We start from the raw sequence: 55,345 nt of genomic DNA, 5'->3' as shown, positions 1-55,345 counted from the left end.
GCTGCGCGATGATGTCGCGCAGGCCGTTATGACCGCCATGCCCGCCGCCAACTTTCAGTTTGGCAACGCCGGGAGGCAGGTCGAGTTCGTCATGCGCTACCAGAATGGAGTCGACCGCAATGCGATAGAAGCTGGCGAGTGCCGCTACAGCCTGACCGCTGCGGTTCATGTAGGTGGTAGGAATCAGCAGACGAACATCCTGACCCTGATGCGTGAAGCGTCCGGTCAGGCCAAAGAATTTGCGCTCGGGAACGAGGTTGACTCGTTGCGCCGCAGCAATACGCTCAACGAAAAGAGCCCCTGCGTTATGCCGGGTCTGTTCGTATTCTGTGCCAGGGTTTCCCAGGCCAACGATCAGTTTTATGGCGGTCACGACAGGGGCTCTTCCTTGGAGTTGTGGATAACACCGCTTGCGAAAACGGCAGTTGTGGACGAAAAGTGCTCATTTACCATGATGTAAACTCCGCGATCTCGCCCGCTTTGCCTGCTATCGCTCGCGATGTTTCCTGAGCAACTCCGACGTTACCAAGTAAATGAATTACTCGGCAGCGCCTTCTTCTGGTGCTACACGTGGAGCGTGAACGTTGGCAACAGCCAGGTCGTTACCATGCGCCAGTGCGACGAACTCAACGCCTTTAGGCGCGGTCAGGTCGGACAGGTGGATGATGGTACCGATGACGGCCTTGGCCAGGTCAACTTCGATGAACTCAGGCAGGTCTTTAGGCAGGCAGGACACTTCTACTTCAGAAGTAGTGTGCGAGACTTCGCCGCCTTTCTTGACCGGTGCTTCTTCGTTGATGAAGTGAACAGGAACGACTGCAGTCAGTTTCTGACCGGCAACAACGCGAACGAAGTCAGCGTGCAGTACGTGGCCTTTGGCCGGGTGACGTTGCAGAGCCTTGATAACGACGTTCTGCTTGGTGCCACCAACGTTCAGTTCGATAACGTGGCTGAAAGCAGCTTCGTTTTCGAGCAGTTTGGCAACTTCTTTAGCCAGCATGCTGATGGACTCAGGCGCTTTGTCAGCACCGTAGACAACAGCTGGAACCAGGCTTGCGAGACGACGCAGGCGGCGGCTCGCACCTTTCCCCAGGTCGGAACGCAGTTCAGCATTCAGAGTGAAATCATTCATTTTGTTTCTCCAAAATAACCACACTCGCCTGGCGTTTGCGACCAGCGCCAAAGCGATATGGGCAAAAAAGCCCCGCCCTGACCGAATGTCAGGGCGGGGCGCTTTTCGTCGACGAGATGAATGCCAGGTAAAACCCTTAGCGGAACATCGCGCTGATCGATTCTTCGTTGCTGATACGGCGAACCGCTTCAGCGACTACCGGTGCGATATCCAGTTGACGGATACGGCTACAGGCTTGTGCAGCAGCGGACAACGGGATGGTGTTACTGACCACCAGTTCGTCCAGCACGGAATTTTCAATGTTTTCGATCGCCCGACCCGACAGCACAGGGTGTGTGCAGTAGGCAAAGACCTTGGCAGCGCCATGCTCTTTCAGGGCCTTGGCCGCGTGGCACAGAGTACCGGCGGTATCGACCATGTCATCGACCAGAATACAGGTACGCCCTTCGACATCACCGATGATATGCATCACTTCAGAGTGATTGGCTTTCTCGCGGCGTTTGTCGATGATCCCGAGATCGACGCCCAGGGATTTGGCAACAGCACGTGCACGCACGACACCGCCGATATCCGGGGAAACGATCATCAGGTTTTCAAAGCGCTGATCTTCGATGTCATCCACCAGGACAGGGGAGCCGTAGATGTTATCTACCGGAATATCGAAGAAACCTTGTATTTGGTCAGCATGAAGATCAACCGTGAGAACACGATCGATACCCACCACGGTCAGCATGTCAGCAACGACTTTCGCGCTGATTGCAACACGTGCGGAGCGCGGACGGCGATCCTGGCGGGCATAACCAAAGTAAGGAATCACAGCAGTGATTCGGGACGCTGAGGAACGGCGGAAGGCATCAGCCATCACGACGAGTTCCATCAGGTTATCGTTAGTCGGAGCGCAAGTCGGCTGAATAATGAATACGTCTTTACCGCGGACGTTTTCATTGATCTCAGTGCTGATTTCGCCGTCGGAGAATTTACCGACAGAGACATCACCCAATGGGATATGCAGCTGACGTACTACACGCCGAGCCAGATCGGGGTTAGCATTCCCCGTAAAGACCATCATCTTGGACACGCGCAGTACCTGGAGGCTGAGGGTATACCTGGATGAGTATAGAAAATGGCAGGGGCGGCTGGATTCGAACCAACGCATGGCAGGATCAAAACCTGCTGCCTTACCGCTTGGCGACGCCCCTGTATTGAATCAATCTGAGTGCCTGGCACTCAATTCCTTTTTCACAGAATTTGTAGCTTGCGATGCAACATCGAAACGTTGCTTCCTTTTGCTACGAACCCTGTAAGGGTCTCTGTAAGAAGGGCCGAGACTTTATCAGCTTCAGCTTTGTTTGGGAAGGCCCCAAACACACAACTTCCAGTTCCGGTTAATTTTGCTTCGGTAAAATTACCTAGCAAATTCAAAGCGTTACGTACATCTGGATAACGCTTCTCTACAACCGCTCTACAGTCGTTTTGACTGTTTCCCTTGGGAACGGGGCGCACTTTAATGGGAGGCGTGTCACGTGTCAACAGTGGATCTGAAAAAATTTCTGCTGTACTTACAGATACTTGCGGCACAAGCACCAAATACCACGGTTCTTCGGGGTTTACAGGGGTGAGGATTTCTCCGACACCCTCAGCAAATGCGGCACGTCCACGCACGAAAACCGGGACGTCAGCCCCCAGCGTCAGGCCCAGAGCAGCCAGGCGATCTTCATCCCAGCCAAGATTCCACAGATGGTTCAGGCCAAGCAGGGTCGTTGCTGCATCCGAACTGCCGCCACCGATGCCGCCGCCCATGGGCAGGCGTTTTTCCAGCCAGATATCCATGCCCAGTGTGCAACCGGACTGTTTCTGTAATGCCCGGGCAGCCTTGACGATCAGATTGCTGTCGTGAGGAACGCCGGGGACATCGGTTTGCAGGCGGATTTCACCGTCCTCGCGAACGGCGAAGCCGAGTTCGTCGCCGTAGTCGAGAAACTGAAAGATGGTTTCCAGTTGGTGATAGCCGTCAGGACGACGGCCAAGAATGTGCAGCATCAGGTTCAGTTTGGCGGGAGCGGGCAGGGTCAGGCTTGGCGTGCTCATGTTCATTGCCCCAGTTTGCGAGGCTGCCAGTCCTTGATGACTAGCGTGACATCCAGATCCTGGCCATGCAGCTTGATGCGCTCAGGCAGCCAGTAACCGTTCTGTTCGATGTAACTGAGGTATTCCACCTGCCAGTCATCCTGTTCAAGGCTGGCCAGTCGGCTGTCGTCATCCAGTGTCAGGCGGCTCTTGCTGTCGGGGGCGGGAAGGCCGCGCACCCACCAGACGAGATGGGAAACCGGGAGTTTCCAGCCCAACTGGTCTTGCAGAAGGGTTTCCGGCGTTGTCGCTTCGTAGCGGCCCTGGTTGGCCACTTCAAGGCTTACGCCGCCAGGACGACCCGTCAGGCGTGCCGCACCGCGTCCCAAAGGGCCGGAGAGGCGAATGTCGTAATAATCCTGGCGTTGCAGCCAGAACAGGGTGCCGCTGCCGGAATCCCTGGGGGCCCGAATACCGACCTTGCCGTTGATCTGCCAGCCGTCGAGGCTGCTCAGTTGTTGTTTGTGCTCGCGCCATTGCGCTGAGTTGCCCTTGCCCTGAAGGGCTTCTCGGGAGGTCATGCCGGCGCAGCCGGCAAGCAGGGCGATAAGGCTGAATACGATTACATGGCGCAAAAACATAACGTCAAAGATTCTCTGATCCGGTCAGGCGCAGCAGTGTGCCACGCAGAATAGGGCTGTCAGGTTGCTGTTCAAGGGCTTTGCCCCAGACTTTACGGGCTTCACGCTGTTCGCCTTTGGCCCACAGGACTTCGCCCAGGTGAGCGGCAACTTCGTGGTCCGGGAAGCGTTCGAGTGCCATGCGCAGCAGGCGTTCGGCTTCGTCCAGGTTCCCCATGCGGTAATTGACCCAGCCCAGGCTGTCGAGCACGGCCGGGTCATCGGGAGTCAGGCTGTGGGCCTTTTCGATCAGTTCCCTGGCCTCGGCATAGCGGGTCGTACGATCCGAGAGGGTATAACCCAGAGCATTCAGGGCCATGGCGTTTTCCGGCTCGCGTTTGATGATCGCCCGCAGGTCTTTCTCCATCTGCGCCAGATCATTACGCTTTTCCGCCAGCATGGCGCGGGTATAGAGCAGGTTCACATCGTCCGGGTATTGCTTGAGCGCCTGATTCAGTACTTGCCAGCCGCGATCGGGCTGATTGTTGCTGGTCAGGGTTTCGGCTTCGATCAGATACAGCTGGATCGCGTAGTCCGGTTGAGTATCGCGGGCTTCGGCGAGGCGTTTCGAGGCTTCGGCGGCGTTGCCGTTGCTCATCAGAATGTCACTCTGGCGAAGCTGGGCAGACAGGAAGTCACTGCCCGGCCCGACCTGTGCGTATTCGGCAAGAGCGCTTTGCGGATCATTGCGCTCTTCGTGGATGCGGCCCAGGTTCAGGTGAGCGGAGTCGACATGTGCGCCTCGCTCCACCAGCTCTTCCAGATAACCGGCTGCTTCGTCCCACGCCTTGGCTTCCAGGCAGACCAGTGCCAGCGAGAAACGCAGCTCGTCGTCATCGGGATATTGCTGCAGAAGGCTGGAAAACTGCACCTTGGCATCTTCCATGCGGTTCTGTTCGACCAGCATGCGGGCGTAGGTCAGGCGCAGGCGTTTGTCTTCGGGGTATTTCTTGAGGCTTTTTTCCAGGATCGGCAACCCTTCCTTGCCGCGACCCATGCCTTGCAAGAGGCGTGTACGCAGCAGGATTGGCGCGATTTCGCCATCCTTTGGCGGGTTGTCTTCAAGCAGGCGCAGGGATTGCTCGGAGTCACCGTTCTGCTGAAGCAGCAGTGCCTTGCCGAAAATCAGCTGGCCATTGCTCGGGTACTTGCCCAGCAACCGGTCGAAGCTCTTGAGCAGGCCGTTGCGGGTATCAGTGTCGGTTTCCGCTGCGGAGAGCGCCAGAAAGTCGAAATGCGTATCGCCCTGGCCCTGCAGGACCTTCTCCATATACATCATGGAGTCGTCATAGCGTCCGGAGCGTGCCAGCTGAATCGCGGCAGCCCTTTGCGCTTCCAGGTTGGTCGAGTCGTTGCGTGCCCAGATCATGGCGGTATCCAGAGCAGCCTGGTCGGCCCCCAGATACTCGGCTATGCGATAGGCGCGCTCGGAAACGCCCGGGTCCTGGGTCTTGATCGCCTGAGTGACGTAATTATCCAGCGCAATATCGAAACGGTTGCGTTGGCCGGCCAGCTCGGCGCTCAACAGGCTTACCAGGGTTTCCTGAGTGAACGAGCCATAGACCAGCGGCTTTGCTTCAGGCGCGGGAGGAGTGTCTTTCTGTGCAGTCACAGGTTGCTGTGAGACGGGGGCCATGGACTGGCAGCCGCCGAGAAAGACAAGGGCAAGGAACAACGCGGAGGATCTAGTCATATATAAGAAAGGCGGCTTACCTGCGGTTTGGAGCATCATGACACAAGGATGTTGGCAAAACCCACCACCCGTGGAAAAACTACTGCAACAGCGGTTTTGGAGGCGTCGCCGGCCTCAAGAGGGGCCTGCAACGAGCGATTCTAGTGGGACAATAATATGCAGTGGTTGTTCTGAGCTTATTGAAGTAGGACAATTGCTGGCTTCACGTCACCACCAGCGACCCTGAATGGCCTTCCTTGCTCTAGGTATTAACCATAAGACTGCCTCGGTCGACGTTCGCGAGCGCGTTGCATTTACGCCGGAACAGTTGGTCGAGGCCTTGCAGCAGCTTTGTCGTCTTACCAGCAGTCGCGAAGCCGCGATTCTCTCGACGTGTAACCGTAGCGAGTTGTATATCGAGCATGACCAGCTCGCAGCTGACAGCATTCTGGCGTGGTTGGCGGACTATCACCAATTGAGTCTGGATGAATTGCGCGCCAGCGCCTACATACATGAAGACGATGCTGCCGTGCGTCACATGATGCGCGTAGCGTCGGGGCTGGACTCTCTGGTACTCGGAGAGCCGCAGATTCTCGGGCAGATGAAGTCGGCCTATGCGGTTGCCCGTGAGGCCGGAACCGTTGGTCCGTTACTCGGGCGCCTGTTTCAGGCCACGTTCAGTGCGGCCAAGCAGGTTCGTACCGACACGGCCATTGGTGAAAACCCGGTATCGGTCGCATTTGCCGCCGTCAGCCTGGCAAAACAGATTTTCAGCGATTTGCAGCGCAGTCAGGCGTTGCTGATCGGCGCGGGCGAGACCATCACTCTGGTTGCCCGGCACCTGCGTGACCTGGGCGTCAAGCGTATCGTGGTCGCCAACCGGACTCTGGAGCGTGCCAGCATCCTGGCCGCCGAGTTTGGAGCCCATGCGGTACTGCTTTCGGATATCCCGGCAGAACTGGTCAACAGCGATATCGTGATCAGCTCTACAGCCAGCCAGTTGCCGATTCTGGGCAAGGGCGCTGTTGAAAGTGCTTTGAAGCTGCGCAAGCACAAGCCGATTTTTATGGTGGATATCGCTGTTCCGCGCGATATCGAACCTGAAGTCGGTGAGTTGGACGACGTTTACCTGTATAGCGTCGATGATCTGCATGAAGTGGTCGCTGAAAACCTCAAGAGCCGGCAGGGTGCTGCCCTGGCGGCTGAACAACTGGTCAGTATTGGCGCCGACGACTTCATGTCCCGTCTGCGCGAGCTGGCGGCAGTCGATGTGCTGCGTGCCTATCGTCAGCAAAGCGAGCGGCTGCGCGACGAGGAACTGAGCAAGGCGCAGCGTATGCTGGCCAACGGCAGCAATGCAGAAGAAGTATTGATTCACCTGGCCCGTGGCCTGACCAACAAACTGCTGCACGCTCCAAGCGTTCAGCTTAAAAAGCTGTCTGCCGAAGGCCGCGTCGATGCGCTGGCCATGGCTCAGGAACTTTTTGCCCTCGGTGAGGGCTCGACGGATAAACCTTCGCAATGAAAGCTTCACTGCTCAATAAGCTGGATGTGCTCAGCGACCGTTTTGAAGAATTGACCGCGCTGCTTGGCGATGCGGAAGTTATCAGCGACCAGACCAAGTTTCGCGCCTATTCCCGTGAGTACGCGGAAGTAGAGCCTGTCATCGAGGCTTACAGACAACGCATCAAGGTTCTGGCCGATCTGGACGGTGCGCAGGCTCTGCTCAAGGACAGCGACCCGGACATGCGGGAAATGGCGGTCGAAGAAGTCCGTGAAGCCAAACAACAGTTGCTGGAACTTGAGGCGCAGTTGCAACGCATGCTGCTGCCCAAGGACCCGAACGACGGCCGTAACGTGTTTCTGGAAATCCGTGCGGGCACGGGCGGTGACGAGGCGGCGATCTTCTCCGGCGACCTGTTTCGCATGTACTCGCGTTATGCCGAGCGTCGTGGCTGGCGTGTGGAAATCCTGTCGGAAAACGAAGGCGAGCATGGCGGCTATAAAGAAGTCATCGCCAGGGTCGAAGGCGAAAATGTCTACGGCAAGCTGAAATTCGAGTCCGGTGCCCACCGCGTACAGCGTGTGCCCGAGACTGAGTCCCAGGGGCGTATCCATACCTCGGCCTGCACCGTGGCGGTATTGCCCGAGCCTGACGAGCAGCAGGCCATCGAAATCAACCCGGCAGACCTGCGCATCGACACCTATCGCTCTTCCGGTGCCGGTGGGCAGCACGTCAACAAGACCGACTCGGCCATTCGCATTACCCACTTGCCATCGGGTATTGTCGTGGAGTGTCAGGAAGAACGTTCGCAACACAAGAACAGAGCCCGGGCAATGTCCTGGTTGTCTGCCAAACTGAATGATCAGCAGACCAGCGCCGCTGCCAATGCCATCGCCAGCGAGCGCAAGCTTCTGGTGGGGTCGGGTGATCGTTCGGAGCGTATTCGCACCTATAACTTCCCTCAAGGGCGAGTGACGGATCACCGTGTCAATCTGACGTTGTATTCACTGGATGAAGTTCTGGCCGGTGGGGTCGATGCAGTGATAGAGCCGCTACTCGCTGAATATCAGGCTGATCAACTTGCGGCACTGGGTGAGTAAATGACCATCATCGCCAGCTTGTTAAGAAGCGCTGAACTTCCCGACTCACCAACGGCGCGACTGGATGCCGAGTTGCTGCTGGCCGCTGCCCTGGGCAAGCCGCGCAGTTTCCTGCATACCTGGCCCGAGCGCATTGTCAGCACCGAAGCGGCGCTGACTTTTGCGGGTTACCTGCAACGCAGGCGTACCGGTGAGCCCGTGGCTTATATCCTGGGCCAGCAAGGCTTCTGGAAGCTCGACCTGGAAGTCGCGCCCCATACATTGATTCCACGTCCCGAAACCGAAATGCTGGTTGAAGCGGCGCTGGAACTGATCCCGGCTTTTGCCCCCGCTCAGGTTCTGGACCTGGGGACCGGTAGCGGGGCGATTGCCCTGGCGCTGGCCAGTGAGCGTCATCAGTGGAAGGTGACGGCCGTGGACCGTGTGCTTGAAGCCGTCGCTCTGGCAGAACGTAACCGACAGCGCTTGCAACTGGACAACGCCGTGGTGCTTAACAGCCATTGGTTCAGCGCGCTGGATCAGGAGAAGCAGTTCGACCTGATCATCAGTAACCCGCCTTATATCGCTGACGCCGATCCGCATCTGGCTGCCGGTGATGTTCGCTTCGAGCCGAGCAGCGCACTGGTTGCCGGCACCGATGGCCTGGACGACCTGCGAGCCATTATCCAGCAGGCTCCGGCGTATCTGCGCAACGGCGGCTGGTTGTTGCTCGAACATGGCTATGACCAGGGGGCCGAAGTGCGGAACCTGCTCACCGCCAGTGGTTTCGATCGGGTGCAGACCCGGCGTGATCTGGGCGAGCACGAGCGCATTACCTTCGGATGCCTGCTGTGCTGAGTGACCAGGAACTGCTGCGTTACAGTCGGCAGATCTTGCTGCAACACGTCGATATCGATGGGCAGATGCGGCTCAAGAACAGCCGTGCGCTGATCGTCGGTCTTGGTGGCCTTGGTTCGCCAGTGGCGCTGTATCTGGGCGCTGCCGGGGTTGGTGAGTTGCATCTGGCCGATTTCGACAGCGTCGACCTGACCAACCTGCAACGCCAGATCATTCATGACAGCCAGAGTATCGGGCAGGCCAAGGTGGATTCAGCCATGGCACGTCTGACGGCCATCAACCCTGAAGTGAAACTGGTCGCTTATCGTGCCGCTCTGGATGCCGACTCGCTGAGCGCAGCAGTGCAAGGCGTGGATCTGGTACTTGATTGTTCAGATAACTTCTCGACCCGCGAAGCCGTGAATGCGGCCTGCGTCGCAGCAGGCAAGCCCCTGGTCAGCGGCGCTGCGATCCGCCTCGAAGGCCAGTTGTCGGTGTTCGACCCGCGCCGCGCCGAGAGCCCTTGCTATCACTGCCTGTACGGTCACGGCAGCGAAGCCGAACTGACTTGCAGTGAAGCTGGCGTCGTCGGTCCTCTGGTGGGCCTGGTCGGCAGCCTGCAAGCCCTGGAAGCCTTGAAGCTGCTGGCGGGTTTTGGCGAGCCTCTGGTCGGCCGCCTGTTGTTGATTGATGCCCTGACCACTCGTTTCCGGGAGCTGAAGGTCAAGCGTGATCCGGCATGTGGTGTGTGTGGCGCTGCCAGAGGCAAGCATGACTGACGCTCGCCCGCCTTATAGCCGTAGCGCGCCGGTCGGGGTATTCGACTCTGGAGTGGGCGGGCTTTCGGTACTCACCGAGATTCGCCAGCTTCTGCCCAACGAGTCACTGCTGTATGTCGCGGACGGCGGTCATATTCCCTACGGCGAAAAGAGCCCGGAATTCATCATTCAGCGCTGCCTCACGATTGCCGGTTTCTTCCGTGAGCAAGGTGCCAAGGCGCTGGTGCTGGCCTGCAACACCGCGACAGTGGCAGGCGTTGCGCAGATACGTCAGCGCTACCCCGACTGGTCCATCGTTGGTATGGAGCCTGCGGTCAAACCGGCCGCTGCCGCGACTCGCAGTGGTGTAGTGGGAGTTCTGGCGACAACTGGCACTCTGCAAAGCGCCAAGTTCGCCGCTTTGCTCGACCGATTCGCCAACGATGTGCGGGTCGTTACTCAACCCTGCCCGGGATTGGTGGAGTTGATCGAAACCGGTGATCTCCTCAGCCCGACCATTCGCCAATTGCTCTGGACTTATGTCGAGCCACTGCTGCTTGAAGGCTGCGACACCATCATTCTAGGCTGTACTCACTACCCGTTTCTCAAGCCGCTGCTGCGCCAGATGATTCCCGATTCCATCAGCCTGATCGACACTGGCGCCGCTGTAGCCCGGCAGCTTCAGCGTCTTTTGGCACAAGCCGACCTCCTTGCCACGACTCCCGGGTGCGAAACGTCCTACTGGACGAGTGGTAATCCAAATGATTTCAAAAAAATTCTGCCAGCTCTATGGCAAAGCGCTGGCAGTGTGCGAAGCTTAGGTTTGTAAAAAAATCGTGAAAAAAGCTTTTGGGGGCTGAACCAACGCTTTGCTGCTGCTTTCTATAGTGCGTCTGCCAAGTTTCCAGCACTTTCTAACAACTACCATATGAAATGGATGTTTCTTATGAAGCGACTCTTTTGTTCGGCCGTGGTATCGGCTGTTCTCGCAGGGCAAAGCTCTCTGGCACAAGCCGATGGCGTTGAGTTTTCGGTAGGTCATACCAGCCAGTCGACGATGACCTATCGTCTGGGCGTGCAGTTCGATTGGGATAAAAGCTGGTTGAAAAGCGATATAGGTCGCCTGACCGGTTATTGGGATGGCGCCTACACGTATTGGGATGGAGACAAGCGCTCCAGCAATAACAGCCTGTCGTTTTCGCCAGTGTTGGTTTACGAGTTTTCAGGACAGAGTGTGAAGCCTTACATCGAGGCGGGGATTGGTGTTTCGGTTTTCTCCAATACTCAAGTTGAAGACAACAAGCTGGGCTCGGCTTTCAACTTCGAAGACCGCATCGGTTTTGGTCTGCGCTTTGCGGGCGGGCATGAAATCGGCATTCGCGCCACTCACTATTCCAACGCTGGCATCAAACAGCCGAACGACGGGATAGAAAGCTACGCTCTGCATTACAAGATGCCGTTCTGATAGTGAACGACCAGGCGGGGGAGAATTTATTCGCGACAGGCCGCTACATTCGATACCTATCCATCGTTTGCCATGCCGTCTCGCGAATGAATTCGCTCCTACCCGCCGCCCTCAGAGATAAGCCGTCGCAATTCCCTGCCGTTCGTTCATGCACTCTTCTGCACCTGCCTCAAACTCTCGGCATATAAGCGGGCGTTTTTCGTAGATGGTACACATCATGGTGTTGCGATCCAGCGCCGCGCACCAGCCGTCCTCCAGGCGCAGCATGACTTCGCCGCCCCACTCATCGGTATCGATATAGCGCTCGGGCACGCCTGTGTCGGTGATGAGCATGACTTCCAGCTGGCAGCAGCAGGCCGCACAGGTCGAGCAAGTGACTGCCGGCTCGCTTGGAATCGGTGTCAGAGTGATGAGCGCGGATTTCAGTGGGGGGCTCCGGTGGGTCTGTTGATAAGTGGATGGGTAGCCAGTCGCTGAAGCAAGGGAAAGATGACGGCCCAGACCGCGCCCAGTATCAAGAGACTTGGCCACAAACCCAGTGGAAGCTGGGCTTGCGCCAGTTGCGAGCCTGCATAGTACGACATCGGGCCGCCAATTGCGCCGAGCAGGCTGGCTCGCCACCAAGGGGTGGCGGTCCAGGCCAGGCAGTGATTGAGCGTGGTTGCCAGGACTGCCCAGAGTAATACCAGCCACAAGGGAATCAGTGGGCCATCGGTGCCGAAGTCCAATACCCCCAGATTCATCAATGCACTGTCGAGCAGCGTGCCCAATACGGTTACGGCCAACAGCAATCGGCCCTCGCTCGTCCAGGAACTTGTCCACAGCAGATGTATTGCCAGCACACCGGCTGCAATCAGCAGCCAGTAGCTGTTGCCGCCCAGCACGCAGGCGAACCAGCCGATCTGGAACAACAGCGCATTGGCGACGGTTTTAAGCATCGAAGAGCCCAAGCACCGGTGCGCGCAAGGCCTCGGGTTTGGCCAGCAGCAACTGCGCGGTGCCGATGGTCCGCTCTAGAAAGCCGCCCTCGCAATAGCACAGATAGAATTCCCACAGGCGCAGGAAGTATTCGTCGTAACCCAGGTCCAGCAAGGCGCTGTGGGCCTGCTTGAAGTTGTCGTGCCACATGCGCAGGGTGCGGGCGTAATGCAGGCCGAAATCCTCCATGTGCAGCAGGTTCATGTCGGTGTCACCGCCGACGATTTCCAGCATCTTCTGGACCGACGGCAAGGCGCCGCCGGGGAAGATGTAGCGCTGGATGAAGTCCACACTGCTCTTGGCCTGTTCATAACGCTGCTCGCGAATCGTGATGGCCTGCAAGAGCATCAGCCCGTTGCTCTTGAGCAGGTGCGAACACTGTTTGAAATAGGTCGGCAGAAACCTGTGGCCCACGGCCTCGATCATTTCGATGGACACCAGCTTGTCGTACTGGCCGGTAAGGTCGCGATAGTCCTTGAGCAGCAGCGTGACGCGATCCTGCAAGCCCAGTTGTGCCAGGCGCTGTTCGGTGTAGGCGAACTGCTCTTTCGAGAGTGTCGTGGTCGTGACTCGGCAGCCGTAATGCTGTGCGGCATAGATCGCCATGCTGCCCCAGCCCGTGCCGATTTCCAGCAGATGGTCTTCGGGCTTGAGGGCCAGTTTCTGGCAGATACGCTCCAGCTTGTTCAACTGGGCCTTTTCGAGGGTATCGTTCTCGCTCAGAAACTGTGCTGCGGAATACATCATCGTCGGGTCGAGAAACTGCTCGAACAACTGGTTACCCAGGTCGTAATGAGCGGCGATGTTTTTCTGCGAGCCCTTGCGCGTATTGCGGTTGAGCCAGTGCAGGCCCTGAATCATAGGGCGTGTCAGGCGCGCAATGCCGCCCTCCATGGCATCGAGCACTTCAAGATTGCTGACGAACACCCGAACCACTGCCGTCAGGTCCGGCGTGCTCCAGTAGCCATGGATAAAGGCTTCGCCCGCACCAATGGAACCGTTGCTGGCAACCATGCCCCAGACCGCGGAATCGCGGATATGGATTTCCCCCTGGATCAGCGCTCCGGCCTTGCCGAAGACATGGCGTTCAGGGCCGTCGTTGACCACCAACTGGCCGTTGCGCAATTTGCTCAGTTGGCGCAACACGCCCCGGCGCAGAAAACTGGCTGTCAGGTTGTGGGCACCCAGATTGGCAGAAAAACCACTACTACTGATGTTTTTCATCACGTCGATCCTTGGGTTGCGGCGTGCCTGTACGGTATTCACCGTCAGCAGTCTGATGATTGAAAATCGGGATGCGCTTGAGAAACAGGCGTATGGCCTGCCAATAGATCGCAAGGCAGGTCTTGGCAGTCATCCATGGATAGGCAAGCAGATAGCGATGCAGTGTCTGACGATTGAGCTTCTGCCGACTCAGGTTGAGCGTGGCGTCGAACACTTTCAGCTCGCCTTGCCAGTCGGCCATATGCACACCGATTCTCTCGGCGGGCTGGCTGAAACTCATGCGGTATTCGAGATCACGGGGCAGAAAGGGCGACACATGAAACGCCTTGGCCACGGCAAAGTGCTGATGACCTTCGCCATTGGCAGGCAGGACATAGTGATACCGCTCGCCCCAGGGCGTATTGGTGACTTCGCACAGGATGGCGGCCAGTGCTCCGTCGATTTCATGGCAGTAGAAAAAACTCACCGGGTTGAAAGACAGGCCCCAGCTGCGAGCCTGGGTCAGCAGGCAGACCCGGCCCAGCGGCATATGCCCCAGCGCTATTGCGACTCGCTCGCGTACCGCTTCGATCAGGGGTACGCCGCGTCCGGTCAGTTCCGGCAAATAATCATGTTCTCTGAATGAAAACGGTGAAAAGCGTCTGTCTCCGGCCAGCGGTGACAGGTTGAGTACGGCGTCCTGCTCGTCCAGATCCAGATAGAGCAGGCCGATTCGATAGTTGAATTCGTGGGCTCTGGGCGCAAAACGCCGATGAGTGATCCAGCCGCTGTAAAGGGCGCTGTTCACAGCGCTTCCCCAAAGGCCTGGGCCACGCGCAGGCCGCTGACCACGCCGTCTTCATGGAAACCGTTGGCCCAATAGGCGCCGCAGTACCAGGTGTTTTCAACGCCGTTGATTTCCTGCCAGCGCTCCTGGGCTGCAATGGCATCCAGGCTGTATTGCGGATGGGCGTAGCGATAGCGGCCGAGGATTTTATCCGGGTCGATGGCGCTGGTCTGATTCAGGCTGACGCAGAACGTGGTGTCGCTTTCGATCCCTTGCAGGATGTTCATGTCGTAGGTGACGGCGGCCAGTTGCTGCTCTCCGCCACCAAGGCGGTAGTTCCAGCTGGCCCAGGCCAGTGAGCGTTTGGGCAGCAGTCGTGTGTCGGTGTGCAGAACCACGTCATTTTCGGCATAACGCAGAGCGCCGAGAATGTCCCGTTCGTGCTGTGAGGGCTGGGCCAGCAGTTGCAAGGCCTGATCGCTGTGGCAGGCGAAGATCACTTTATCGAAGCGCTCACTGCCTGCCGCGCTGTGCAGGGTGACGCCCTCGCTGTCACGCTCTACCCGATGCACAGGGCATGACAGGCGAATGCGGTCTTTGAACGAAGCCGTCAGCGGTTCGATATAACTTCTGGAGCCACCTTCAATCACACACCACTGGGGACGGTGAGTGACAGAAAGCAGCCCGTGATTCTTGAAGAAGCGCACGAAGAATTGCAGAGGGAAACCCAGCATGTCCGCCAGTGACATCGACCAGATTGCCGCGCCCATGGGCACGATGTAATGGTCGATGAAGCGCTGGCCGTAACGGCCGTTTTTCAGGTATTCGCCAAGCGTCGTGTCGGCCGCGATGCGCTGGTTTTCCAGGTCGGCCACGGACTGGCGATTGAAGCGCAGAATATCGCTCAGCATGCCCCAGAACTTTGGCGACAACAGATTGCTGCGCTGGGCGAACAGGCTGTTGAGGTTATTGCCGTTGTATTCGACGCCGCTGCGCGGGTCATGCACCGAAAAGCTCATTTCGGCCGGCTTGAATGCCACGCCCAGCCGGCCTAGCAATTTGATGAAGTTCGGGTAGGTCCAGTCATTGAAGACGATAAAGCCGGTATCGATCGCATAGGCACGGCCAGCGACCTGCACATCCACGGTATGCGTGTGGCCGCCGATCCAGTCCGACGCCTCGAACACCGTGATGTCATGGGAGCGATTGAGCACGTAGGCGCTGGTCAGGCCTGAGATACCGCTGCCAATGATGGCGATCTTCATTGAGCGTCCTTATTCGAGGTCGGGGGGCGTGCCATGTGTTTGCAAAGGGCGAATCTTGCCCGGGCTGGCAACATGGCCAGCAAGCGCAGGCTGAAAATGAAAGGGCCGGGGAAGGCGATTTCCAGTGGGCGTTTGGGGCTGTTCAGTCTTTTGGCGATGTAGTGTGCTGCCTTGTCGACAGGCCAGCGCATGGGCATCGGAAAATCGTTTTTTTCAGTCAGCGGCGTTTCGACGAAACCCGGGCTGATCACGGTGACGTCAATGTTTTCGCTGGCCAGGTCCAGGCGCAGTGATTCGAACATGTAGCGCAGGCCGGCCTTCGAGGCGCCGTAGGCTTCGGCTCGGGGCAGCGGCAGGTAAGTCACCGCGCTGGCGACGCCAGCCAGATGTGGTTTTGTACCTTTGCGCAACAAGGGCAGTGCTTCCTGGATGCAGAAGCTGCTGGCCAGAAGGTTGGTGCGAATCACCCGCTCCACCAGTGCTGCATCGAAGCTTTGTGCGTCAATGTACTCACAGGTCCCGGCATTGAGGATGGCCGTGTCCAGTGCTCCCCATTCCTGTTCGATACGATCGCCCATGTGCCTGACTTGCTCGCCATCGGTGATATCGCCGGTTACCAGCAGGACCTGGCCGGGGTAACGCTGCGACAAGTCCTGCAAGGGCTCAAGGGTTCTGGCGGTCAAGGCCAACTGGTTTCCTGAGTCGAGCAGCTCTTTTGCCAGTGCCAGACCAATACCGCTGCTTGCACCCGTCAGCCAGATGCGACGTGCGTACGAAGTCTTCATGCCAACCTCTTTTTCAGCCAGGCAATCAAGCCTCCCATGATGGGGAGGTGTTCATAGAGCAATGCACCGGCGTCGAAGTAGTCTCTATGCCGGTAAACCTTTTCGTGCCAATGCAGGTGCGAACAACCTTCGACTTTGATAAGCCGTCCCCTGTTCAGGCGTGGGTGTGAATAACTCATGGTCCAGGTCAGATAGCCTTCACCGGGCCTGACTTCATCGAAGTGATGGAAGTCGAAATGCAGCGCGCTGACATTGCTGTAAAGCTGAGCGAAGTAATCCTGCATGGCCGCCAGACCCTGGATATGGTGCATCGGGTCTGTGAATGACACGTTGTCGCTATAGAGCCCGGCCACTCGCTCAAGGTTGTCCTTGTTCAGCGTTGCGAAGTCATGGGCGAAGCGTTGCAGGAATTCACTCATGGAGCGGGCCCGCTGCTGGCTGGCGATGGGGCAGGGCCTTGAAGGCGGCCAGCGCCCGTGCGCGGCTTTTGCTCAGGTCGACAATCTGTTCGGGATAGTCTTTTACGCCGAACAGGCCACCGACGAGGGACGGGTCATGCACTTCTTTCTTGTTGAGGCTGGCCAGTTCCGGCAGCCAATGCTTGATGAAGCGCCCTTCGGGATCGAATTTTTCCGATTGCGACAAAGGGTTGAAGATACGGAAGTAGGGTGCCGAGTCTGTGCCAGTGGACGAACTCCACTGCCATCCGCCGTTATTGGCCGCCAGGTCACCATCGATAAGGTGACGCATGAAAAAGCGCTCGCCTTCACGCCAGTCGATCAACAGGTTCTTGGTCAGGAACATCGCAACGACCATCCTTAGTCGGTTATGCATCCAGCCGGTTTCCAGTAACTGGCGCATGGCTGCATCAATGATGGGCAATCCGGTGCGGGCTTCCTGCCACGCGGCCAGTTCGGTTGGAGCGTTACGCCATTTGACGGCTTCGGTTTCCGGGCGGAATGCGCGATGGCGTGAAACGCGAGGGTAGCCTACAAGAATGTGTTTGTAGAACTCCCGCCACAGCAACTCGTTGATCCAGGTCACGATCCCGGTATTACCGGTTTCAAATTCCCCGTTATTGCTCATCAGGGCTGCATGCAGGCATTGGCGTGGAGAAACCACGCCGGCTGCCAGATAGGCCGACAACTGGCTGGTGCCAGGTTTTGCCGGGAAATCGCGTTCGCTCTGGTAGTAGCGGATCTGATCGTCGCTGAAGGCAGCCAGGCGTCTGAGCGCTTCGTTTTCACCGGCAGGCCAGAGTTCTCGCAGCGTTTTGGAGGGCGTTGTAAAGCCTTCGACCTGATCAGGTACCGCATCGCTTTTGATCGATAACGGTTGCTGGGCCTTCGGTGCGCGAATGAGGTGTGGCATCGCTTCGTGCAGGCGGGCGTAGCAGACCTTGCGGAACTGGCTGTAAACCTGAAAGTAGCCGCCGGTCCTGGTCAGGATGCTGCCAGGCTTGAACAGCAGTTGATCCAGATAGCTGCTGAAATGAACACCGGCGTTTTCCAGTGCATGGCGTACGGCCTGATCGCGTTTGCCTTCATTGATGCCGTACTCCTCATTCGCATGTACGCCTTCGACGCCATGCTCGGCGCAGAGCTGCAACAACACTTCAGGGGCTTTGTCCCAGGTATCTGCATCACGAATCAGTAGAGGGACATTCAGATCGCCCAAGGCTTTTTCCAGCTCGACCAGATTGCGTAGCCAGAAATCGACCTTGCAGGCTGCGTCGTCATGGTTCTGCCATTGAGTCGGGCTGATCAGATACACAGCCAGCGCAGGACCCTGCTCCATGGCAGCGGCCAGGGCGGTATTGTCGTGAACGCGCAAATCGCTACGCAGCCAAAACAGTTGCATGTGAAATCCTTTAAATGAGTCCGAGCCTGTTCAATTCGATCTGTGCGCTGAGCGGGTCCTGAGCAAGGGTCAATCCTGTGACCTCGTTCGCACATACGAGCAAATCGGCGTTATGGATCTGTACCGTTGGTCCGCTCAACACGATCGGGCAGGAAATATTGCTCAGTAGCCTTGGCAGTTGAGTCGGGTTCAGCGATTTGCTGGAGTAGAGCAGGACGCCGCGTGGTTGCAGGTATTCGGTGGCCAGTGCCAGCTCACCGTTTGGCAGCGGCCAGTCGAATACTTCCACGGGGCAGTCGGCGCTGCTGACCAGCCAGGCCACGAGCCATAGATGCGGCTCAAGCGGCAGGTCGGACTGATTCACCAGCAGCAACGGCTTGCCGTTGAGTTGCCGGTTGTTGTGGTAGATACGTGCGCCAAGCTTGCTGCGTAGCCACGAATAAAAGAACACACGCTCCATCTGCGCGCCGAACTTGCCCTGCCAGCGCTTCTCCAGCTCGGCCAGCAGCGGCAGCAACAATTGCTCACACAAGGTTCGTGGCGGATACAGCGACATGGCCTGATTGAAAACATCGTCGACCCGGCGTTCGGCCAGTTCACCGATGGCCTGCAACAGCGTCTGGTGCAGGGCATCCCAATCATTGCCGGGCGTGAAGCTTTCCGGCTGTTGTTCATCGATCAAGGCTTTGACCTGACTGACGGATACACCGCGATTGAGCCAGGTCAGAATCGTCATCACCCGCTGTACATGCTCGTGGGTATACAGGCGATGTCCCTTGGCAGTGCGGTGGGGCACGATCAACCCGTAGCGTCGTTCCCAGGCCCGCAACGTGACGGCGTTGACCCCGGTCTGACGTGCAACTTCACGGATCGGCAGCCAGTTGTCTGGCTCATGCGCCTCTTGGTTTGTATCGTTCATGGTTCAGATCGCATTACGCAGGCTCAGTTTTTCCGGATGCGGCTGCATGTAAACCTGCAGCGCAATATACGGATCAGGATGTTGGCGGAAGTGGTGCTTGAGCAGGGTCAGCGGCACGATCAAGGGCACGACGCCTTGATGGTATTGAGTGATCAATTGCTGGATTTCCTGCTTGTCCTCAGTGTCGAGGTGGTGTTTGAGGTAGCCACTGAGGTGTTGGAGGACGTTGGTGTGGGTGCGGCGGGTGGCGCATTTTTTAAGTGCCGCCATCAACTGGCTGAAATAGCGCGGTGCAATCTCGTTCGGATCGCTACGGCCCATGCTGCCCAGCATGTTGCCCAGCACTTTGTACTGCTCGGGATTGCTGGCCATGAGCTGATATTTGTAGCGCGAATGAAATTGGCTCAAGGCGCGACGTGTCACGCCCTCTTTGAGCAGTTGCTGCCAGGCCGCGTAGGCGAATACCCGCGTGACGAAGTTTTCCAGTAACACGGCGTCGTTGAGTCTGCCGTCTTCTTCTACAGGCAGGTCGGGGTGTCTGGCGCAGAAGGCCTGGGCATAGATACCGCGTCCACCGCCATCGACGGGCGCGCCGTTTTCTCGATAGACCTTGACCCGCTCCAGGCCGCAGGACGGTGATTTCTGCATGAAAATGTAGCCACAGATATCGCCCAGCTCGGTCGCCATGTGCAGCCCGTAATCAGCCAGCGCCGTGGTGACATTCAGGTCGCTGTTGACCGTGCCGACGGCCTGGGGATTTTCGGGGTCGCCCACCAACCGGATCGGTTCACGGGGAATCCCCATGCCGATGGCGACTTCAGGGCAGGCCGCAACGAAATCGAAATACTCGCTCAGCGCCCGCGTACAAAGACGAGATTCTTTATGACCGCCATTGAAACGAACCTCAGCGCCCAGCAGGCAGGCACTGATACCCAGTTTTGGCTTATCGATCACAGGCGCTGACATCACAAACCTCTACGCAAGACTTATACAGACCAAGAAGTCTGTACAACTTGTGTCATCATAGGTTTGTAGCTGTACAAGTCAAATTCTTTGTACAAGAATTTACAGGCGGCGCTTATTCACAAGGCAGACGCAGGCTCATTTCCAGCCCATGCGCCACACTTGCGCATTCTGTAGCGTCTGCCATGGCAATCGCTCGCTGCGGTGAGTCATCACGGCTTGCAGTTCTATCTCCAGCACCGTGCCTTCCTCATCCTTGAACAGCTCGGTCACCAGAAAGTGCTTTTCGCGGTTGAGCGGGACTGCTGCGGTCCATTTCGACAGCAGCAGCTTGCGGGGATTGATGGTATTCACTTGAGGTGTTCAAGCAGGCGGCGTGCGGCTTCCTGGCCGCTGAGCCATGCGCCTTCGACACGACCGGACAAGCACCAGTCGCCACAGACATAAATGCCCAGGTCAGCATCGGAGAGTGCGCCCCATTCATGCGAGCCGGCAGGTCGTGCATAGAGCCAGCGGTGCGCCTGGCTGAATACCGGAGCTGGCATCGGGCAGTTGATCAGTTCGGCGAATGCGCCATGCAGATGCTCGATGACTTCCTCTTTGGGCATGTCCAGATGTTGTCTGCTCCAGTTGCTGGTGGCATGCAGAACCCAGGTGTCGAGCGTGTCGTCACGTTGGGGTTTACTGCGATTGCGGGCCAGCCAGTCGAGGGGGCTGTCTTGTACGAAACAGCCTTGCATCGGAGTTTGCAGGGGAGTTGCGAAAGCCAGGGCCACGGCCCAGGTCGGGTCCATTTTCACGCCGGTGACCACGCTTGCCAGTTTCGGTGCCGCCGCCAGCAGTGTCGTTGCCTGAGGCGCTGGCAGGGCGATGACCACATGGCTGAAAGGACCGTGGCTGTTGCCTTCGGCATCTTGCAGGTTCCAGTGATGTTCGCCGCGAAAGACTTCGGTGATGCGGCACGAGAATGTCACGGGCAGATCGCTCAGCATGGCGCGGGTAATGGCGCTCATGCCTGGCGTGCCGACCCAGCGCACCTGTTCGTCCGGCGACGGGCTGAGCCTGCCACCATGGAAGTTGTAGAGCGAGGGAGTCCATTCGGCCACATAGCCCTTGGCTTGCCACTGATTGACGGCTGCTACGAAGCGGCGATCACGGGCGGTGAAATACTGCGCGCCCATGTCCAGAGAACCTGCCTCACTTCGCTTGCTGGACATTCTTCCGCCGCTGCCGCGGCTTTTATCGAAAAGATGTACGTCATGCCCGGCAGATTTGAGTGCCTGGGCAGCAGAGAGTCCGGCGATACCGGTACCGATGATTGCGATAGGTACAGTCATAGGGGCCTCGTTACCTTGTCTGCACAGACTACGCCGTAGTTAAAACCTGTACAATCTCCGTTTTTGGTATAACTTGCAGTCGTTCTCGATTTTACTGCCTGGTCAACTGCAACCTGTTCGGTCAAAGACGGTCAGTCTGTTGCTTGTAGACAATGGGCCAACTGCCCGGGGTGGGCAGTAAAGCTCCAATTCATTCAGGTGTGGCCTATTGTTCAGCAAAAGGTTTTGCTTTTGTGGATAAGCCAGACCTATAAAAAATAGACTACTCAATTGCCCCGAACGCCACGCGAGGTAACCTGCCATGCACATATTGCTGACCGGCGGTACTGGTTTGATAGGACGAGCGCTCTGTCGATTCTGGTCTGCGCAAGGCCATCAGTTGACAGTCTGGAGCCGCCGACCCGCTCAAGTGCCTGAACTCTGTGGGCCGTCGGTGCGTGGGATTGCCCGTCTGGATGAGTTGGGTGAGCAATCGATCGATGCCGTCATCAACCTCGCGGGTGCTCCGATAGCTGACCGTCCCTGGACTCGCAAGCGCAGGTTGCTGCTGTGGAGCAGTCGCATTGGTCTTACCGAGCAACTGCTGGCCTGGCTGGAGGGACGGCAGCAAAAGCCCGAGGTGATGATTTCCGGTTCCGCGGTCGGCTGGTATGGCGATGCGGGTGAGCATGAACTGGATGAAACCTCCCGGCCAGCCAAGGAAGACTTCGCCAGCCAGTTATGCACCGCCTGGGAAGAAACCGCTCAACATGCAGAGGCCCTGGGCATTCGAGTGGTTCTGGTGCGTACCGGTCTGGTGGTGTCCGAGCAGGGCGGTTTCGTGAAGCGCCTGCTGCTGCCCTTCAAGCTCGGCCTGGGTGGCCCGATAGGCAATGGTCGGCAATGGATGCCCTGGATTCATATCGACGATCAAATCGCGGCGATTGATTTTCTGTTGAACCGCAGTGATGCCCGAGGTCCTTATAATCTCTGCGCGCCAACGCCGGTGCGTAATCGCGAATTTGCCAAGACCCTGGCGGGCGTCCTTCACCGGCCAGCCTTCATGCCTTTGCCGGGGTTTGCGTTGCGTGTGGCGCTGGGTGAGCTGTCTGTTTTGCTGCTGGGTGGTCAACGAGCCCGGCCAGCCCGTTTGCTGGAGGCGGGTTTTACCTTCCGGTTTACTGATCTGCGCGCCGCCCTGAGTGAATTTTCGGGCCGCCATTGAAATAGGATTTTGCATGACCGATCACGCGCTGTTGCTGGTCAATCTGGGTTCGCCTGCTTCTACAGCAGTGCCGGACGTACGCCGGTATCTCAACCAGTTCCTGATGGACCCTTACGTCATCGACCTGCCGTGGCCGGTTCGCAGGCTGCTGGTTTCGCTGATCCTGATCAAGCGCCCGGAGCAGTCTGCCCATGCCTATGCGTCCATCTGGTGGGATGACGGTTCGCCGCTGGTAGTGCTGAGCAAGCGCTTGCAGGAGGCCATGAAAAAGGAGTGGACGCAGGGGCCGGTTGAACTGGCGATGCGTTATGGCGAGCCCTCCATCGAAACGGTACTGACGCGCCTGGCAGGGCAGGGCATCAAGAAGGTGACTCTGGCCCCGCTTTATCCACAGTTTGCGGATAGCACCGTCACGACCGTGATCGAAGAAGCCAAGCGTGTGGTGCGGGCCAAATCGCTCGCAATGGAGTTCTCGCTGCTGAAACCTTTCTACGATCAGGACGAGTACCTCGATGCCCTGGTGGAAAACGTTCGTCCGCACTTGCAGCAGCCCCACGATCACCTGCTGCTGAGTTTTCACGGCCTGCCGGAAAGGCACCTGACCAAGCTCGACCCTACCGGCAACCACTGTTTCAAGAATGAAAACTGCTGCATGACCGCGCCGCCGGAAGTGGTCGCCACCTGCTATCGCGCACAATGCCTGCGCTCAGCTGCGGCCTTTGCACAGCGCATGGGCATTCCTGACGGTAAATGGTCGGTGTCGTTCCAGTCGCGTCTTGGGCGTGCCAAGTGGATTGAACCCTACACCGAAGCGCGCCTTGATGAGCTGGCAGCTCAGGGCGTGAAAAAGTTGCTGGTGATGTGCCCGGCATTCGTGGCCGACTGCATCGAGACACTGGAAGAGATCGGTGATCGCGGAGCGGAGCAATTCAAGGAGGCGGGCGGTGAAGAGCTGGTGCTGGTGCCCTGCCTGAATGACGACCCGAACTGGGCCAGGGCCTTGAACCGGATGTGTGAAAAAGCACCCTTGATGTCGTAGGAGCGAATCGGGCGGCGCTCCGCTCATTCGCGAATGAATTCGCTCCTACGCGGGTTATGGTTATGGCAGTTGCTTGTTCTTCCAGCTGTCATTGCCCGGCAGGATCAGGTTCAGGGCGATGGCAGTAATGGCGCACAGGGCGATGCCCTTGAGGCCGAAGTCATCGGGGCCGTTGCCGGTTCCGATCAGCACTCCGCCAATACCGAACACCAGGGTCACCGAGACGATCACCAGATTACGCGCCTCGGACAGATCGACCTTGTGTCGAATCAGGGTGTTCATCCCCACCGCAGCAATCGAACCGAACAGCAGGCACAGAATCCCGCCCATGACCGGCACCGGAATGCTTTGCAGCAGTGCGCCGAACTTGCCGATAAAGGCCAGGGCGATGGCAAAGATCGAGGCCCAGGTCATGATGGCCGGGTTGTAGTTCTTGGTCAGCATCACCGCGCCAGTCACTTCGGCATAAGTGGTGTTGGGCGGGCCACCGAACAGGCCGGCTGCTGTCGTGGCGATCCCGTCGCCAAACAGGGTGCGATGCAGGCCAGGTTTTTTCAGGTAGTCGCGTCCGGTCACGCTGCCCACCGCGATCACACCGCCGATATGTTCGATGGCCGGAGCCAGTGCCACCGGGACAATGAACAGGATGGCCTGCCAGTTGAACTCCGGTGCGGTGAAGTGCGGCAGTGCCAGCCAGGGCGCGGCGGCAATCTTCGCGGTATCCACCACGCCAAAGTAGAACGACAGCGCAAAGCCCACCAGTACGCCGGAAATGATCGGCACCAGACGGAAAATACCTTTGCCGAACACCGCCACGATCAGTGTGGTCAGCAAGGCTGGCATCGAAATCAGCATGGCGGTCTTGTAGGGGATCAGCTCGGCACCGTCACCCGATTTGCCCATCGCCATGTTGGCGGCAATGGGGGCCATGGCCAGGCCGATAGAGATGATCACCGGGCCGATAACCACCGGTGGCAGCAGGCGGTCAATGAATCCTGTGCCTTTGATTTTCACGGCCAGGCCCAGGAAGGTGTAGACAAAACCTGCCGCCATCACGCCACCCATGGTCGCAGCCAGGCCGAACTGGCCTTTGGCGAGAATGATCGGAGTGATGAAGGCAAAGCTCGATGCCAGGAATACCGGCACCTGACGACCTGTCACCATCTGGAACAGCAGCGTGCCCAGGCCAGCAGTGAACAGCGCCACGTTGGGATCGAGCCCGGTAATGAGTGGCATCAGCACCAGGGCGCCAAAGGCCACGAACAGCATTTGTGCGCCGGAAAGAACCGTACGCCACAGTGGATCGTTGAATTCGGACTGCTTCATCGAATTATGCGTCCTTTTGCTTGGTGCCGAAAATCTTGTCACCGGCATCACCCAGGCCAGGAATGATGTAGCCGTGTTCGTTCAGACGTTGATCGATGGATGCGGTGTAGATAATCACGTCCGGGTGAGCCTTCTCCACCGCCGCGATGCCTTCGGGGGCCGCCACCAGAACCATGGCGCGGATTTCCTTGCAACCGGCTTTCTTGAGCAGGTCGATGGTAGCGATCATCGAACCGCCTGTCGCCAGCATCGGGTCGATGATCATCGCCAGACGCTCGTCGATTTCCGGAACCAGCTTTTCCAGATAGGTGTGGGCTTCCAGTGTTTCTTCATTGCGGGCCAGGCCTACGGCGCTGACTTTTGCGCCCGGAATCAGGCTCAGCACGCCGTCGAGCATGCCGATGCCGGCACGCAGGATCGGCACGACGGTGATTTTCTTGCCCGCGATCTTCTCGACCTGAACGGTGCCGCACCAGCCTTCGATGTCGTAGCTTTCCAGCGGCAGGTCTGCGGTGGCTTCATAGGTAAGCAGTGCGCCGACTTCCTGTGCCAGCTCACGGAAATTCTTGGTGCTGATATCTGCGCGGCGCATCAGACCGAGCTTGTGGCGGATCAGCGGATGACGGATTTCACGAATGGGCATAAGAAAAGGCTCCAGCAGGGGGCAAAAAAACGGCCTAGATTAATCTATTCAGCTGTGACTGTCTTACAGCGCATGCAGTATCGTCACGCAAGGTGTGAATCCTTGCCTTCGGGCGGTACTCGCAACGTTAGTCCATAATCGCTTGCCCTGAATGGACGGGATGCGTACCTTTGCCCGCTTTTCTTAAACTGCCCATCTGGAGAGCTTTATGTCCGCTGATCTCGAGCATATCCGTCAAATCATGCGCGAGGCCGATTGCCTCTACACCGAGGCTGAAGTCGATGCTGCCATCGCTCGCGTCGGAGCGCAGATCAACGCTGAACTGGCCGACCGCAACCCTGTTGTATTCTGTGTGATGAATGGCGGCCTGATCTTCTCGGGCAAACTGCTGACGCATCTGAACTTCCCGCTGGAAGCCTCTTACCTGCACGCGACCCGCTATCGCAACGAAACCACTGGCGGCGACCTGTTCTGGAAAGCCAAGCCGGAAGTCTCGTTCATTGACCGTGACGTGCTGATCATCGACGACATCCTCGACGAAGGTCATACCCTGGGTGCGATCATCGACTTCTGCAAACACGCAGGCGCTCGTGCCGTACATACGGCGGTTTTGATCGACAAGGATCACGACCGCAAGGCTCGCCCTGACCTGAAGGCCGATTTCGTTGGCCTGCCATGCGTGGACCGTTATATCTTCGGCTACGGTATGGACTACAAAGGTTACTGGCGCAATGCCGCCGGGATCTATGCTGTCAAAGGGATGTAATTGTCGTTGCGGCAGGAATGCCTTCATATAGAGGTATTCCTGCGCTGTGACGCAGGAATGATCGTTGGTTTTTCAGGGAAGTTCTGAATGAAGTTATCGATTTCTGGCGCCATGGCGCTGGTGATGGTCTGTGGCCTGACACCGGTTCACGCTGAACCCATGCATGGCCAGTACCTGCCTCCCGATGATCTGAGCCTGCGCGCCGGTGCGCCGGAGCAGCAACAGTTATTGCAGATAACCGAATATTCGGTAGTCCTCGGCAATCAACGCCAGTCCAGTCAGCAGCCGATTCCCATTACGTCGCCGATGTTGCTGCGTCTCAAGGGCAAGCCGCTGAACAAGGGGGCGACCATTTCCGAAGTGTTCATTCACTTCGATGCCGAAAGCAAGAGCCTGAAAAAACCGACCTACGATGAGCCATCACGCACCTTGACGCTCTATTACCCGGTCAACCAGTACCGTGCCGTGGTGGACTTGCTACGCAGTGAAAAGGTTTATTGCCAGTTCCTGGTTTATGCCAACGGCCATGTATGGGCCGATCTGCATACTGCGGTGCTACGTGCGCGTTGAGCCTCGCACACGCCAAGGGTAAACTGCCCGCCCGTGAAAGTGTCTGCGACCAGTTGGAGCCCGCAATGCGTAAAGATAAGAAGCAGTTGATTGGGGACGAGATCGGCGACGAGCAGATCAAACTGTTCCTGAACTTCGAGCCGTACGATGCCACCTCGCCGTCGCTGCACAAATTGATCAAGGCCTACCGTGGCCTGCGGATCGATGACTTCGAGCGTTTTCTGGTGTTCTTCAAGGAAGCCGGTCACGACCTGGATGGCAAGGACGAGCACGGTAATGATTTCGTTGCCTTGATCAAGGATCAGCGCAACGCTGAAGACTATATCGAGCTGATTGCCCAGGCTCGCGGCTGATCCTCCCTGTTCGCGAATGAATTCGCTCCCACACAAATTATGGTGGGAGCGAATTCATTCGCGAAAGAGCATCTACTTTCTGGCCTGATAAGCCTTGCCATAGTGGCGTTCCAGCCGCGCCTGCAACAACTCCAGCCCGATGGACATGATCCAGTAAAGCACCGCCGCCGTGGTCAGCATCTCGATATAGCGATAGCTGGAGCGACCATAGGACTGTGCCAGGAACATCACTTCCCAGACACCCATCACCGAAATCAGGGACGAATCCTTGAGCATCGAGATGAACTGGTTGGTGGTGGGCGGGATGATGGTGCGCATCGCCTGGGGCAGGGTGACGCGCCAGAAGATTTGTGCGGGCCGCAAAGCCAGGGCAAGTGCTGCTTCACGCTGACCGGCCGCTACGCCGATGATGCCCGCCCTGAATATCTCGCTCAGATAAGCGCCATAGTTCAGGGACAGCGCGATGATGCCGGCCAGGATTGCACCGGGCACGATCCCCACCTGAGGCAGGCCCAGGTAAATCAGCATGATCTGGATAAGCAGCGGTGTGCCGCGGAAGAACGAGGCATAGAAGCTCGCAATACCGAAGGCCACCGCGCTGCTGGACAGGCGCGCCAGGGCCACGACAAAACCCAGCAGTACCGATACGAAAATCGAGCACAGGCACACGAACAGCGTCAGCGCCGCGCCCTGTAGAAAACCGTTGGGCGACAGGCTCAGGCCCACCAGATTCGGCAGCTTGTCCAGAATGATCGAGAACTTCAGGTCGAAGCTCAGGAAGAACCCGGCAAACAGGGCGAACATCGCCGCCCAGGTCAGATAGAGCCTTGTACGGAAACCGAGGACACGCTTGAGCAGGCTCTGGGCCTGCTCGGGTGGGCGTTGAGGCTGGAAGGAAGTCATTTGCTGATGTCAGCGCCGATCCACTTCTGCGACAACTTGCTCAGAGTGCCGTCCTGCTTGAGTTCGGCAAAGATCTGACGAACCTTGGCGTCCCATTCGGCATCGCCTTTTTCGATGGCGACAAAGTTGGGTTCTTCATACAGCGAGGCGCCAGCGAGTTTGAAGCGTTTGTCCTGATCCAGGCGTGGCTGGGCCGTGACCAGATTGGTGAGGATGGCATCCAGACGCACACCGGCGCCCAGGCCCAGATCCTGGAAGGCAACGTTATCGTTGTCGTACGGGGCGATTTGCACGTTCTCGAACGGGTATTCCAGAGGCTTGTCTTCAGCGCCTTCGATCACCAGGTTCTTGTTCAGGTAGCTTTCGTAGCTGGAAGCACTGGTGAGGCCGACTTTCTTGTTGCTCAGATCCTTGGCCGAATGGATGCGATCATCCTTGGCATTGACCACAATCACCGCAGGCGAGGCGTAGTACTCGATGGGGAAATCGAAGACTTCAGCGCGGGATTTGCTTGGGGTCATCGAGCAGACGCAGATGTCGTAGCGGCCACTCCAGCGGCCAGCGGCAATCACGTCCCAGGACGGCGTTTCAAGACGCAGCTTGACGCCCAGCTTTTCTGCGACAGCCTTGGCGACGTCAACGTCGAAGCCGTCCAGCTGGTTTTTATCATTCAGGAAAGAGAAGGGCGGGTAACTTTCCATCAGGACGTTTACCAGTTCCTTGTTCTTCTGTATGCGGTCCAGTGTGGCACCGGCCAGGGCCTGAGTCGATACAGCCAGAGTGACCAGGCCAATGCCCAGCAGAGCGCTAAGTTTCACAGGAATCCCCTGAAAAAATGATTGTAGTTTGTATAAAGCGCCGTATTAAATACGTTATACCAAGCTCATTCCTAATGAGTTTTTTTCATAAAGATATAAGTAGATGGCATATGACTCAGCGCTCGACAGTAATTCTTGACGGCGGCATGGGCCGCGAACTTCAGCGCCGCGGTGCTCCCTTCCGTCAACCCGAGTGGTCGGCCCTTGCCCTGAGCGAGGCGCCGGAAGCGGTGCGTGCCGTACACACCGCCTATATCGACAGTGGCGCGCAGGTTATCACCAGTAATAGCTATGCAGTGGTGCCTTTTCATATTGGTGAAGAGCGCTTTGCTCGCGAAGGCCAGGCCCTGGCTGATCTTGCCGGGCAACTGGCCCGCGAGTCGGCGGATGCTTCAGGCGGACGAGCGAAGGTCGCCGGCTCCCTGCCGCCATTGTTCGGTTCCTATCGCCCGGACCTCTACAAGCCTGAACTGGCTGCTGAAGTCCTGAAGCCGTTGGTGGCCGGTCTGGCTCCTCATGTGGACCTGTGGCTGGCCGAGACTCAAAGCTGCATCATCGAAGCACAGACGATCCGTGCCGGATTGCCTTCTGATGGCAAGCCGTTCTGGCTGTCATTCACGCTCCAGGATGAAGACACTGACGAAGTTGCGCGCTTGCGCTCTGGCGAGCCTGTCGCCGATGCGGCCCGTGCTGCTGCCGAAATGGGTGTCGCCGCGCTGCTGTTCAATTGCAGCCAGCCTGAAGTGATAGGTGCAGCCATCGATGCGGCTCGTGAGGTGTTCAAGTCATTGAATGTCGAGATCGCTATCGGTGCCTACGCCAATGCCTTCCCGCCGCAACCCAAGGATGCCAAGGCCAACGATGGTCTGGATGAACTGCGCTCGGATCTGGACCCCGAAGGCTACCAGCAGTGGGCGGCGGACTGGGTAAAGCGTGGTGCCACGCATATCGGTGGTTGCTGTGGCATTGGCCCGGAGCACATTGCCGTTCTGGCCAGGAGCCTTTAAAGGCCCGACGATTCTGAAAAACGAAAAAACCCGTGGCTGAAAGGCTCACGGGTTTTTTTGTGACTCAGGCAATCAGGCGATGCTGCTTTGTTCCTGGCTTGCCTTTTCAACCAGCTCCAGGCTCTCGTCGCTCTGGCTACTGACGCGCTGATACAACTGCGCATCGCTTTCCAGCGCCTTTTCCCGAGCCGGGAATATTTCGTTGAGCTTGGCAGCCCACTCGTTGCGAGCCTTGTCCGGGAAGCAACGCTCGATCAGTTCCAGCATGATCGACACCGTAACCGATGCTCCCGGCGATGCGCCGAGCAAGGCGGCGAGGGAGCCGTCCTGTGCCGCCACCAGTTCGGTACCGAATTGCAGAATGCCGCCTTTCTTGGCGTCTTTCTTGATGATCTGCACGCGCTGGCCGGCGATTTCCAGACGCCAGTCTTCTGCCTTGGCCTCAGGGTAGAAGCGGCGCAGGGACTCCAGACGTTGCTCCATCGATTGCATCACTTCGCTGACCAGATACTTGGTCAGGTCCATGTTGTCGCGGGCAACGGCCAGCATCGGCTTGATGTTGGCAAGGCGTACCGACAGCGGCAGGTCAAGGAACGAGCCGTGCTTGAGGAACTTGGTGGTGAAACCGGCGTATGGCCCGAACAGCAGGGATTTCTTGCCATCGACCACGCGGGTATCCAGGTGCGGAACCGACATGGGAGGCGAACCCACGGCAGCCTGGCTGTAGACCTTGGCCTGATGGTGCTTGACCACTTCCGGGTTGTCGCAACGCAGCCACTGGCCGCTGACCGGGAAGCCGCCGAAGCCCTTGCTCTCTTCGATGCCTGACAGTTGCAGCAGCGGCAATGCTGCGCCACCCGCGCCGAGGAATACGAATCTTGCATCGATCTGGCGAGTGCTGCCGCTGTTCACGTCCTTGATGCTGACGGTCCAGCCACTGCCCTTGCGGGTCAGGTCGGTCACGCGCTTGCAGTATTTGACCTGGGCATCGGGAGCGCTGCTCAGGTGAGTGAGCAACTGATTGGTCAACGCGCCGAAGTTCACGTCCGTACCGTTCAGCACCCGAGTGGCGGCAATAGGTTCGTCGGCCGGGCGGCCGGGCATCATCAGTGGCATCCACTCGGCCAGCTTTGCCTTGTCCTCGGTGTACTCCATCGAAGAGAAGGCGTGATGCTTGTGCATCGCTTCGAAACGGGTCTTGAGGAAGGCAATACCGCTCTCGCCCTGAACGAAGCTCAGGTGCGGAACCGAATTGATGAAGGATTTCGACGAGCCGAAGGTACCTTTGCGAGCCAGATAGGCCCAGAACTGCTTCGATACTTCAAACTGTGCGTTGATGTGGACCGCTTTCTTGATATCGATGGAGCCATCGGCCGCGGGCGGCGTGTAGTTCAGCTCGCAGAGACCGGCATGACCGGTACCCGCGTTGTTCCATGGGTTGGAACTTTCCGCAGCGCCGGAATCCATGAGCTCAACGACTTCCAGCTTGAGGCCGGGGTCGAGCTCCTTGAGCAGCACGGCCAGGGTGGCACTCATGATGCCCGCTCCGACCAATACTACGTCGACTGCTTCGTTATGCGCCATTAACGCGTCTCCAAAATCTGCAGCACCAAATTGACGGCATACGTTCCTGAGGCTAGATGCCAGGGGGACGGGGCGTGGGTAAAAGTTGTGCCCCATGTGTCCTGGCCAGGATCGCCTGTCCGATTCTTCGCAATTTTTCGCATCTAAAGCGCAGGTCCCGGTCAGGCTGAATAAGAGCTTTCATCAAGGATGCATGAACTCATTTTTCAACCCGTTCGGCCATTCGACCATCGTCAAGGCATCACATGCCTGAACGACAGGCCTCAGGCTCCGGTGATGGAGGCGCAGTCGCGGTCAGTCCTGTTCAAAGGGGCCGATTCAGACGCTGATGGTGCATTTACAAACGCGTACCTATTCATTTTGCTCGCCACACTCTTGTGAAGTAGTGAAACCCGTTTTTTCACGCTCTTTTGGAAACGTGAACCAAACCTCAAAAAGGGCTGCGATGGCAGCTCTGGCAGGCCAGCTGCATACAGAGTGAGGCGCTGTCAGGTGCAAAAGGTTCGATATCAATCGAGCGATTGAGCACCGTTCATCGCGCACGGCTGTGTGCAAATGACCTGTGTGGGCGGCTCTCTGTGGGCATTACGGAGGAGCTAATACAAGGATTAGCGATGCTGCGAGGCCCGATCAGGAGACGTCCTTATAATCGGGGGGAGATTATAGCGATGAAACGACAGAAATTGATCGTGTTTATGTGACTTTTATCAGGTATTCATCAGGCCGTGATCAACTGGTGTGGCGCCGGACGTACGCCGTGCTGCGCAACCCGTGCGCTGGAGGGCAGTGGCTGGTTCAGCCAGTTGGCACGTTGTTCGTTGACTTCAACCCAGTCACTGCTCAATGGACGCTCGCTGCAATGCTTGAGTGCGCGGCAAATACCGGACTTGTCCACGAGAGCATAGTGGCGCAATTGGTGGCGCAGGTTGAACAAGGATTGGAAAAGGCCCATGACGTATCTCCTGTGGAGTTGATGGCTTTATCCTGACTGCCCGGCGTTACACCCCGATTACACTCTCGTTGCTGAACCATTGCGATTCTCCAGCGGTCCCATTTTTCGCTGGCATCGCTATACTGCGGCACATTTAGTGTCTGGCCCCCTGGAGAGATGAGCATGTTGCGTCGCCTTTTGTTCGGTTTGCTTGCTGTAAGCAGTTTGACTCTGGTCGGGTGTGCCCATAGCCCGCAGCAACTGAGTCCTCAACCCAAGCTCAATGCGCAGTTCGCGCCGGTAGGTCAGGGGCAGCAGGTTGTCGTGCGTGTCGTGGACGGTCGTCCTGGCCCGACACTGGGAACCCGTGGTGGTCTGTATCCCGAGACCAGCGCAATCAGCGTCAGTGGCGCCGATCTGCTGCCAAAGTTGCAGGCTCAGGCTGAAGCCGCTGTTCGCCTGCTGGGCTTTACCCCGATCTCAAGTGGCGGTAATGCTCCGCAGTTGACCCTGACTCTGGCCGAGCTGAAGTATCAGTCGCCAAAGGAAGGCCTGTATGTGACTGAAGCAACCATCAGCTCTACTTTCCGTGCGGACATCCGCAACAACGGTCGTAGCTACAGCGGCCGTTATGCCGCATCGCTGGATCAGCGTTTCGGCATGGCGCCGAATCAGGAAACCAACACCAAGCTGGTGAGCGATGTGTTGAGCGATGCGCTGACCCGCGTGTTCCAGGACACCACTATCGGTAGCACCCTGGCGCAATAAGTAGTGCTCCAATGAAAAGCCCGGCCCTTTGTGCAAGGAGCCGGGCTTTTCTGTATCTGGCGACCGGGTTCAGGCGGCTTGCTGATAGAAATCCAGAAAGCTCAGGCCTGTTTCCAGATCCATGTCCGGAAGGTCGTGATGTTGATGCCCGCCCAGAGCGCAATAGACCAGCCAGTGGCGGTCCTGGACATTGAAGGCCAGTGCGTCGACCAGTTCTTGTTGTTCATCGCTCTGGGCGATCAGGTAGAGGCGATCCTGGTTGTTTGCGTGCAGCATGAACAGCTCCAAAAAAGGGATGGTCATTCCTTGAGGAGCCATACAGTGCACGAGCTGTATGACGTTCAGGTGACACGATACAAAACGGCACCCTATAGGTGCCGTTGTCGTGAAGCGTCGTATCAGAGCGGCAAACCGGCCTTGACCCGATACTGATTGCGCACTGGCGTTGCATATTGCTGCACCAGATAAGGCCGGTGTTCGGCAGGTGCGTCAGCCAGCCTGCTTTCCCACTCGTCTTTGGCACGAGCCAGTTCTTCGGCCGGGAACACGTCGGCCGCCAGTGGCACATCGAGTGCCGGATCGGCATCGGCCCATTGTGCATAAGCCAGGTAATGCACCGGGAACAGCCGGTAGCCACCGAGAATCTGCCGGTCCATTTCGGCGGCCAGCAGTTTGGTGTCCTTGAACGACTCGGTGATCGGCGGCGCGAAGTTCACATGCACACGGCCTTTATAGCCCGTGATACCCAGTGCGATGCTGACATCGTCCTCGCCCGGCGTCTTGGTGTAGCTGCCGGTGGTGGCGCGAATGTACAACTCGCGTGCCTTGGCGTGGTCACATGGGTCGTATTCGTAGCTGATCGATACCGGAATGAGATTCAGTGAGCGGATCACGTCGCTGAAAGGCTCATCCTTGCGGCTCATGTGAAACATCTTGAGGATCGCCGACTCGGTACGGTCATCACCGTCCTTGGCGCGACCTTCGGCCTGGGCGATCCAGATCGACTGGCCATCCTTGGTAATGGAGTGATTGATATACGCCGAAAGCAGTTGATAGGCCGCCATCTTCTCGCGTCGCCCGATAATCGAGCGATGCACGATGAAGCTCTTGTTCAGGCGCATCAGGTCGCTGACAAAAGGCTTCTGCAGCAGGTTGTCGCCAATCGCAATGCGCGGCGTGGGCAGGCCGGCGTGATACACGGCATAGTTGACGAAGGCCGGGTCCATCACGATATCGCGGTGGTTGGCCAGGAACAGATATGCCGTGCCGGACTTGAGCAGTTCCACGCCGGTGTAGGTCACACCGTCCGTGGCTCGCTCGATGGTGTGGTCGACGTAGTACTCGACCTTGTCCTGCAATGTGGCGACCGAGTTGATTCCGGCGAACTCACGGCGCAGCTTGCGTGCCAGGGTTGGTTGCAGGAACCAGCCGAATGCACTCGCCAGACGCGGAAAGCGGAATTTGGTCAGGATCGCGAGAAATGCTTTATCGCTCAGCAGACGTGCCAGTACTTCGGGGACTTCTGCATCGTTGTAAGGTCGGATGGCATCGAATTCGCCCATCATGCTCTCTTGTTGGATACGGATAGGGTAAAAAGAAGGCAGGTTGCTCTGGCAGCCTTCAAAAGAATGGGGCAATTATACGCACAACTGACCCCGGAGGCCGCGATGCAGGAATTACAGAGTTATGACTGTCCGTACTGTGGAGAGCCGGTGGAAGCCGTGCTGGATTTGTCTGGCGGCGATCAGCAGTACATCGAGGACTGCCCGGTCTGTTGTCGGCCGATCGTATTCGACCTGAGGACCGATGGCGAGGACTGGAGTCTGGACGTTCGCAGTGAGAACGAATGATGCAGAGAATCTACGAACCTGAAAACCTGATGGAGGGCGAGTTGCTGCAAGGCATGCTTGCCAGTGAAGGGGTCGAAGCGCACCTGGTCGGGCGCGACTTGCTGGGTGGTATGGGCGAGTTGCCGGGACTGGGCTTGCTGGGCATCTCGGTGGATGACGATCAGGTCGAGCGCGCGCGGGCCTTGATCACTGCGTACAATGCTGCCCTGCCGTTGTCCGGTGACGAGCCGGACAGTTTTCCCGATGTACTGGTGTGTTGAACACCTTCGAATAGAGTTGCCTTAGCCTCATGTGTGGACGTTATGCCCTGTTTCGCTGGAACCCTGCCTTTGCGGCCTTGCCCGGTTTTCCGGCCGGTCAGCAGCCGCAATGGAATATCTCTCCGGCCGATACGGTGCTGATCATGCGTGCGGCCGAGGGTGAAGGCGAGCTTGAACTGGCAAGTGCCCGCTGGGGGCTGACGCCGGCGTGGCTCACCGACCTTTCCCGCACGCCCGCTCATGCGCGTGCTGAAACCCTGGCCGAACAGCCGATGTTTCGCGAAGCCTTTCGTCAGCGTCGCTGCCTGGTGCCGGCCAACGGTTTCTACGAATGGCGCGGCACCGCCCGTAAACGCCCGTTCTGGCTGACGCCGGGTGAGGGCTCGGCCCTGTTCTTTGCGGCGGTCTGGGAGGCCTATCCGGTGCAGGGGCATACCTATCTGAGTGTGGCGGTGGTTACCCAGGCTGCGGCCAGCCAACGCCGTCCGCTGATTCTCGATGCTCAGGGCCAGAAAGACTGGCTGGCTGCCGACACGCCACTGCACACCTTGCAGGCGCTGCTTGCCTCTGTGCAGATGCCCCTGCGTGAGAGGCCGCTGGCCAATCTGGTGAACGATCCCAAGCTCAATGCCCCGGAGTGCCTGACGCCGTTGTGACGGCGGCTCACCGGGCAGGCGTCATGCTGATCAGTTGAGGCACACACAAACTTGTAGGAGGCCGCTTGCTGGCGAAAAAGGCCTGAAAGCCGGCAGATACTCTGCGTTTGTACGCTGAAGTCGCCAGCAAGCTGCCTTCCACAAGGTGATTTATGATCTTTATGTCCTTGCAGGAACCAACTTGTTACAACGCTGACAAACATGGCTGTTTGCTGCTATCTGGTGCAGAGCCTCTTGTCCGCCTAGGATGACCGCCTCGCTTATAAGGAGAAACACCATGCGTCAGTCATTAGCCCTGTGTGTTCTGGGGGGCGGTTTATTGCTTGGCGGCTGTCAGGCTGTAAACACGACCACCGGTGATTCGGTGGGTGTCGAGCGTAAGCAGTACATGTTCAGCATGCTCTCGACAGATGAAGTCAATAAAATGTACGCCCAGTCCTACAAGGAAACCGTAGGCGAGGCGAGCAGTAAAGGCGTGCTCGATACCACCAGCGCCAATGCCAGGCGGGTGCATGCGATTGCCGACCGCCTGATTGCCCAGGCTCCAAAGCTGCGTCCGGATGCAGCCCAGTGGCAATGGGAAGTGAACCTGATCAAGAGCGATGAACTCAATGCCAATTGCGGACCTGGCGGCAAGATCATTTTCTATACCGGCCTGATCGAAAAGTTGAAGCTGACCGACGATGAAATCGCGGCGGTCATGGGCCATGAAATCGCCCATGCCCTGCGTGAGCACGGGCGTGAAGCTATGTCGAAGGCCTACGGCGTGGCCATTGCCAAACAAGGTGCGGGAGCCTTGTTGGGGCTTGGGGAAACCGGCATGGCGCTGACCGATACGGTTGTGAACTACAGCCTCACGCTGCCCAACAGCCGCAGCAACGAAAACGAGGCCGACCTGTTGGGCCTGGAGCTGTCGGCGCGAGCGGGTTACAACCCGAACGCTGCGGTGACCCTGTGGCAGAAAATGACCCAGAACGCTGGTGGTTCCCAGCCGGAGTTCATGAGTACTCATCCGGCCTCGGAAAATCGTATTGCCTCCTTGCAGGCTGCGATTCCCAAGGTGATGCCGCTGTACCAGCAAGCCAGCAAATCCTGAGCGGCTGATGGCACAAGAGCGCTGTGGCTTTCGTTGCAGCGCTCTTTTCATCACGATCAGACCCAGCCGCTGACTTGCATGGCCTTGTAGACCGCGACCAGTGCCAGTACGAAGAAGGCGCTGGCGGCCAGACGGCGGATCAGGGTCAGCGGCAGTTTTTCGGCAGCGAAGTTACCGGCCAGTACCACCGGGACGTTAGCGATCAGCATGCCCACGGTGGTGCCGATGATGACCAGCCACAGGTAGGAATACTGCGCGGCAAGCATCACGGTCGCAATTTGCGTCTTGTCACCGATTTCCGCGATGAAGAACGTGATCAGGGTCGTCATGAACGGGCCGAACTTGCGTGCCGTGCTCGCTTCGTCGTCGTCCATCTTGTCGGGAACCAGTGTCCACAGGGCCGTGGCCGTGAAGCTGGCGGCAAGAATCCAGTGCAATACCGCGTCGGAGAAGAAGCTGCTGAACCATGCGCCGACTGCGCCCGCCGCTGCGTGGTTGGCCAGGGTCGCGGCAACAATGCCGGCGATGATTGGCCAGGGTTTGCGAAAGCGGGCGGCGAGAATGAGTGCGAGCAATTGCGTTTTATCGCCAATCTCGGCAAGCGCAACGATTGCAGTGGGGATTAACAGGGATTCCAGCATCAGGGTTCCTAAGGGGCGGGTCGACACGGCTATGACACGTACAACCTCCCCGCCCCGGGTAAGGTGTTCGTGTCATAGGTCTTGTCAAACCACCGATCCGTCTGAGCGGATTCTGGGTCGCACGCACCATGGTCTGAGGACCAAGTATGTTGATGCGTGCCGGACGAGCATGTTGCTCGTGGGAGACTACTCCCCTAGGACGGAGCGGATTCTGCCTTCGCAAAATCCATTCGGCAAGCTCTTATTTTCAAGAACGTTTGGCGCTGTAGATCCGGAAGCCATTTCCCTGAGCACGGATTTCACACGCGCCGACATGCTCTTCGATCAAGGGCTGATAGCGCAGGAAGCTATTGGCAACCAGACGCAGTTCGCCGCCTGATTTCAGATGTTGGCGTGCTTTTCTCAGCAAGGTTTCCGTTGCCAGATAATCGGTATGAACTCCGACATGGAAGGGTGGATTGCTCAGAATCGTGTTCAGACCCATGGGCGCGGCATCGATCCCGTCACCGGTCAGAATCTGTGCATCAAGACCGTTGGCAGCCAGTGTCAGAGCTGCGCTGGCCGTGGCGAAGGCATCCACATCGAGCATCACGACTTCGTTGTGCGGATAGCGACGTTTTACCGCAGCTCCCAACACGCCCGCACCGCATCCGAAATCCAGCAAGTGGCCGCTGGGGAGCTTGTCGAGGTTTTCCAGCAGCAGGGCCGAGCCGCGATCCAGGCGGCCATGGCTGAATACGCCCGGCAGGCTGATGACTGTGAGCGGGCCGTCTTCGAGTTCGATCTGGTATGGCTTGGCCAGACTTTGCAGTTCAACCGCCTGCGGTGCATTCTCCACGGTGACTTGCCAGAGCTGACAATGGCGGGCGCTGTCGAGTTTGCGGGCTCTGCCCAGCGGGCTCAACTGCTTGGCGGCAGCTTCGATACCGCCGCGCTTCTCACCCACCAGAAACAGCTCGCGCCCCGCCAGTCGCGAGGAGAGGGCGTTGAGCAGGTATTCCGTCAGGTCGCGTGCCTTGGGCAGAAACAACACGGCTGCCTCGAAGGCTTCCTGTGGTGCATCTACGCCGAAATGCGTGCGCCCGGCGAAGCGGGCATCCAGTGCAGTCTGATCGCCTGCATGCCAGCACCATCCGCGAGCGTTCGGCAGCTTCCCCAGCAAGTCGTCGGCTGGCAAACCGGCCAGCAGCAACGAGCCTTGAAAGAGTTCAGCCTGTCGAAGTAACACTTCACTGCGCGGGTCCATGTTTTCGCTCCTGAAAAAAGGGGCGAATTCTAGCTGACTACCCGCTTCGGCGCCCCTGCAAAAAATGCCTGGGCGTTCTCGATGACCTGGCTGACGATGCGTTGACGAGCCTCCCGCGCGCCCCAGGCGCTGTGCGGGGTAATGATCAGGCGTGGAATATCATCCGCCAACAGCGGGTTGCCCGCGACGGGCGGCTCCACACTCAGCACGTCTGACGCGGCACCGCCCAGATGACCATTGCGCAAGGCATCGGCCAAGGCCTGCTCGTCGATCAAGCCGCCGCGAGCGGTGTTGACCACCAGTGCCTGAGGTTTGAGCAACTGCAATTCCCGGGCGCCGATCATGTTGCGGGTGTGCTCGTTGAGCGGGCAATGCAATGTCAGGGCGTCGATTTGCGGCAGCAATTCTTCAAGCGGCAGACGATCCGGGCGAGCAGGGCGGCCGGGAATTTGCCCCAGCAAGACGCGCATGCCGAAAGCTTCTGCCAGCCTGGCCACCGCGCCCCCCAGTTCGCCATGGCCCAGCAGGCCGAGGGTCTTGCCTTCAAGCTCGACAATGGGGAAATCCAGCAGGCAGAACTGGGAGGATTTTTGCCAGAGGCCCTGTTGCACGGCCTTCTGGTAATCGGGCAGTCGTGTGGCCAGAGCCAGCAGCAACAGCAAGGTGTGTTGTGCCACTGACGGGGTGCCATAGCCTTGGCAGTTGCAGACCGTGACACCGTGTTCGCGGGCAGAAACCAGGTCCACGTTGTTTGTGCCGGTCGCGGTAACCAGCACCAGTTTCAAGTCGGGGCATGCTGCGAACGTGTCGGTATCGAGCACGATCTTGTTGCTGATTGCCACTTGTGCGCCCTTGAGTCGATCTGTCACCTGATCCGGCGCGGTGCTGTCATGCAACACAAGTTCACCGAAGCTTTCACGCAATGTGCCGAGGTCCAGATCCCCAAGGTCCAGGGACGTGTGATCGAGGAAAACTGCTTTGCCCGGATTGCTCATCAGCTGTACCTTTTTTGTAATAAGTTGAAAGAGTAATGTTGCGAGCCTATCAGCAAATGCTCGCCAATATTTCTGGAGGCCCCATGTACTGGGCAGAATTTCTTACCGTTGCCTTGATCCACTTGCTTGCCGTCGCCAGCCCCGGGCCAGACTTTGCGGTGGTGGTGCGTGAAAGCGTCACTCATGGTCGCAAGGCCGGTATCTGGTCTGCATTGGGCGTGGGGTCGGCGATTTTCGTGCATGTCGGGTATTCGCTGCTGGGTATCGGCATCATCGTTTCTCAATCCATCGTGCTGTTCAATGCGCTCAAATGGGCCGCAGCCGCTTATCTCTTGTACATCGGTATCAAGGCCCTTCGCGCCAAGCCAGCCGTTGTGGGAGATGACCCGGTCAAATCGGTTGCGCAGCAAAGAACCGCGCGTGGCGCCTATGCCAGCGGCTTCGTGACCAATGGCCTGAATCCTAAGGCAACGCTGTTTTTCCTGTCGCTGTTCACCGTGGTCATCAACCCTCATACGCCCTTGCTGGTTCAGGGTGGTTATGGCGTTTACCTGGCGGTTGCGACAGCGATCTGGTTCTGCCTTGTGGCCTGTCTGTTCAGCCAGGCTCGGGTGCGCGCCGGCTTTGCCCGTATGGGGCACTGGTTTGACCGGGTCATGGGCGGCGTGCTGGTGGCGCTGGGCATGAAGCTGGCGTTGACCGAGGTACGTTGAGTTTCGTGACACGTTACCTTGTCGGCAAATCGTCCCTTTGGCTGATTTGGCTGGCGGACTAGAGCGCTAGAGTCCATATTTCAAGCTTCGCCTGTGAACTTTGAAAAGGGACTCATATGTTACAGACTCGCGTTCTTCCGCCAGCCGATGGCGCCTATCAGTACCCTCTGTTGATAAAGGGGCTGCTGTTGTCCGGCAGCCGCTACGAAAAAACGCGCGAAATCGTTTACCGCGATACTGTCCGCTACACCTACCCGACCCTCAACGAGCGTATCCGCCGACTGGCCAACGTACTGACGGCAGCTGGCGTGAAGGCGGGCGATACGGTGGCTGTCATGGATTGGGACAGCCACCGTTATCTGGAGTGCATGTTTGCGATCCCCATGATCGGTGCGGTGGTACACACCATCAACATACGGCTTTCGCCCGAGCAGATCGTTTACACCATGAATCATGCCGAAGACCGGTTCGTGCTGGTCAACAGTGAGTTCGTCGGTCTTTATCAGGCCATTGCCGGGCACTTGACCACTGTGGACAAGACGCTGCTGCTCACGGACCTGCCGGAGAAGACCGCCGAGTTGCCGAATCTGGTCGGGGAATACGAAGAGCTGCTGGCTGCGGCGAGCCCCCACTACGATTTCGAGGATTTCGACGAAAACTCGGTCGCCACAACCTTCTACACCACCGGCACTACGGGCAACCCCAAAGGCGTGTATTTCACTCATCGCCAACTGGTTCTGCACACTCTGGGCGTCGCGACGATCATGGGCAGTGTCGAAAACGAACGCTTGCTGGGTTCCAGCGATGTGTACATGCCGATTACCCCGATGTTTCACGTGCATGCCTGGGGCATGCCGTATGCAGCAACCATGCTCGGCTTGAAGCAGGTGTATCCGGGGCGCTACGACCCCGAGTTGCTGGTGGAGTTGTGGCGCAAGGAGAAGGTGACGTTCTCCCATTGCGTACCGACCATCATGCAGATGTTGCTGCACTCCAAGTCAGCCAAGGATACGGATTTCGGCGGCTGGAAAATCATCATTGGTGGCAGCTCACTGACTCGCAGCCTGTATCTGGCCGCCAAGGCCAAGGGCATTCAGCTCACCGCTGCCTATGGCATGTCCGAGACCGGGCCGCTGATTTCCGTTGCGCACATGAACGAAGAACTGAGCGCAGGCTCCGAAGACGATCGCATCACCTACCGCATCAAGGCCGGTGTGCCGGGCATGCTGGTGGAAGCTGCCATTGTCGATGAAGACGGAAACTTCCTGCCTGCCGATGGTGAAACCCAGGGCGAACTGGTGCTGCGCGCACCCTGGCTGACCGAGAGTTATTTCCGCGAGCCGCAAAAAGGCGCCGAGCTATGGGCGGGAGGCTGGCTGCACACTGGCGATGTGGCGACCCTGGACGACATGGGTTTCATCGATATCCGCGACCGCATCAAGGACGTGATCAAGACGGGCGGCGAGTGGGTATCGTCGCTGGAGCTTGAGGACCTGTGCAGTCGACATGCTGCCGTGCGTGAAGTCGCAGTGGTGGGGATTGCCGATCCGCAGTGGGGCGAACGGCCTTTTGCATTGCTGGTGGTTCACGAAGGGCAGAGCATTGATGCCCGGATACTGAAGGAACATCTCAGCCCATTTGTCGAGCAGGGTCATATCAACAAGTGGGCAATACCAAGCCAGATTGCGATTGTTACTGAAATTCCCAAGACCAGTGTCGGCAAGCTCGACAAAAAGCGCATGCGTCTGGATATCGTTGAATGGCAGAGCAGTAACAGTGCTCTTCTGTCGACGCTTTAAGCACGTCGGATAAATCCCTTACCGCCTGACCGCAGGCTGTGCTCATTGAGCACGGCATGCGTCTGCGTCGGCAATAAATCCAGCACTTGCCAAATTATCGAATCAAGCCATCCTGCCTGCCAACCTGTTACTCAGCCTTGTCGTAACAGGCATTCCAGAGGCGTTGATGCTTGCAAATCACACTTTAGAGGGATCAAGCAGCAGGGCGTGCTGGATATAGTCGGGACAGGGGACTTGGCAAGAGCGTAAAGATGCATTTTGTTTGGCGGCCCTCAGGGGGGCCGGTGAGTGTTGACAGCCAATCCATGGCTGAGTCGTTTCTGGAAGTTCCCACTGCCATAAAAATAAAAGCACATGGAGTCGCATCGATGACAACTGCAATCCCTTTCTGGCGCCGGGCGAAACTTCCTCTGGCTGTCAGTCTCGCTTCCTCGCTCGCCAGCCCCGCATTCGGCGTTACTTTCAATGTCGGTGAAATCGAAGGCAGCTTCGACTCATCTCTCTCGATAGGCGCCAGTTGGTCTACCGCAAGCCCGAACAAGAATCTCATCGGCGCCAACAATGGTGGGCGCGGCCTTTCGCAAACCTCCGATGACAGCCACTTGAACTTCAAGAAAGGCGAGACGTTCTCGAAGATTTTCAAAGGGATTCACGATCTGGAGCTGAAGTACGGCGATACCGGCGTATTTGTACGTGGCAAGTACTGGTATGACTTCGAACTCAAGGACGAAAGCCGCGAGTTCAAGGACATCAGTGACTCCAACCGCAAGGAAGGTGCGAAGTCTTCCGGCGGGCAATTGCTCGATGCATTCGTCTACCACAACTACTCCATTGCCGATCAGCCAGGCACCGTGCGTTTCGGTAAACAGGTCATCAGTTGGGGTGAAAGTACCTTCATTCAGGGCGGGATCAACAGCGTCAACCCGGTCGATGTATCGGCGTTTCGTCGTCCCGGGGCCGAGATCAAGGAAGGCCTGATTCCGGTCAACATGTTCTATCTGTCGCAAAGCCTGACCGACAACCTGTCTGCGCAAGGTTTCTACCAGCTTGAGTGGGACCAGACGGTTGTGGATAACTGCGGCACCTTCTTCTCGCAGCCAGACGTGATCGCCGATGGTTGCGATAGCAATCTTGCCGTATTGCGTAGCCGCAGCGGGCTCAATACCTCTCTGGCGGCTGCCGGTCTGACTGCTGGAGCGCGGACGGCAATTTTCAACTCCCTGGCGCAGCAAGGCGTCAACTTCGGCTCGCCCGATGAGGGCGCGATCGTACGCCGTGGCCCGGACCGGGATGCCCGTGACGGTGGCCAGTTCGGTTTTGCCGTGCATTACAATTTCGAGCCGTTGGACACCGAGTTCGGTGCCTACATGATGAATTACCACAGCCGCCTGCCGATCTTCAGCGGTCGCGGTGGGTCAGCGGCTTCGTTCAGCGGTACCGGGCTGGTTGGCTCGCTTGTGGGCAACGGCATTCCGTTCGGGACTGCAGCCGCGCTGGCCCCGACCTTGCTGCCACTGGTGGTGGCAGGCAACTCCAGCTACTACGTCGAGTACCCTGAAGACATTCGCCTGTACGGGTTGAGCTTCTCTACCACGCTGCCTACCGGCACAGCGTGGAGCGGTGAAATCAGCTACCGTCCGAATGCTCCGGTGCAGATCAACACCACCGACATTCTCTATTCGGGTATTTCCCCGTTGAACCCGAACGTGTCGCTGCTCAGCGGCAGGGCCAATACCGATCAGCCTGGCTATCGCCGCAAGGAAATCACCCAGTTGCAAACTTCCTTCGTCCAGTTCTTCGATCAGGTGATGGGAGCTGAACGTCTGACCCTGGTGGGTGAAGTGGGCTGGACGCACGTGGGCGGCCTGGAAAGCACCTCGAAAATCCGTTATGGCCGTGACCCGGTCTACGGTCCGGGGCCTCTGCCGGGCGGCCAGTGCGCAACCTTGAACGCGGGCACCCTGACTGGTGCCGATCAGAACAACCTGACCCGTTATTGTGAAGACGACGGTTTCACCACCGCCAACTCCTGGGGTTATCGCACACGTGCCATCTGGGACTACAACAACGTATTCGCCGGTGTGAACCTCAAGCCAAGCGTGGCCTGGTCCCATGACGTCAAAGGCTACTCGCCTGGACCAGGCGCCAACTTCGAGGAAGGTCGCAAGGCTGTCAGCCTCGGGCTGGATGCCGAGTACCAGAACACCTACACCGCCAGCCTTTCCTACACCAACTTCTTCGATGGGAAGTACACCACGGTCGATGACCGGGATTTCGTGGCACTCAGCTTTGGCATGAACTTCTAAGGACAAGGTTTCGGGATGACTATGAAAATGAAAATAACAAAGGGTCTGTTGCAAGCAGGTGCGCTGGGGTTGTCGTTGCTGGCAACCGGCGTCACGGCTGCGGTGTCTGAGTCCGAAGCGGCGAAGCTGGGGACCAGCCTGACGCCAATGGGAGCCGAGAAGGCAGGTAACGCCAATAACACCATCCCGGCCTGGAGCCCTATGCCGAAGAATGCGGGGGCTGTAGACAGCAAGGGTTTCCTGGCCAACCCGTATGCCAGTGAAAAACCGCTGTTCACCATCACGGCGCAGAACGTGGAGCAGTACAAGGACAAACTGGCACCGGGTCAATACGCGCTGTTCAAGCGTTACCCGGAAAGCTACAAGATCCCGGTTTACCCGACCCATCGTGGTGCTACCGTGCCTGATGACGTGTTTGCTGCCATCAAGAGAAACGCCACCAACACCAAGCTGGTGGGCGGCGGCAATGGCCTGGAAAACTTTGAAACCGCAATTCCCTTCCCGATCCCGTCCAGCGGTGTCGAGGTGATCTGGAACCACATCACCCGTTATCGTGGTGGTAGCGTGAAGCGATTCGTGACCCAGGCCACTCCGCAACCCAATGGTTCCTACAGCCTTGTGTACTTCTCTGACCAGTTCGTGTTCCGCGACAAGATGAAGGACTTCGATCCGAAGAATCCGGGCAACATCCTGTTCTACTTCAAGCAGGAAGTGACCGCGCCGGCGCGTCTGGCCGGTGGTGTGCTGCTGGTGCATGAAACCCTGGACCAAGTGAAGGAACCTCGTTCGGCCTGGCTCTACAACGCCGGTCAACGTCGCGTGCGCCGTGCTCCGCAGGTGTCCTATGACGGTCCGGGTACAGCCTCGGACGGTCTGCGGACTTCCGATAACCTGGACATGTACAACGGCGCGCCGGATCGCTACGACTGGAAACTGATCGGCAAGCAGGAAATGTACATCGCGTCCAACAGCCACAAGCTCGACGACACGACCCTCAAATACGCCGACATCATCAAGGCTGGCCATATCAATCAGGACCTGACCCGTTATGAACTGCGCCGTGTCTGGCATGTGACGGCAACTCTGAAAGAAGGCCAGCGTCACATCTACGCCAAGCGTGACTTCTTCATCGACGAAGACACCTGGCAGGCTGCGGTCATCGACCACTACGACGGTCGTGGTCAGCTGTGGCGCGTCGCCGAGGCTCATTCCGAGAACTACTACGACAAGCAGGTTCCGTGGTATGCCATTGAAACGCTGTACGACCTGCAGTCGGGCCGTTACGTGGCACTGGGCATGAAAAACGAAGAGAAGAGTGCGTATGTCTTCGGTTTCACCGCCGGCACCAGCGACTTCACGCCTAACGCCCTGCGTCAGGAAGGTGTACGTTGATCACACAAATCGGATGAACTGTCATGACGTGCAGACTGGGGTCTTTTGACGCTGTCTGCACGTAAACAGGCCGCTAAAAGTGCAAGCAGCCAAGTAGTTTCAATGACTTATAGCCAAAGCCCCTTGATTGGGGCTTTTTTATGCAGAGGTATTCGGCTCACAAATTGTAGGAATTTTGTTACGGACTTTTCGGTCGCTTCCTTCAAAAGGTTGGTGTTACCCGCTAGTCTCCGGACAGCTGCTATGGCGAAACAATACTCCAGAAGAGCTGGCCATGACTGATCTGTCCCGTATGCAAGGCATCGCAGGTAGCGCAACCTCCGCACTGGAAGGACGATTCTTTCGGCCTCCCTTGCCCGATGGTTATCTGCCTCGTTCCCGCTTGTGCGAACGTCTGACCGAAGGGTTGTCCGGGCGTCTGTTGCTGATCTGCGCGCCTGCCGGTTTCGGCAAGAGTTCGCTGGCCGTGGAGTTTTGCCAGAATCTGCCCGCCCAGTGGCAGAGCATATGGCTGGGGTTGAACCCTCGCGAAAGCGATCCTGGCCGTTTCCTTGAGCGGTTGCTGGCCGGGTTTCAGCAGTTCTTTCCACAATTGGGCGCGCAGGCCATGGGCTTGCTGAAAATGCGTCAACGCAATCAGCCCTTTGCCTTCGAGGAGTGGCTTGACGGCTTGCTGGATGAGCTGGCCATGCACCTGATGTTGAGCAAACCCTTGCTTCTGGTCCTGGATGATTACCATCTGGTGCAGGGCTCGGTGCTTGACCGTTGCGTACAGTTTTTCCTCAACCACTTGCCCACCGGGCTGGTGGTCATGGTCACCAGCCGCCAGCGTCCGAACTGGCATCTGGCGCGCCTGCGTCTGTCTCGACAATTACTTGAACTCAACGAAAGTGATTTGCGATTGACCGACGCCGAATCCCTGGCAGTGCTCGACCGACATAGCTGCTCACTGGACAGCGATGCACAGCGAAGCCTCATCCGGCGTAGCGAGGGCTGGGTGGCAGGTTTGCGCTTCTGGCTGCTGGCCGCGTCTGAAGCCGGCGATGACCATGCTTTGTCGCAGGCTCTGCGTGATGGCGAAGTCTTGATCAGTGAGTATCTGCTTGAAGAGGTCATTGACTGTCTTCCGGCCGATGTTCAGGCCTTTCTTTATGAAACCGCCTGCCTTGAACGCTTTTGCAGCGAATTATGCGATGCCTCCCGAGAGGTTCACGACAGCGCCCAGATGCTGCGTTACCTGCAAGCGCATCAGGTGTTTCTGGTGCCGCTGGATGAGCAGGGGCGCTGGTTTCGCTATCACCATCTGTTCTCCGACCTGTTACGTGCACGGCAGATTGCCGGCCCGCAACAGAATCGCCTGCATCTGAATGCCTGCCGCTGGTTCAACGAACAGGGCTTGCTGGACGAAGCCATTGAACAGGCGTTGCGTGCCGGGCATCTGGATGTCGCTGCCAATCTGGTGCAGAACCTTTCCGAAGAACAGCTTCTGGCCGAACAGAATGTCGGCATGCTGCTGCGCTGGCGAATGGACCTGCCAGACAGTCTGCTGACCAGCACGCCACGCTTGATTGTGTTGTACGCCTGGGCGCTGGGGCTGGCTTGCCAGCTCGATGCTGCCGAAGAGCTGGCAGAAAATCTCAGCCGCTTTCTGCCAGCGCCGTCGGCCACTGCGCAGAAATCCATGCTCGCCCAGTGGCTGGCGCTCAGTGGCATCATTGCTCGTGGCCGCGGTGACAGCGACAAGACCCAGCGCTATTGCAGCGAGGCATTGCTCAGCCTGCCAGAAAAACGCTACGGCCAACGTCTGCTTTGCCTGTCCACTCTGGCCAACCTGGCAATAGCCAACAGCGATCTGTTGCGCGCCAGGGCTCTGAACCGTGATGCCCTTGAGCTGGCACAGCGAGTCGCCAATCCTCTGTTCGAGGCGCTGGCGCATTACGACCGGGCCAGAGTCCTGCAAGCCAGGGGCGAGATTCTTCGTGCTCTGGACGAGGTGCGTCAGGGGCAGCAACGGCTCAAGGGCTTACCCACATTGCGCCTTTATGCCGTGCGCGCACGCCTGACAATTTATGAAGGTTATCTTCTGACCCTGCGTATGCAGGCCGATGCAGGGCGTGCGCAATTGCTCGCCGGTCTGGTAGAGGCCCGTGCCTGTCGGGATATCAGCGTGCTGATCGGGCATTGTGTGATTGCCGGTCTGGAAGGGCGTGAAGGGCGTTTTGCCGAAGCCTTTGCCGAACTTGGCGAAGCCGAGCGCCTGATGCATATCTGGGATGTGCCACCGATTTACTACCTGGCGATGATCACGCTGGTCAAATGTGAGCTGTGGCTGGTGCAAGGCCGTATCGATCTGGCCGAAGCCTGGCTGCTGCGTTTGACCCAGACCTACAGTGGCGGGCTGGCGACGGCGGCTCCAGAGTGTCATCCACAATTGCCGCAACAGGTGGAATTGCAGCGCGCCGTTCTGGAGCAGATTCGTGGCGATACCTGTGCATCCGCGCAACGTTTGCAGGAGCTGGAGCACCATGCGCAAACCATGGGCGCGCAGTTGCTGGGCTTGATCGCGCTCAACCAGCGCATCCGTCTGCTGCTGGACAGTGCCCGGCTGAGTGAGGCCGGTGAGCTTCTGAATCGCAGCCTGCTCGCGGCGCAGGGTGGTGCATTGCTGCCGTTCAAGGACCTGATCGACGGCCACCCACTGTGGCTTCGTGAACAACTGCTGCAAAGGCCTGCCTGCCTTGTGCGCGACTCCCTGCTGGAAAAGCTGCCTTTGTGCCTGGCTCCGCCGGTAACCGAGCAGACCCATGGCAACGACAGCTTGAGCGTACGTGAACTGGGAGTGCTGCAACTCATTGCCCAAGGCTGCTCGAATCAGGAAATCAGCGATCAGTTGTTCATCTCCCTGCACACCGTCAAAACCCACGCCAGCCATATCAACAGCAAGCTAGGTGTAGAGCGCCGAACCCAGGCGGTGGCGCGGGCGAAAGTGTTGGGGTTATTGGGGTGAACGGCCTTTAAATACCGACTCTTCATGCGTCGGTGTTTGAACTCTCGGCAAGCAGGGAATAACAGACTTACCCTGCCTTGCATCCCGCCCATAGTTGATCGATATCGTTCAACTCCCAGTCTTCGGCCCGTTCTATTTTAACGATAGCGTCCCGGTCATCCTTGTTTGCCAGGTCAATGATTTGCGGGGCGAATGTCTTTCGTGTTCGCGCCGACATGAACACTTTTACTTTGGGCAACAGTAATTGTTCATTCTGTTCGACTACAACTCCCAGGCGTCCGCTTTCCAGGCGCACAAGAGCACCAACGGGGTAAATGCCCACGGTCTTGACGAAACTCTGGAATACCACTTCATCGAAGTGGCCTTTCCATGAAGCCATTTCACGGATTGAATGCGCGGCGCCCCAGCCTTTTTTGTAAGGCCGGTCAGAGGTGACGGCATCATATACATCGCACACCGCGCCCATTCTGGCGAAGATGCTGATTTCATTGCCTTTCAAGCCATGTGGGTAGCCCGAGCCGTCGAACTTTTCGTGGTGATGCAGGCAGACATCCAGAACGATTGCATTGACCTGCTGGCTCTCCTCCAGAATCCTCAGGCCAGCCTCGGGATGGTGTTTCATGGCGGTGAACTCTTCCTGGGTCAACCGGCCGGGCTTATTGAGGATCTGCGGGTCAATCATCATTTTCCCGACATCATGCATCAACCCGGCCACACCGGCCTCGCGCACCTGCTCATCCTGCATGCCCATGCGCCTGGCAAGTGAAACCATCAAGGCGCATACCGCAACGGAATGCATGTAGGTGTACTCATCCGAGGTTTTCAGCCGGGACAGGCTGATAAGGGCATGAGGGTGGCGCAATATCGAATTGGATATTTCCTCCACGAGCAGCCCGACATCATCCACATTCATGGCCCGGCCCATCTTGGCTTCGCTGAACATGGTCATGACGGCATTCTTGGCCCTGCCGCAGATAAGCCGGGCACGCAGAAGTTCTTTCTCCATGCTGACAGGAGTGGTGTCATCTTCGGCGCTGGCTGGCGCGTCCGGATGACTGGCAGGAGATTTACCCCGGCGAGTATCGATCCAGACTTCCTCGGTGTCCGACTGCTGGATGCGCTTGAGGACTTCAATATCGTCAAGCACGACTTCGACCTGGTTTATCCAGAAAGGATCATTGACCCAAGGGCGGCAGAACTTGTGGATGTGCATGCCCAGTGAAAGCTCGGAAACAAGAATTTTTCTCAGCATGTTCAGCCACCGATATGTTTTTCGGTGGGATGAGAGAGAGCAGTCAATAGCAGTGGGCAAGTAACTGAAGGTATTAAGAAATTACAATGCATGAATTTATAATCGATGATCGGCATGACCTCACCTCTACTGGTTGTAAGGATCGTCCTGATCTCGTTGTGCCAGTATACGGGGCATTTCGTGAAAAAATCATGCGCATTTATATGGCGTCAATAAGCGGGTGATTATTTAATTATCAATAGAATCAGCCAATTGGGATTTTTTGTTTTCTGGCGTCAAAAACAGATCTTTAAAAAATAAGTTAAAGACGAAAATGTTGTTTTTTATACAGGCCTGTATCGCGATTTATATAATTGTTTTGTTATGCAATAACATTCTTTTCGAGGGGGTGGTGCGTTACAGCATGTCGTTTGGGCATTGTGCTGTTCTGCTACATTTGGAGCATTCAGGAGCCGCATCGAAAGGACCTGATCGGAGGCCGGACGGCCAGAAACGGTTCAGGTGGCGTTAAGGAATTTTTGACGGATGTCGTGCTCTAATCCGCTCATTAGCGTTCGTTAAATCAGGAGTTTCATCAATGTCTAGCTCGCGCCATTTGATTCTTGCCGCTCTTGCTGTGGCCATGCTGTCCGGATGTGCGTCGCCCAACCCTTACGACAGCAATCAGGGGCAGGCACAAAACTCGGGTGGCATGAACAAGACAGCCAAGTACGGTGGGCTGGGAGCATTGGCTGGTGCCCTGGCGGGTGCGGCAATCGATCACAACAACCGTGGCAAAGGCGCATTGATCGGCGCCGCAGTGGTGGGTGCCGCATCGGCAGGCTATGGCTATTACGCCGACAAGCAGGAAGCCGCGCTGAGGGCGAGCATGGCCAATACCGGCGTTGAAGTGCAGCGTCAGGGTGACCAGATCAAACTGATCATGCCGGGTAACATCACCTTCGCTACCGACTCTTCCTCCATCGCCAGCAGCTTTTACTCACCGCTCAATAACCTGGCGGGCTCACTCAAGCAGTACAGCCAGAGCAACATCGAGATCGTGGGTTACACCGACAGCACCGGCAGCCGCCAGCACAACATGGACCTGTCCTTGCAGCGTGCGCAAAGTGTCAGCACTTACCTGACGTCCCAGGGTGTGGATGCGACTCGTCTGTCGGTGCGCGGTGCAGGTCCTGACCAGCCGATTGCCAGCAACGCCGATGTCAACGGACGCGCCCAGAACCGTCGTGTCGAGGTCAACCTCAAGCCTATTCCAGGCCAGCAGTACGAGCAGTATCAACAGTAACCATTGTTCGCGAATGAATTCGCTCCCCCCGTAGGAGTGAATTCATTCGCGATGAAATCAGCTCAAGCCCTTGAGCCGATCCAGCAAGCGATCCTTCTCTTCCCACAATCCGTTGATCCACTGCTGGAACTCCAGCCGGTAGGCCTGATCCTGATCGTAGTTCTTGCCGATGAATTGAGGCGGAATCTTTATCTCTTCAAAGTGCGCTACCACTTCCTTCACGTTGCCACACAGCAGGTCCCAATAGCCCGGTTGCCCGCCTGGATAATGAATGGTGACGTTGATGATCGACTCAAGCTGTTCGCCCATGGCATCCAGTACGAATGCGAGCCCGCCGGCCTTGGGCTTGAGCAGGTTGCGAAACGGTGAGTTCTGTTCGGCGTGCTTGGCTTTGGTAAAGCGTGTGCCTTCGGCAAAGTTGAAAATGCCCACCGGGTTATGACGGAATTTGGCGCAGGTACGGCGAGTGGTTTCCAGGTCCTTGCCTTTCTTTTCCGGGTGTTTGGCCAGATATGCCTTGGAATAGCGTTTCATGAACGGAAAGCCCAGCGCCCACCAGGCCAGGCCAATCAACGGCACCCAGATCAGCTCCTGCTTGAGAAAGAACTTCAACGGGCGAATGCGTCGATTGAGTACGTACTGCAAGACCATGATGTCGACCCAGCTCTGATGATTGCTGGTGATCAGGTACGAGTGTTCATAGTCCAGCCCTTCAAGGCCGCTCAACTGCCAGCGAGTGTGGCCAAGCAGCCTGATCCAGGCATTGTTGCAACTGATCCAGGTTTCCTGAATATGAATCATCAGCCAGTCGGTCAGACGCTGGGCAGCCTTGAAGGGCAGGCATATCTTGAAAAACGTGACCACGAACAGCACTGCGCAGCAGGCAATGGTGTTGAGCGCCAACAACAGCGAGGCGATGAAGCCGCGCAATGGGGCAGGCAAGGAATCCATGACGGATAGTGACTCCAGAGGGTAATGGGATGCGGTACAGACTGCACCCTGGCAGTCTGCACAGATGGCATCGGTATGTGTATCAGGAAAGTGTGTCTGCCTGAATGGCGGTCAGGGCGATGGTGTAGACGATGTCGTCGACTTGCGCGCCACGTGGCAGATCGTTCACCGGTTTGCGCAGTCCTTGCAGCATCGGGCCCAGGCTCACGCAGTCGGCGCTACGCTGTACCGCCTTGTACGTGGTGTTGCCGGTGTTCAGGTCCGGGAACACGAATACCGTTGCACGCCCGGCCACCTGGCTGTCCGGTGCCAGTTGGCGAGCGACGTCCTCGTTGGCGGCGGCATCATACTGCAACGGGCCATCGATCAGCAGGCCGCGCTGGGTTTCACGGGCCAGCAGGGTGGCTTCGCGAACTTTTTCCACTTCCTCGCCACTGGCGGAATTGCCGCTGGAATAACTGATCATCGCCACCCGTGGCGCGATACCGAATGCGACGGCGGAGTCGGCACTTTGCAGGGCAATTTCGGCCAGCTCGCTGGCACTTGGATGCGGGTTCATGATGCAGTCGCCGTACACCAGTACCTGCTCGGGAAACAGCATGAAGAACACCGATGAAACCAGGGTGCAGCCGGGGGCGGTCTTGATCAGTTGCAGCGCCGGGCGAATGGTATTGGCGGTGGAGTGAATGACACCCGATACCAGCCCGTCGACCTCATCCAGCGCCAGCATCACAGTGCCGATCACCACGGGATCTTCCAGTTGCTGCTCGGCCATGGGAGCGTTGAGGCTTTTGTTCTTGCGCAACTCGACCATCGGCGCGACATAGCGTTCGCGAATCAGGTCAGGGTCCAGAATCTCCAGTCCCGGCGGCAATTCGATACCTTGAGCCTGAGCAATCGCCTGAACCTCTTCGGGCTTGGCCAGCAGGACGCACCGTGCAATGCCGCGTGCCTGACAGATCGCCGCCGCCTGAATGGTCAATGGCTCGTTGCCTTCGGGCAGGACGATGCGCTTGTTGGCGGCCTGGGCGCGCTGGATCAACTGATAACGGAACACGGCAGGCGAAAGGCGCAGCTCCCGTGGCGTACCGCAGCGCTGATGCAGCCAGGCGGCATCCAGGTGACCGGCGACAAAGTCAGTGATGATTTCCGCTCGCTCGCGGTCATCGATGGGGATTTCCTTGTTCAACTGATTCAGGCGCGTGGCGGTGTCATAAGAGCCGCTGCTCACCGACAGCACCGGCAAGCCGGCCTGTAGCGCACCTCGGCACAGTTCCATGATGCGCGGGTCGGGCACGGTGTCGCTGGTCAGCAACAGACCAGCCAGCGGCACACCATTCATGGCTGCCAGACTGACTGCCAGGATGATGTCGTCACGGTCGCCCGGCGTCACGACCAGAACGCCTGGCTTGAGCAATGGCACGGTGTTGAGCACGGTTCGGGCGCAGATGATGATTTTCGACATGCGCCGTTGCTCGTAGTCCCCGGCATTGAGCACCTGCGCGCCGAGCAGTTCGGCGACATCGCGGGTGCGCGGGGCATTGAGTTCGGCCTGGAATGGAATACAACCCAACAGGCGGAAATCGCCACTGCGCAGTAGCGGAGAGTGCTCTTTCAGGCGAGCGGCGAAGACTTCCATGCTCTCTTCGGTACGCACCTTGTTGAGGATCACGCCCAGCACTTTCGGGTCTTTCGGCCCTCCGAACAGTTGGGCCTGCAATTCGACCCGGCCCGACAGCTCGGTGAGCACTTCGTTTTCCGGGGCCGATACCAGAATCACTTCGGCATCCAGGCTCTTGGCCAGATGCAGGTTGACCCGTGCGGCATAGCTGGCGTTACGGGTGGGCACCATGCCTTCGACAATCAGCACATCCTTGCCCACGGCAGCTTGCTGGTAAAGGCTGATGATTTCTTCCAGCAGCTCATCCAGTTGGCCATCACCCAGCATGCGCTCCACATGCGCCAGGCCTAGAGGCTGTGGTGGTTTGAGGCCGTGGGTGCGGGCCACCAGTTCGGTCGAGCGTTCAGGGCCGAGATCGCCCGGATGGGGTTGTGCGATCGGCTTGAAGAAGCCGACCTTCAGGCCCGCACGCTCAAGGGTGCGAACCAGACCCAGGCTGATGGATGTCAAACCCACGCCAAAATCTGTGGGGGAAATGAAAAAAGTCTGCATACCGGCTTCTCGATTGAGCAGTGCAATGGCCGAGGCGAAATGGACAGCCATTCGACCAGAAAAAAATCAGGGAGCCGTCTAACGCGACTCCTCGGTGCCAAGACTATCGTTATCTGATGACTTCGCACACCAGCCACAGTGAAAGCCCTGACCTATTTTTTGTTGGCGCTGCGCCGCGTCCATTACCCAGGCACGCGATTGCCATGGCGGTTGATGGCGAAGGTGTTGCGTATGCCCGCAGGACAACACTGCGACCCAGTGGCCGTCTTCATCCTGTCGAAAATCAATAACCGTTGAGTTTTCCAATCGGGGCCGTCTGTCAGAGTTGCGTTCGCTTTCGTGCGATTGCTTGGTTAAACTTGCCCGTTCTTCAATCTTAAGCAAAAGGTCCTGTCCCATGCCGATCGCCGCTAACAAGGCTGTCTCTATTGACTATACCCTGACCAACGACGCTGGTGAGGTCATCGACAGCTCTGCCGGCGGTGCTCCGCTGGTCTACCTGCATGGCGCCGGCAACATC

Annotated in this window: 57 protein-coding genes, 1 tRNA gene and 1 riboswitch (2 of these 59 only partly in view); of the genes, 24 read left to right on the top strand and 34 right to left on the bottom strand. The window is 57.8% G+C overall.

Translation table 11 applies throughout. The annotated features are described in order from the left end of the window. The 7 genes from pth to ACODS3_RS19275 form a co-directional block, all read right to left on the bottom strand. Positions 1-373 carry the 5' portion of an aminoacyl-tRNA hydrolase gene (gene pth, locus ACODS3_RS19305; protein ID WP_201020060.1) on the bottom strand. Its footprint begins 212 nt before the window's first position, so the window shows 373 of its 585 coding nt (coding positions 1-373); its start codon is at positions 371-373; its stop codon lies beyond the left edge, outside the window. A gap of 165 nt (positions 374-538) precedes the next feature. Further along, positions 539-1,132, bottom strand: coding sequence for a 50S ribosomal protein L25/general stress protein Ctc (locus tag ACODS3_RS19300; RefSeq protein ID WP_201006498.1), 594 nt, complete (start codon positions 1,130-1,132; stop codon positions 539-541). 136 nt (positions 1,133-1,268) lie between these two features. After that, positions 1,269-2,210 (bottom strand): ribose-phosphate pyrophosphokinase, encoded by a 942-nt coding sequence (locus ACODS3_RS19295; RefSeq protein WP_025258597.1) that lies wholly within the window; start codon positions 2,208-2,210, stop codon positions 1,269-1,271. Between the two features lie 46 nt (positions 2,211-2,256). Next, a tRNA-Gln gene (locus ACODS3_RS19290) sits at positions 2,257-2,331 on the bottom strand. Between the two features lie 40 nt (positions 2,332-2,371). Continuing rightward, on the bottom strand, positions 2,372-3,220 hold the full coding sequence (ispE, locus tag ACODS3_RS19285) for a 4-(cytidine 5'-diphospho)-2-C-methyl-D-erythritol kinase (RefSeq protein ID WP_201006499.1): 849 nt from the start codon (positions 3,218-3,220) through the stop codon (positions 2,372-2,374). 2 nt (positions 3,221-3,222) lie between these two features. Then, positions 3,223-3,840 (bottom strand): lipoprotein insertase outer membrane protein LolB, encoded by a 618-nt coding sequence (lolB, locus tag ACODS3_RS19280; RefSeq protein WP_201020059.1) that lies wholly within the window; start codon positions 3,838-3,840, stop codon positions 3,223-3,225. A gap of 4 nt (positions 3,841-3,844) precedes the next feature. Then, on the bottom strand, positions 3,845-5,572 hold the full coding sequence (locus ACODS3_RS19275; RefSeq protein ID WP_201020058.1) for a tetratricopeptide repeat protein: 1,728 nt from the start codon (positions 5,570-5,572) through the stop codon (positions 3,845-3,847). Between the two features lie 226 nt (positions 5,573-5,798). On the opposite strand from ACODS3_RS19275, the gene hemA reads away from it, so the two are divergent. From hemA to ACODS3_RS19245, 6 genes are all read left to right on the top strand, one after another. Further along, positions 5,799-7,076: a glutamyl-tRNA reductase gene (gene hemA / locus ACODS3_RS19270; protein ID WP_201006503.1), complete on the top strand. Its 1,278-nt coding sequence runs from the start codon at positions 5,799-5,801 to the stop codon at positions 7,074-7,076. Further along, a complete protein-coding gene (gene prfA / locus ACODS3_RS19265) occupies positions 7,073-8,155 on the top strand; it encodes a peptide chain release factor 1 (protein ID WP_489035768.1) in 1,083 nt (360 codons plus the stop codon). The genes hemA and prfA overlap by 4 nt, the downstream gene beginning before the upstream one ends. Then, positions 8,156-8,992: a peptide chain release factor N(5)-glutamine methyltransferase gene (prmC, locus tag ACODS3_RS19260; RefSeq protein WP_201020057.1), complete on the top strand. Its 837-nt coding sequence runs from the start codon at positions 8,156-8,158 to the stop codon at positions 8,990-8,992. After that, positions 8,986-9,750 carry a molybdopterin-synthase adenylyltransferase MoeB gene (locus ACODS3_RS19255; RefSeq protein ID WP_201020093.1) on the top strand — a complete coding sequence of 255 codons (765 nt, stop codon included), beginning with the start codon at positions 8,986-8,988 and terminating at the stop codon, positions 9,748-9,750. Before prmC ends, ACODS3_RS19255 begins: the two co-directional genes overlap by 7 nt. After that, the gene (gene murI, locus ACODS3_RS19250; RefSeq protein WP_201020056.1) at positions 9,743-10,558 is read left to right on the top strand and encodes a glutamate racemase; all 816 of its coding nucleotides are present in this window, start codon (positions 9,743-9,745) and stop codon (positions 10,556-10,558) included. The genes ACODS3_RS19255 and murI overlap by 8 nt, the downstream gene beginning before the upstream one ends. Positions 10,559-10,675: 117 nt before the next feature. After that, positions 10,676-11,194: an acyloxyacyl hydrolase gene (locus tag ACODS3_RS19245; protein WP_201020055.1), complete on the top strand. Its 519-nt coding sequence runs from the start codon at positions 10,676-10,678 to the stop codon at positions 11,192-11,194. Positions 11,195-11,305: 111 nt separating this feature from the next. On the opposite strand, the gene ACODS3_RS19240 is transcribed toward ACODS3_RS19245, so the two are convergent. The 12 genes from ACODS3_RS19240 to ACODS3_RS19185 form a co-directional block, all read right to left on the bottom strand. Further along, a complete protein-coding gene (locus ACODS3_RS19240; protein ID WP_201020092.1) occupies positions 11,306-11,605 on the bottom strand; it encodes a YkgJ family cysteine cluster protein in 300 nt (99 codons plus the stop codon). 11 nt (positions 11,606-11,616) lie between these two features. Further along, positions 11,617-12,132 carry a DUF2878 domain-containing protein gene (locus ACODS3_RS19235; RefSeq protein ID WP_201020054.1) on the bottom strand — a complete coding sequence of 172 codons (516 nt, stop codon included), beginning with the start codon at positions 12,130-12,132 and terminating at the stop codon, positions 11,617-11,619. Then, positions 12,125-13,396, bottom strand: coding sequence for a class I SAM-dependent methyltransferase (locus ACODS3_RS19230; RefSeq protein WP_489035765.1), 1,272 nt, complete (start codon positions 13,394-13,396; stop codon positions 12,125-12,127). The genes ACODS3_RS19235 and ACODS3_RS19230 overlap by 8 nt, the downstream gene beginning before the upstream one ends. Beyond that, a complete protein-coding gene (locus ACODS3_RS19225; RefSeq protein WP_201006510.1) occupies positions 13,380-14,183 on the bottom strand; it encodes a DUF1365 domain-containing protein in 804 nt (267 codons plus the stop codon). The genes ACODS3_RS19230 and ACODS3_RS19225 overlap by 17 nt, the downstream gene beginning before the upstream one ends. Continuing rightward, complete coding sequence (locus tag ACODS3_RS19220) at positions 14,180-15,427, bottom strand: NAD(P)/FAD-dependent oxidoreductase (protein ID WP_201020051.1); 1,248 nt, start codon at positions 15,425-15,427, stop codon at positions 14,180-14,182. The genes ACODS3_RS19225 and ACODS3_RS19220 overlap by 4 nt, the downstream gene beginning before the upstream one ends. Beyond that, a complete protein-coding gene (locus ACODS3_RS19215; protein WP_201006512.1) occupies positions 15,424-16,212 on the bottom strand; it encodes an SDR family NAD(P)-dependent oxidoreductase in 789 nt (262 codons plus the stop codon). Before ACODS3_RS19215 ends, ACODS3_RS19220 begins: the two co-directional genes overlap by 4 nt. Next, a complete protein-coding gene (locus ACODS3_RS19210) occupies positions 16,209-16,631 on the bottom strand; it encodes a nuclear transport factor 2 family protein (protein ID WP_201006514.1) in 423 nt (140 codons plus the stop codon). Before ACODS3_RS19210 ends, ACODS3_RS19215 begins: the two co-directional genes overlap by 4 nt. Beyond that, on the bottom strand, positions 16,624-18,072 hold the full coding sequence (gene phrB, locus ACODS3_RS19205) for a deoxyribodipyrimidine photo-lyase (protein WP_489035761.1): 1,449 nt from the start codon (positions 18,070-18,072) through the stop codon (positions 16,624-16,626). Before phrB ends, ACODS3_RS19210 begins: the two co-directional genes overlap by 8 nt. Before the next feature lie 10 nt (positions 18,073-18,082). Further along, positions 18,083-18,991 carry a MerR family transcriptional regulator gene (locus tag ACODS3_RS19200; protein WP_201006518.1) on the bottom strand — a complete coding sequence of 303 codons (909 nt, stop codon included), beginning with the start codon at positions 18,989-18,991 and terminating at the stop codon, positions 18,083-18,085. 3 nt (positions 18,992-18,994) lie between these two features. Beyond that, complete coding sequence (locus tag ACODS3_RS19195; protein ID WP_201020049.1) at positions 18,995-19,957, bottom strand: YbgA family protein; 963 nt, start codon at positions 19,955-19,957, stop codon at positions 18,995-18,997. A 135-nt stretch (positions 19,958-20,092) separates the two neighbouring features. Then, positions 20,093-20,308: a TIGR02450 family Trp-rich protein gene (locus ACODS3_RS19190; protein WP_201020048.1), complete on the bottom strand. Its 216-nt coding sequence runs from the start codon at positions 20,306-20,308 to the stop codon at positions 20,093-20,095. Further along, a complete protein-coding gene (locus ACODS3_RS19185; RefSeq protein WP_122321095.1) occupies positions 20,305-21,291 on the bottom strand; it encodes an NAD(P)/FAD-dependent oxidoreductase in 987 nt (328 codons plus the stop codon). The genes ACODS3_RS19190 and ACODS3_RS19185 overlap by 4 nt, the downstream gene beginning before the upstream one ends. 301 nt (positions 21,292-21,592) lie before the next feature. Here ACODS3_RS19185 and ACODS3_RS19180 point away from each other — a divergent pair, with 301 nt between their 5' ends. Further along, on the top strand, positions 21,593-22,495 hold the full coding sequence (locus ACODS3_RS19180; RefSeq protein ID WP_122321097.1) for a TIGR01777 family oxidoreductase: 903 nt from the start codon (positions 21,593-21,595) through the stop codon (positions 22,493-22,495). Between the two features lie 13 nt (positions 22,496-22,508). Continuing rightward, a complete protein-coding gene (gene hemH / locus ACODS3_RS19175) occupies positions 22,509-23,534 on the top strand; it encodes a ferrochelatase (RefSeq protein WP_201020046.1) in 1,026 nt (341 codons plus the stop codon). A gap of 60 nt (positions 23,535-23,594) precedes the next feature. Here the strand turns inward: hemH and ACODS3_RS19170 are convergent, their stop codons facing one another. After that, entirely contained in the window at positions 23,595-24,860 is a 1,266-nt protein-coding gene (locus ACODS3_RS19170; RefSeq protein WP_201020045.1) for a uracil-xanthine permease family protein, read from the bottom strand. Positions 24,861-24,864: 4 nt separating this feature from the next. Next, positions 24,865-25,503, bottom strand: coding sequence for a uracil phosphoribosyltransferase (gene upp / locus ACODS3_RS19165; RefSeq protein ID WP_201006531.1), 639 nt, complete (start codon positions 25,501-25,503; stop codon positions 24,865-24,867). Positions 25,504-25,711: 208 nt separating this feature from the next. On the opposite strand from upp, the gene ACODS3_RS19160 reads away from it, so the two are divergent. From ACODS3_RS19160 to ACODS3_RS19150, 3 genes are all read left to right on the top strand, one after another. Next, entirely contained in the window at positions 25,712-26,269 is a 558-nt protein-coding gene (locus ACODS3_RS19160) for a hypoxanthine-guanine phosphoribosyltransferase (RefSeq protein ID WP_200986450.1), read from the top strand. 87 nt (positions 26,270-26,356) lie between these two features. After that, positions 26,357-26,839, top strand: a complete 483-nt coding sequence (locus ACODS3_RS19155; protein WP_201020044.1) for a hypothetical protein — start codon at positions 26,357-26,359, stop codon at positions 26,837-26,839. 65 nt (positions 26,840-26,904) lie between these two features. Beyond that, positions 26,905-27,192, top strand: a complete 288-nt coding sequence (locus ACODS3_RS19150) for a PA4642 family protein (RefSeq protein ID WP_200986448.1) — start codon at positions 26,905-26,907, stop codon at positions 27,190-27,192. Between the two features lie 72 nt (positions 27,193-27,264). On the opposite strand, the gene ACODS3_RS19145 is transcribed toward ACODS3_RS19150, so the two are convergent. Beyond that, positions 27,265-28,095, bottom strand: coding sequence for an amino acid ABC transporter permease (locus tag ACODS3_RS19145; RefSeq protein ID WP_095067181.1), 831 nt, complete (start codon positions 28,093-28,095; stop codon positions 27,265-27,267). Then, positions 28,092-28,913, bottom strand: a complete 822-nt coding sequence (locus ACODS3_RS19140; RefSeq protein ID WP_489035758.1) for an ABC transporter substrate-binding protein — start codon at positions 28,911-28,913, stop codon at positions 28,092-28,094. The genes ACODS3_RS19145 and ACODS3_RS19140 overlap by 4 nt, the downstream gene beginning before the upstream one ends. A 110-nt stretch (positions 28,914-29,023) precedes the next feature. Between ACODS3_RS19140 and ACODS3_RS19135 the strand changes: the two genes are divergently transcribed. Beyond that, positions 29,024-29,920, top strand: coding sequence for a homocysteine S-methyltransferase family protein (locus ACODS3_RS19135; protein WP_489035756.1), 897 nt, complete (start codon positions 29,024-29,026; stop codon positions 29,918-29,920). A gap of 72 nt (positions 29,921-29,992) precedes the next feature. On the opposite strand, the gene mqo is transcribed toward ACODS3_RS19135, so the two are convergent. Further along, positions 29,993-31,504, bottom strand: a complete 1,512-nt coding sequence (gene mqo, locus ACODS3_RS19130) for a malate dehydrogenase (quinone) (protein ID WP_304575791.1) — start codon at positions 31,502-31,504, stop codon at positions 29,993-29,995. 718 nt (positions 31,505-32,222) lie between these two features. Then, complete coding sequence (locus ACODS3_RS19125; RefSeq protein ID WP_201020041.1) at positions 32,223-32,456, bottom strand: hypothetical protein; 234 nt, start codon at positions 32,454-32,456, stop codon at positions 32,223-32,225. A gap of 162 nt (positions 32,457-32,618) precedes the next feature. Here ACODS3_RS19125 and ACODS3_RS19120 point away from each other — a divergent pair, with 162 nt between their 5' ends. Next, positions 32,619-33,203: a YajG family lipoprotein gene (locus ACODS3_RS19120; protein ID WP_201006544.1), complete on the top strand. Its 585-nt coding sequence runs from the start codon at positions 32,619-32,621 to the stop codon at positions 33,201-33,203. Between the two features lie 69 nt (positions 33,204-33,272). Here ACODS3_RS19120 and ACODS3_RS19115 read toward each other — a convergent pair whose 3' ends face one another. Both ACODS3_RS19115 and ACODS3_RS19110 read right to left on the bottom strand, forming a co-directional pair. Continuing rightward, positions 33,273-33,479, bottom strand: a complete 207-nt coding sequence (locus ACODS3_RS19115) for a hypothetical protein (RefSeq protein WP_201006546.1) — start codon at positions 33,477-33,479, stop codon at positions 33,273-33,275. A 122-nt stretch (positions 33,480-33,601) separates the two neighbouring features. Continuing rightward, positions 33,602-34,768 carry a 1-acyl-sn-glycerol-3-phosphate acyltransferase gene (locus tag ACODS3_RS19110; RefSeq protein ID WP_489035753.1) on the bottom strand — a complete coding sequence of 389 codons (1,167 nt, stop codon included), beginning with the start codon at positions 34,766-34,768 and terminating at the stop codon, positions 33,602-33,604. A gap of 102 nt (positions 34,769-34,870) precedes the next feature. Between ACODS3_RS19110 and ACODS3_RS19105 the strand changes: the two genes are divergently transcribed. The 4 genes from ACODS3_RS19105 to ACODS3_RS19090 all read left to right on the top strand — a co-directional run bounded on the left by ACODS3_RS19105 (position 34,871) and on the right by ACODS3_RS19090 (position 37,065). Continuing rightward, the gene (locus ACODS3_RS19105; RefSeq protein ID WP_122316370.1) at positions 34,871-35,053 is read left to right on the top strand and encodes a CPXCG motif-containing cysteine-rich protein; all 183 of its coding nucleotides are present in this window, start codon (positions 34,871-34,873) and stop codon (positions 35,051-35,053) included. Continuing rightward, a complete protein-coding gene (locus tag ACODS3_RS19100; protein WP_025258636.1) occupies positions 35,053-35,313 on the top strand; it encodes a putative signal transducing protein in 261 nt (86 codons plus the stop codon). The genes ACODS3_RS19105 and ACODS3_RS19100 overlap by 1 nt, the downstream gene beginning before the upstream one ends. A gap of 29 nt (positions 35,314-35,342) precedes the next feature. Further along, positions 35,343-35,969: an SOS response-associated peptidase gene (locus tag ACODS3_RS19095; RefSeq protein WP_304575794.1), complete on the top strand. Its 627-nt coding sequence runs from the start codon at positions 35,343-35,345 to the stop codon at positions 35,967-35,969. A 277-nt stretch (positions 35,970-36,246) separates the two neighbouring features. Next, positions 36,247-37,065, top strand: a complete 819-nt coding sequence (locus ACODS3_RS19090; protein ID WP_201020038.1) for a M48 family metallopeptidase — start codon at positions 36,247-36,249, stop codon at positions 37,063-37,065. Positions 37,066-37,121: 56 nt separating this feature from the next. Here the strand turns inward: ACODS3_RS19090 and ACODS3_RS19085 are convergent, their stop codons facing one another. From ACODS3_RS19085 to ACODS3_RS19075, 3 genes are all read right to left on the bottom strand, one after another. Further along, positions 37,122-37,706 carry a TMEM165/GDT1 family protein gene (locus tag ACODS3_RS19085; RefSeq protein ID WP_201006554.1) on the bottom strand — a complete coding sequence of 195 codons (585 nt, stop codon included), beginning with the start codon at positions 37,704-37,706 and terminating at the stop codon, positions 37,122-37,124. An 18-nt stretch (positions 37,707-37,724) separates the two neighbouring features. Beyond that, positions 37,725-37,914, bottom strand: a riboswitch (yybP-ykoY riboswitch). A gap of 39 nt (positions 37,915-37,953) precedes the next feature. After that, positions 37,954-38,952: a methyltransferase gene (locus tag ACODS3_RS19080; protein ID WP_489035749.1), complete on the bottom strand. Its 999-nt coding sequence runs from the start codon at positions 38,950-38,952 to the stop codon at positions 37,954-37,956. A 29-nt stretch (positions 38,953-38,981) separates the two neighbouring features. Continuing rightward, positions 38,982-39,947: a 2-hydroxyacid dehydrogenase gene (locus tag ACODS3_RS19075; protein WP_489035747.1), complete on the bottom strand. Its 966-nt coding sequence runs from the start codon at positions 39,945-39,947 to the stop codon at positions 38,982-38,984. An 83-nt stretch (positions 39,948-40,030) separates the two neighbouring features. Here ACODS3_RS19075 and ACODS3_RS19070 point away from each other — a divergent pair, with 83 nt between their 5' ends. From ACODS3_RS19070 to ACODS3_RS19050, 5 genes are all read left to right on the top strand, one after another. Beyond that, on the top strand, positions 40,031-40,660 hold the full coding sequence (locus tag ACODS3_RS19070) for a LysE family translocator (RefSeq protein ID WP_201006560.1): 630 nt from the start codon (positions 40,031-40,033) through the stop codon (positions 40,658-40,660). A 116-nt stretch (positions 40,661-40,776) separates the two neighbouring features. Then, positions 40,777-42,459 carry a fatty acid--CoA ligase gene (locus ACODS3_RS19065; protein WP_201020035.1) on the top strand — a complete coding sequence of 561 codons (1,683 nt, stop codon included), beginning with the start codon at positions 40,777-40,779 and terminating at the stop codon, positions 42,457-42,459. A gap of 368 nt (positions 42,460-42,827) precedes the next feature. Then, a complete protein-coding gene (locus tag ACODS3_RS19060) occupies positions 42,828-44,765 on the top strand; it encodes a DUF1302 domain-containing protein (protein ID WP_489035745.1) in 1,938 nt (645 codons plus the stop codon). Positions 44,766-44,792: 27 nt separating this feature from the next. Then, positions 44,793-46,157, top strand: coding sequence for a DUF1329 domain-containing protein (locus ACODS3_RS19055; protein WP_201020033.1), 1,365 nt, complete (start codon positions 44,793-44,795; stop codon positions 46,155-46,157). A gap of 274 nt (positions 46,158-46,431) precedes the next feature. After that, positions 46,432-49,164 carry a winged helix-turn-helix domain-containing protein gene (locus ACODS3_RS19050; RefSeq protein WP_201020032.1) on the top strand — a complete coding sequence of 911 codons (2,733 nt, stop codon included), beginning with the start codon at positions 46,432-46,434 and terminating at the stop codon, positions 49,162-49,164. Positions 49,165-49,231: 67 nt separating this feature from the next. On the opposite strand, the gene ACODS3_RS19045 is transcribed toward ACODS3_RS19050, so the two are convergent. Further along, positions 49,232-50,416 (bottom strand): cyclic di-GMP phosphodiesterase, encoded by a 1,185-nt coding sequence (locus ACODS3_RS19045; protein WP_201020031.1) that lies wholly within the window; start codon positions 50,414-50,416, stop codon positions 49,232-49,234. A gap of 577 nt (positions 50,417-50,993) precedes the next feature. Here ACODS3_RS19045 and ACODS3_RS19040 point away from each other — a divergent pair. Continuing rightward, the gene (locus tag ACODS3_RS19040) at positions 50,994-51,701 is read left to right on the top strand and encodes a YiaD family glycine zipper/OmpA-like lipoprotein (protein ID WP_201020030.1); all 708 of its coding nucleotides are present in this window, start codon (positions 50,994-50,996) and stop codon (positions 51,699-51,701) included. Between the two features lie 57 nt (positions 51,702-51,758). Here ACODS3_RS19040 and yihG read toward each other — a convergent pair whose 3' ends face one another. The 3 genes from yihG to ACODS3_RS19025 all read right to left on the bottom strand — a co-directional run bounded on the left by yihG (position 51,759) and on the right by ACODS3_RS19025 (position 55,209). Then, positions 51,759-52,652 carry a 1-acylglycerol-3-phosphate O-acyltransferase, YihG family gene (gene yihG / locus ACODS3_RS19035; RefSeq protein WP_201020029.1) on the bottom strand — a complete coding sequence of 298 codons (894 nt, stop codon included), beginning with the start codon at positions 52,650-52,652 and terminating at the stop codon, positions 51,759-51,761. An 82-nt stretch (positions 52,653-52,734) separates the two neighbouring features. Then, positions 52,735-54,825, bottom strand: a complete 2,091-nt coding sequence (pta, locus tag ACODS3_RS19030; RefSeq protein ID WP_201006569.1) for a phosphate acetyltransferase — start codon at positions 54,823-54,825, stop codon at positions 52,735-52,737. Between the two features lie 78 nt (positions 54,826-54,903). Continuing rightward, positions 54,904-55,209 (bottom strand): DUF3565 domain-containing protein, encoded by a 306-nt coding sequence (locus tag ACODS3_RS19025; RefSeq protein ID WP_201006606.1) that lies wholly within the window; start codon positions 55,207-55,209, stop codon positions 54,904-54,906. A 13-nt stretch (positions 55,210-55,222) separates the two neighbouring features. Here ACODS3_RS19025 and ACODS3_RS19020 point away from each other — a divergent pair, with 13 nt between their 5' ends. After that, positions 55,223-55,345, top strand: partial view of an FKBP-type peptidyl-prolyl cis-trans isomerase gene (locus ACODS3_RS19020; protein WP_201006570.1) — the beginning only. Its footprint extends 363 nt past the window's final position; 123 of the gene's 486 nt are visible here — the first part of the coding sequence; its start codon is at positions 55,223-55,225; the stop codon falls past the right edge of the window.

The organism is Pseudomonas sp. FG43 (genome assembly GCF_057809175.1).
The sequence above is the reverse complement of the archived record's forward strand: the minus strand, read 5'-3'. Positions and strand labels throughout refer to the sequence as shown.

Bases quoted from the DNA above. Each gene is read 5' to 3' on its own strand.
- ACODS3_RS19300 (WP_201006498.1), bottom strand. From the start codon at position 1,132: ATGAATGATTTCACTCTGAATGCTGAACTGCGTTCCGACCTGGGGAAA.
- ispE (WP_201006499.1), bottom strand. From the start codon at position 3,220: ATGAGCACGCCAAGCCTGACCCTGCCCGCTCCCGCCAAACTGAACCTG.
- lolB (WP_201020059.1), bottom strand. From the start codon at position 3,840: ATGTTTTTGCGCCATGTAATCGTATTCAGCCTTATCGCCCTGCTTGCC.
- ACODS3_RS19275 (WP_201020058.1), bottom strand. From the start codon at position 5,572: ATGACTAGATCCTCCGCGTTGTTCCTTGCCCTTGTCTTTCTCGGCGGC.
- hemA (WP_201006503.1), top strand. From the start codon at position 5,799: ATGGCCTTCCTTGCTCTAGGTATTAACCATAAGACTGCCTCGGTCGAC.
- prfA (WP_489035768.1), top strand. From the start codon at position 7,073: ATGAAAGCTTCACTGCTCAATAAGCTGGATGTGCTCAGCGACCGTTTT.
- prmC (WP_201020057.1), top strand. From the start codon at position 8,156: ATGACCATCATCGCCAGCTTGTTAAGAAGCGCTGAACTTCCCGACTCA.
- murI (WP_201020056.1), top strand. From the start codon at position 9,743: ATGACTGACGCTCGCCCGCCTTATAGCCGTAGCGCGCCGGTCGGGGTA.
- ACODS3_RS19245 (WP_201020055.1), top strand. From the start codon at position 10,676: ATGAAGCGACTCTTTTGTTCGGCCGTGGTATCGGCTGTTCTCGCAGGG.
- ACODS3_RS19235 (WP_201020054.1), bottom strand. From the start codon at position 12,132: ATGCTTAAAACCGTCGCCAATGCGCTGTTGTTCCAGATCGGCTGGTTC.
- ACODS3_RS19230 (WP_489035765.1), bottom strand. From the start codon at position 13,396: ATGAAAAACATCAGTAGTAGTGGTTTTTCTGCCAATCTGGGTGCCCAC.
- ACODS3_RS19220 (WP_201020051.1), bottom strand. From the start codon at position 15,427: ATGAAGATCGCCATCATTGGCAGCGGTATCTCAGGCCTGACCAGCGCC.
- ACODS3_RS19215 (WP_201006512.1), bottom strand. From the start codon at position 16,212: ATGAAGACTTCGTACGCACGTCGCATCTGGCTGACGGGTGCAAGCAGC.
- ACODS3_RS19210 (WP_201006514.1), bottom strand. From the start codon at position 16,631: ATGAGTGAATTCCTGCAACGCTTCGCCCATGACTTCGCAACGCTGAAC.
- phrB (WP_489035761.1), bottom strand. From the start codon at position 18,072: ATGCAACTGTTTTGGCTGCGTAGCGATTTGCGCGTTCACGACAATACC.
- ACODS3_RS19200 (WP_201006518.1), bottom strand. From the start codon at position 18,991: ATGAACGATACAAACCAAGAGGCGCATGAGCCAGACAACTGGCTGCCG.
- ACODS3_RS19195 (WP_201020049.1), bottom strand. From the start codon at position 19,957: ATGTCAGCGCCTGTGATCGATAAGCCAAAACTGGGTATCAGTGCCTGC.
- ACODS3_RS19185 (WP_122321095.1), bottom strand. From the start codon at position 21,291: ATGACTGTACCTATCGCAATCATCGGTACCGGTATCGCCGGACTCTCT.
- ACODS3_RS19180 (WP_122321097.1), top strand. From the start codon at position 21,593: ATGCACATATTGCTGACCGGCGGTACTGGTTTGATAGGACGAGCGCTC.
- hemH (WP_201020046.1), top strand. From the start codon at position 22,509: ATGACCGATCACGCGCTGTTGCTGGTCAATCTGGGTTCGCCTGCTTCT.
- ACODS3_RS19170 (WP_201020045.1), bottom strand. From the start codon at position 24,860: ATGAAGCAGTCCGAATTCAACGATCCACTGTGGCGTACGGTTCTTTCC.
- upp (WP_201006531.1), bottom strand. From the start codon at position 25,503: ATGCCCATTCGTGAAATCCGTCATCCGCTGATCCGCCACAAGCTCGGT.
- ACODS3_RS19160 (WP_200986450.1), top strand. From the start codon at position 25,712: ATGTCCGCTGATCTCGAGCATATCCGTCAAATCATGCGCGAGGCCGAT.
- ACODS3_RS19155 (WP_201020044.1), top strand. From the start codon at position 26,357: ATGAAGTTATCGATTTCTGGCGCCATGGCGCTGGTGATGGTCTGTGGC.
- ACODS3_RS19150 (WP_200986448.1), top strand. From the start codon at position 26,905: ATGCGTAAAGATAAGAAGCAGTTGATTGGGGACGAGATCGGCGACGAG.
- ACODS3_RS19145 (WP_095067181.1), bottom strand. From the start codon at position 28,095: ATGACTTCCTTCCAGCCTCAACGCCCACCCGAGCAGGCCCAGAGCCTG.
- ACODS3_RS19135 (WP_489035756.1), top strand. From the start codon at position 29,024: ATGACTCAGCGCTCGACAGTAATTCTTGACGGCGGCATGGGCCGCGAA.
- mqo (WP_304575791.1), bottom strand. From the start codon at position 31,504: ATGGCGCATAACGAAGCAGTCGACGTAGTATTGGTCGGAGCGGGCATC.
- ACODS3_RS19125 (WP_201020041.1), bottom strand. From the start codon at position 32,456: ATGGGCCTTTTCCAATCCTTGTTCAACCTGCGCCACCAATTGCGCCAC.
- ACODS3_RS19120 (WP_201006544.1), top strand. From the start codon at position 32,619: ATGTTGCGTCGCCTTTTGTTCGGTTTGCTTGCTGTAAGCAGTTTGACT.
- ACODS3_RS19115 (WP_201006546.1), bottom strand. From the start codon at position 33,479: ATGCTGCACGCAAACAACCAGGATCGCCTCTACCTGATCGCCCAGAGC.
- ACODS3_RS19110 (WP_489035753.1), bottom strand. From the start codon at position 34,768: ATGATGGGCGAATTCGATGCCATCCGACCTTACAACGATGCAGAAGTC.
- ACODS3_RS19105 (WP_122316370.1), top strand. From the start codon at position 34,871: ATGCAGGAATTACAGAGTTATGACTGTCCGTACTGTGGAGAGCCGGTG.
- ACODS3_RS19100 (WP_025258636.1), top strand. From the start codon at position 35,053: ATGCAGAGAATCTACGAACCTGAAAACCTGATGGAGGGCGAGTTGCTG.
- ACODS3_RS19095 (WP_304575794.1), top strand. From the start codon at position 35,343: ATGTGTGGACGTTATGCCCTGTTTCGCTGGAACCCTGCCTTTGCGGCC.
- ACODS3_RS19090 (WP_201020038.1), top strand. From the start codon at position 36,247: ATGCGTCAGTCATTAGCCCTGTGTGTTCTGGGGGGCGGTTTATTGCTT.
- ACODS3_RS19085 (WP_201006554.1), bottom strand. From the start codon at position 37,706: ATGCTGGAATCCCTGTTAATCCCCACTGCAATCGTTGCGCTTGCCGAG.
- ACODS3_RS19080 (WP_489035749.1), bottom strand. From the start codon at position 38,952: ATGGACCCGCGCAGTGAAGTGTTACTTCGACAGGCTGAACTCTTTCAA.
- ACODS3_RS19075 (WP_489035747.1), bottom strand. From the start codon at position 39,947: ATGAGCAATCCGGGCAAAGCAGTTTTCCTCGATCACACGTCCCTGGAC.
- ACODS3_RS19070 (WP_201006560.1), top strand. From the start codon at position 40,031: ATGTACTGGGCAGAATTTCTTACCGTTGCCTTGATCCACTTGCTTGCC.
- ACODS3_RS19065 (WP_201020035.1), top strand. From the start codon at position 40,777: ATGTTACAGACTCGCGTTCTTCCGCCAGCCGATGGCGCCTATCAGTAC.
- ACODS3_RS19060 (WP_489035745.1), top strand. From the start codon at position 42,828: ATGACAACTGCAATCCCTTTCTGGCGCCGGGCGAAACTTCCTCTGGCT.
- ACODS3_RS19055 (WP_201020033.1), top strand. From the start codon at position 44,793: ATGAAAATAACAAAGGGTCTGTTGCAAGCAGGTGCGCTGGGGTTGTCG.
- ACODS3_RS19050 (WP_201020032.1), top strand. From the start codon at position 46,432: ATGACTGATCTGTCCCGTATGCAAGGCATCGCAGGTAGCGCAACCTCC.
- ACODS3_RS19045 (WP_201020031.1), bottom strand. From the start codon at position 50,416: ATGCTGAGAAAAATTCTTGTTTCCGAGCTTTCACTGGGCATGCACATC.
- ACODS3_RS19040 (WP_201020030.1), top strand. From the start codon at position 50,994: ATGTCTAGCTCGCGCCATTTGATTCTTGCCGCTCTTGCTGTGGCCATG.
- yihG (WP_201020029.1), bottom strand. From the start codon at position 52,652: ATGGATTCCTTGCCTGCCCCATTGCGCGGCTTCATCGCCTCGCTGTTG.
- pta (WP_201006569.1), bottom strand. From the start codon at position 54,825: ATGCAGACTTTTTTCATTTCCCCCACAGATTTTGGCGTGGGTTTGACA.